We start from the raw sequence: 57,671 nt of genomic DNA, 5'->3' as shown, positions 1-57,671 counted from the left end.
AAAGGTAGGTACGGCTATCACCAACGTTGCCAACAATCGCTCGATCGCCGACAACTACTGCCATAGTCAGAGTTGTACCCATATCGTTTTTGCGGCGCACACTTTCTTCGTAAACCGCTTGATTGGCTTGAAACGCTGCTTGCTTGACCAATTCGGCAAGGTGCTTGCTCGAAACTGGCCCAGCATGTAACTGCGGATCGAGCAAGGTTGGCACGAGGGTTTGGGCGGTGGTGGTGATCGCCAAACCACTGGCGACCTCGCCGCCTTCGTGACCACCCATGCCGTCAGCTACCACATACAAGCCAACATTGACTGGCTTAGCATCCCAATTTAGACGCAAATCCCAAGTCAGCACGCTATCTTCGTTGTGATCACGAATCATGCCAACATCGGTAGCATAGCCAGTCCGTACTCGTAAACTGATCGGAGTAGCTTGTTCGGCCAGCAAGGTTTCGAGGGTTTGGGCCAAAATGCTAGCATCGGTGATGCGCTTGGCACGGAGATCGCTCAAAATTGTGGCAAAGGCACTATCGAGCGGCGAAGGATTATTCGAATCATCAAGGCGGCGAGTTTGGCGCTGAATTCCCGCCATTTTTTCTAGCACTAAACCTAAATGCTCGACATCATCGAGCTGATCTCCTTTGCCCAACGAACGGCGAATCGCCCCAGCATCGGCTAGTTTGATTTCGCGCTTATTGGTCAAAGCCAAATCAGCCAAGGTTAATTGGCCCAGCGCCAAGCCATTACGATGCAAATAAGCTAAGGCACGAGCTACCTGAATGCCAATATCGACAGCATCAGTTTGATCAACAAAGGTATTTGGTTCGCTCAGCAAGGTATCGAAACGCACCAAGCTCGTGCCATCAGGCAACACCGCAAACCGTGAATCTTCACCCACAAAGACCTCGCGCACAGTGGGCAAGGCAGCTCTGGCGGGGTCATCGGGTAAATCATCAAGCAAAGCTGCGCCAACTGGCTGCGCCGCCGGAGTTTCTTGTAACAGAGCAGTTTGTTCTTCGACCTGCGCCCCGCACTCTTCGCAAAATTGATCGCTCGCTTGTAAGGCGGCCCCGCAACGAGCACAATGATCCCATGGCTCTAACAGCGCTACTCGATAGACGCGCAAGGTTGGAGTATCGGTCAGCAAGGCGGTTACCCGATAAACATCCTTCAACACAGTGCCAATCGCAAAGGGTTCGTGTTCCTCAGGCTGGTTGGCCGGATTGAGAGGTTGGGTTCCACCAGTCATCGGTTGAGTCGGCTCAGACACAGGTCAACTCCTCTGAATAGGTCTAGAACAACAAAAAATTCCTTGTTCTTGGACGAATAACATGACTTGAATGTTTCTGATTATCGTTCTTCTGTCAATCTTCTGGTTGCATAGCGCAAAGTTTTGGTTTGTTCAGGGTTAATTTGGCCAGTTTCTTGCAACGTTTGGCTAACAGCAGCGGCTTGTTTGGCTAATTCATGCTCGCCCAAATCGACCAAGCGCGTGACTGCGGCCTGCAATTGGCGGGTTGCGCCTGCTTGATCGCCTTGGGCCGCTTGCTCAAGGGCTTTATTTTGCAAGCGCCATGCCGTCACCCGTTCTAAAATTGCTACAAGCTCTGGGTTAAGCGCTTGATCGGCATTAGGATGATATTCGATCACGACATCACGGTTGATTGGCTCCAAACTTTGGCCTTGGGGATCGTCGGCCTGCAACGAAAGTCGTAACAAACGATAAATATTTGGCACATGGTCGGGGATGCGTAGTTCAAGCAACCATGCTGCTTTGGCGCGTTGTTCGATTGAGCCTAAACTTAAACTGCCCGAACCCGCCTCAAATTCTGGGGTTGGCACTTCACCCAAGGCTGGTCGAATCCGCAAGATTCGTTTGATTTGTACATCGTGAGCAAGCCGCAAATCCAGCCGCGCCTTTTGAGCGATAATCGCATGAGCCTTGCCAAACTCTACATCAAGCAAGTTTGGTAAGTCGCTGGGATCGGTGATAAAGCTAGATTGACCACCACTCTGATCAGCAAAACTCATCAGCAATTGCTCTTGAAACTCAACCCCCAGTCCAATCGTCGAGACTGGAATTGAGCGAGCGGCCAGATGCCGAGCGTAGGCAAAGGCTTGTTGCTCATCTTCAACAAAGCCATCGGTTAACACGACGATCCGTTGCGAAAAACCAGTGCTAGGCATGCTATCCAGCAGATCGATCGTGCTGCGCAAGCCTGGAGCCAGCCGTGTGCTCCGACCAAGGTCGCCGCGTTCGAGAATCGCAACCGAGCCTTCCAAGCGCACCACATCAGTTGGCGATTTGGCTTTGAGCACCGCATGAGCTTTTTCAGCAAAGCCGATGATCGAAAGCTGATCATCGGCATTTAAGCGCTCAGCAGCGCCACGAACTGCCTGCCCCAGCCAACGACTTGGGCTTTGAGCGCGTCGCCGTACCTCATCCATCAAATCATCGCGAATTTTCCAGACTGGCACACCATCGAGCATGACCTCGTGGGCAGCACCACGGCGCATTAATTCGCGAAACAACGCCGCATCAGCGATTGGTACACGCATCGAAGGCGAACAATCAACCAACAACACACAATGAACAGGCGCACGCTGGTTAATTTTGCCTTGACCAACCACCTCGGCCAAAACATACAAAACTTGTTCGCCAGTGTTTGCGGGCACGCTGCTGCGTGAAAGGGTGAGCCTGAGATCTAAACTCGTCATAGGCTTACTCGATTTCTAAACATTGCCGAATCTTAGCAAAATGAGCTGGATCACCACTGGTGAGCCATTCGGTGCGACCTTGCGACGTTTGTGGGTTGAGCAAATCGGCTGCTGCTAGCAGGCGTTGGGTTTGGCGAGCTACCGCCGCACCAGTATCAAGCAAGGCAACGTTTGGCCCAGCAACATCGGCAATCAACGGGCGCAAAAATGGATAATGGGTGCAGCCCAGCACAATCGTATCAGCACCAGCCTTGATTAATGGTGCAACATAACGCGCGACGGCCTCGCGGGTTGTTTCACTTTGTAACTCGCCGGCTTCGATTAATTCGACCAAACCTGGGCAGGCTTGCGGCACAACTTGGACATCGCCTGCATAACGGGCAATCAGGCGCTGAAATCGTTCACCTGCGACGGTGGCTTGAGTTGCCATCACACCAACCACGCCAGTTTTGGTTTGGGCAATCGCGGGCTTGATGCCAGGCTCCATACCGACGAAACTGATCCTAAAGTGTTCGCGCAAATAATCAACGGCATGCAGCGTCGCAGTGTTGCAGGCCACCACAATCAATTTAACCCCGCGTTCGAGCAAAATATTGCTGACCCGCTCGGATAAGGCCACGATTTCTACGTGCGAACGCCCGCCATACGGGCAATTGCCAGTATCGGCGTAGTAAATAATATCTTCGTACGGCAAGAGTGTCCGCAGATCGCGCAAGGTCGATAAGCCACCAACCCCCGAATCGAACATGCCAATTGGCTGGTGTTTCATGCCTGAATCGCCTCGTTGCGAGATGCTTTGGCTGCTTCAACAAAGGCCTTAAAAATTGCCTGCCAGCGCAAATCCTCGCCGCGTACCAACTCTTCGGGGTGGCACTGCACGCCAACAACCCATGGACGTTGAGGATCTTCGACAGCTTCAATCAAGCCATCATCCGACCAACCAACTGCCTGCAGTTCAGTCCCCAGATCTTTGACCCCTTGATGATGCATCGTATTAACGGCAAAGGGAGTTGTGCCAAGGAGCTCAGCCAATTTGGAATCATTAGCGAGGCGCAATTCGTGGGCTGGCAAATCGCGTTGTTGGCGGGTAAACGATTCATCATGGTTGAGATTTGGCTGATACTGCGAGGGCAAATCTTGATAGAGCGTGCCGCCATAGGCCACATTCAACAGCTGAAAGCCACGGCAAATGGCAAAAACTGGCTTATGAAATTGCTTGGCCCAAGCCAAAAGCTGCATCTCAACCCGATCTTGTTCGCGGTTGACTGAACCAAGCGCTGGATGCGGCTCCTCGCTATAGTAGGCTGGGTCGAGATCAACGCCGCCAGCGAATAACAACCCATCGACAGCCTGAAATGCCGCTAACAGCGTGGCCTCGTGCTGCACCAAAGGAATCAAGAGCGGCACGCCACCTGCAACTTCAACTGCCCGAATATAGGTTTCGTTATTGCCATGAGCGAGGGGATAGGGATGTGGGCGGGCATAGGTTGCGCACGGTATCCCAATAATCGGCAAAGTTGATGGCATAGTACACTCCTTGGTTGTGTTGCTCTTGCCATTCTAGCACGACCGCAAAAAACCTGACGATTAAGGGACGCTGATAACCAGATTACGCCCAGAATTTTTGGCCCGATACAGCGCTTGGTCAGCTTGATCGTGCAACGTATGGGCATCCCAATTGTTGTTGAGGGTGGCAACGCCGATGCTGACCGTAATATGGCCTTGGCCAAAAAGATGTTCGGCAGTGCGAATTCGCAGCCGTTCGGCTAACAACACTGCACCTGCTTGGTCAGTTTTAGGCAAAATGATCGTAAATTCTTCGCCGCCGTTGCGCGAAACAATATCAACATCACGCACATTTTCGCAAATAAGCCGTGCAAAATCGCGCAGCAGCACATTGCCAACCAAGTGGCCATAGTTATCATTATATTGCTTGAAATAATCAATATCTAAAGCCAATAATGATAATGGATAGTTGTAGCGATAGGCCAATGCCACTTCACGATCAAGCATCGTCATAAAATGGCGTTGATTGAACAAGCCAGTTAAGCCATCGGTTATTGCTAATTGTTGAGTAATTGTATATAAATGGGCATTTTCAATTGCGATTGCTGCTTGAGTGGCAAAAATTTCTAATACCTGCACCGATTCAAACGATGGTTTCCGCCGATCACGTGGATCATCGACTGAGAGAATACTAATTAAATTATTATCAGAATCGTACAACGGTACAAACAATGCATCATCTTGATGCCATTCATATGGCCGACGTTCGCCTAAATCAGGCCGATAGGTATCGGTATTGCTGCCCCAAATGGCGGTATAACTGGTATGGCTATGCGGAATATAATACGAGCGGCTAATTCGAAATTCTTCGCGCATCACGCTACGATACCATTCAATTGGCACTAATTGATCGCGTAATTCAAACCAGCGCTCATCAGGCACGCCAACCACTGCACGGCGGCGCATAAAGGTCGGGCGTTCTTGATCAACTAAACTCAGTAAGGCAATATTAAAACCCAAACTTGCTTGAATCGCTCGAACAATTTCGGGTAGTAGATCATTTAAATTAAGGTTGGCGCTTAATGCTTGACTGATCCGAAGCACTTCATTAAGTTGTTGTGAACGTTGAGCCAACAATGCTTGTTGTTCAACTGCTTGCTGATGAATATGGGCATTATGAATTGAAAGCGCCGCATGATCAGCAATTTGGCTTACAAAGCGCGTCGTATCATCATTAAATGTACCAACTCGATCACTTTCGAGAATCATTACGCCTAGAACTTTGCCACTATGCACAATTGGCACCGTCATTTGGCTTAATGTGGTTGGCCGCGAATTAACATAGTAACTTGAATTACGAATATCAGCAGTCCAGTCAGGTTGGCCTGTACGAGCAACTAAGCCAGCAATCCCACGATCAATTGGCCAGCCCTCAAATTGGAAGCGCCGAACTTCAGATGGGTAGCCCTGAATTGCCCGGATATATAAGCGTTGCTGTTCGGTATCGAGCAAACACACCATCCCAGCATCAGCATGCATAATGGGCTGGATACGGTCAAGTAAGCGATTGAGAATCGTATCGACATCAAGGGTTTCATTTAAATCGCGGATGGTCGCTTCGAGGGTTTCAAGTTGGGCGACGCGGACTTGCAACTGTTGATCAACCGCTGCAAAGCGCTTGGCATGGGCAATCGCGACAGCAGCCTGATCGGCGATCATGGTCAAAATTTGTTCATCATGGGCAGAATAGGCCTCGGCTCGTTCGACCGATTGTACACTCATAACCCCGAGAACCTGCTCACCAAGCACAATTGGAACCCCTAAAAATGATTGGACAGGTTGCCCAACGATAATCGGTGCAACCGCAGGATCAAGGTTATGGGCGTTGATCCGCAGGGGGCGGCGATGCTGCAAAATCCATTCGGTTAAGCCATTGGCATAAGGGCGGGCCGGCCAAGAGACGCGCTGGCCATTTTCAACTGCCAAGGCAAACTCGATCAATTCTTGTTCAGGCGAGTATAACGCCAAGTAAAATTGGCGGGTATCCATTAATCGCGATGTTTGACTATAAATCTCCTCTAGCACCGTATCCAATTCCAAGGCCTGGTTAATCGCGTGGCGAATCTCGTGCAGCGCATGCAACTCGGTGATCATGCGCCGAATTCGCCAAGGATTGGCTTGAAAGTGAGTTCGTTGCCGCGAGGAGATCCGTAGCACGGATCGTCGCTTGGTCATGTCGCGTCCAGGTCGTTTTGTGCGATTAGTAAACACCGTTATGGCCTATTATAACAGGTTGATTTTCGGCTTGTCTATGCTATTCCAGCGGCGGTCGTTACCCTTCTCTTGGCTGTATTGTAGCCTACCACGCAAGCGAAGATTGTGCTTGGTTGGCCCAACACAACTTGCTAAAGCAGACTTCATGCCACTGGTTCGGGCCTGAAAATCGGCTTTAATTCCAGTTTTGGCATACATCATTGCAACTATTGTTTAATTGTTTTAATTACTATGGCCTATTGTACACTATGTCACGTAGTACATCCGCGTGCTTAAGACAGTACCAAAGTCATAACCCATCTGGGGAGCATGCCAGCTAGGCCAAGCCAGACTTGGAAGGTAATTAACCCATGGTATACTGCCGAGGTATGAGTATAGATGGTTCTACAACCGAAGATGACACAGAGCAAGCGGAATTACCTCTGATTGGCTAGACCAGTGAGCGGGAATTCCCGCTCGTTGTGTGTTTGCCACATGGAGGTGTCCGATGACCAAAATCCTCGATATTCGGCCAGCCTTAGACGACGTGCGGGCTGCGCTCGACGCTGGTTCAATTGACCAAGCAACCCTATTGGTGGCCAGCCTGCATCCGGCTGATGCTGCCGCCATCCTCGATGAACTCGAATCTGATGAATTGTATGAGGTGTTTGCTCGCCTCAACCTCGAACATGGCGCAGATGTTTTAATTGAGCTTGATACCGATTCGCAAGTGGAACTGGCCGAAACCCTCACCAGCGATCAACTCTCCGATTTGCTTGAGCAGATGGAGCCAGATGATGCAGCTGATGTGTTGGTTGAGCTTGAGCCAGCGCAAATTGCCGCCACCCTCGCCGCCATGGACCCCGAAGATTCCGACGATGTACGCCAATTGATGGAGCACGACGAGGAGAGCGCTGGCGGCTTGATGACCTCGCATGTCGTGACCCTACGCGATCGATTAAACGCCCAGCAAGCGATCGATTTATTGCGTGGTTTGCAGCCAGAAGACGAATCGGTCTACTATTTGTATGTGGTTGATGCCAATGATGGCTTAGTTGGTGTCGTCAGTTTACGCTCGTTGGTGATGGCTCCAGCCCAAACCTTGCTTAGCGAGATTATGGATCGCAATGTCATTACCGCCAGTGTTGAAACCGACCAAGAAGAATGTGCCCGTTTGTTGGCGCGTTACGACTTGTTGGCCTTGCCAGTGGTTGATGCGCAACGGCGGATTGTTGGGGCGGTCACTGCCGATGATATTATCGACGTAATCGAGGAAGAAGCCACCGAGGATATGTATCGCTTGGCCAACTTGCCACAAGATGAAGATGTTGAAGATTCATTATTTCGTTCATCGCGGCGGCGTTTGTTTTGGCTGTTTATCAATTTGCCCACCGCAATTTTGGCCGCTTGGGTGGTAAGCCAATTCGATGGCACGGTCGAAAAAGTAACCGCATTAGTGCCATTTATGCCAATTATTGCTGGCATGGGTGGCAACGCCGGAATTCAAACGTTGACCTTGATTGTGCGTTCGATCGCTTTGGGTGAGGTGGCAACTGGCCAAGGCTTCCGCGCATTAGGTCGCGAAGTCGGCATTGGCGCAATCAACGGAGTGGCATTTGGCAGTGCAATTGGTTTGTTGGGTTGGTTATGGCAAGGGAAGCCAATGTTAGGGGTAGTTGCAGGCTGTGCGATGTTGCTAAATTTGGTATCGGCGGCAATTGCTGGAACCGTCGTGCCATTGACCCTCAAGCTCTTTCGAGTTGACCCAGCTTTGGCTTCTGGCGTGATTGTGACTACCGTGACCGATGTAACTGGCTATAGCTGCCTGCTTGGTTTGGCCACAATCTTGATTCGCTATTTAATCTAGGAGGATGTATGTCTAACGATAACGACCCGCCAGACCAGTAGAACGGCACGAGTTGCAACGATCAATTGCCTCGTGCCGTTCGTGTTTTTAGCACCGAAATTATTGAGCTGGCACCAAAAATTGAGCTGAACACCACCCCTCGATCTGGGTCTCGACCTCGCGAACTTGATACCACAGGATTCCATTGATATCTTGCTCACTCAGTTTGGTTAACTGAGTTCCTTCGGGCATGGTTTTAACGATATTGCCACCTGGCTGATCACGCAGGAACAAGCCATCGCTGCCAGTGCCAGTTACCGCAAAAATTGGGCCTTCACTGGGAATTTGGGTATTATCGGTGGGAATCAAGCCCTCAGGAGTGGGTGATGGCCCAACGATAATTTCAGCAGTTGGTTGGTTGGGGAGATTCAATCCTGTATTATTGCCATTGGGATCATCAGTTTGACCAGGGCGATTCGAATACAAGATGAAAATGATCAGCACAATCACCACAACTGTGGCAATTACAACATAGCGATAGCCACCTTTACTGAGCCAAGAGGCAACCCCTTGGGTATTAAAGGTATCGATTGGGCTGGTGCGGCTGGTATTGACGCGGCGGCGATCCGAGCGCCAATCGTTGTTGACCATACCTTGCCACGACTGATCATCTTTGCGTAACTCGGCTTGGTCGATCCGACGGGTAGGGGCGGTTGGGCTGGTTTCGTCATCTGGACGGTCATAGGGACGAAAGCGGTTTTGGCTCATCGCCGTCATCCTTTCATCGCTGCAACTACTCTAGGTCGCGTTACTAGTCCGTATTATCAATGAATTTTGTGGTTTGGGCAAGAAGCGCATAGCAAAGGATGAAGGATAAAGTCAAAAATCAAAAGCCAGAAGGCAGAAACCCAAAAATTGAACCCCGCAGTGATTAGGTTATGTTCTATTGACTGAAGGCGATGGGATCTTTTGAACTCCCAAAAGATGTTCCGATAGCCCATAACCTTCAGCCTCTAACCTTATCTTCGTGCGCTTCGTGTCCTTCGTGGTTAAACTCCCTGATAGTTACCAAATCATTCGGCTAAGGCCAATTTGCCTGCTTGAATCAATCGTTTCAGGCCTTCAATATGTGGGTACATCACCGTATCTTCAGTTAGAAATGGTACAACTTGGCGAATTGCTTGATGGGCAGGTGCAGTGCCTTGACCAAGTTGCAAATGCTCGTGTTTGCGCCAACGTAAATCAATTGCTTGGGCGGCACACAAGGCTTCGCAAGCCAAAATGCCCACCACATTATCGAGCATCTCGGCTGCCTGACGGGCGGCGGTCGGCCCCAGACTGACATGATCTTCTTGGTTACCTGAAGTAGGAATCGTATCAGCAGCAGCGGGGTGTACAAGCACTTTATTTTCGCTCGCCAAGGCCACAGCAGTATATTGAATCAACATCATACCGGAGTGCAAACCACCTTGTTCGGTTAAAAATGGCGCTAATAAATTGCCATTCAAGCCTGCATCAACCAAGCGGGCGGTGCGGCGCTCGCTGATGTTGCCCAATTCGCTCAAGGCCACTTTTAGAAAATCCATTGCTAGCGCTAATGGTTCACCATGAAAGTTGCCACCCGAAATTGCCTCATATTCGCCATGGGGCTGCTCAGGATCAACTGGAACAATTAAGGGGTTATCGGTGGCGCTGTTGAGTTCAATCTCGGTGGCCCAACGCCCATAACAAGCGGCATCACGAATTGCCCCATGGACTTGCGGCACACAGCGCAACGAGTAGGCATCTTGGACTTTATGCGGCCCATAAATCGTCGGATCAGCGGCTTGGTTGGGGTAAACAAAGCTGCTGCCTTGCAACAGTTGACGAATGCTCCGCGCACTATCAAGCTGACGTGGATGCGGACGAATTGCATGCAACCGTTGATCGAAGGCTGCTGGCAAAGCCGCCAAAGCTTCCATCGACAAGGCGGCAATGGTTTCGGCACTACGACACAATTGTTCAGCATCATAGATTGCCAAGGCCGCTAAGCCACTCAACAGCGCCGTGCCATTGGTTAATGCCAAGCCCTCTTTAGCCTCTAAAACTAAAGGTTCTTGATTTAATCGAGCTAATACCTCGGCTCCGCTCAGGCGTTGACCATGAACTGGCGATTGACCTGGAGCAACCGCCTCACCCAAGCCAAGCAAAATTAAGCAGGCATGAGCCAAGGGAGCCAAATCGCCGCTGGCTCCAAGCGAGCCTTGGCAAGGAATAATTGGCAAAATATCGGCGTTGAGCAGATCAAGCAAAGCTTGGGCAACCAGCGGGCGAATCCCTGAAAAGCCTTTAGCCAAGGTATTGACCCGCACTATCAACATCGCACGTACTTGGTCGCGGCGCAACGGCGTGCCCGTGCCAGTGGAATGGCTCATAATAATATTGCGTTGCAACTCGCGCACATGGTCGCGATCGATTGTGCGATTTTGAAAATGACCAAAGCCGGTGGTAATCCCATAAACCACGCGACCCTCGGCCACAAACCGCTCGACGGCGGCGCGAGAATAGTGCATTCGTTCAATTGCTTCGGGTGCTAATTCGACCTTAATTGCCGGATTACGAGCGGCAGCCACCAAACTATCAACTGTTAACTGCTCGCCATTGAGCACTAAACATTCCACAATGCTACCTCGCTAGCTTAATTCGCTTTCGGCGCTAGTATACCAGCCGCCAGCAAATGTTGGGGCTTGCGATGGATTTAATCATGGTTGAGTTAGAACAATTGTAGCCCTTGCGCCACTCTCTCCTCTCGGGAGATTCTGAGCAGGCGCAGGTAATTTAGATTGCCAAAACCGTGTGGAAGTGAGCGCGATAGGGCGCGTAGCTAGCTAGCTCGCGCACATAATCGCAGATTTCGCTGCGCAAAATGGGGTCGTTGTAGGTTTGAACTAACAATTCCAACGCATTAACCACATACGAACGCGGTTGATAGTCGTAGTACGACGATTTGCCTTCTCCGGCGATGGAAAGAATGCCTGCCTCACTGAGTTCTTTGAGTGCTCGCTCAATACTCCATATATCGCGCCCTAGCTGGCGAGCGATGTGAGTAGCAGTGCCTTGATTAACTGTTCGTTGTGCAAATAGCATGACACAATGCAGTTTTTCGGGAGTATCGATCGCTTGTTCAAGCAACATATACACGCTTGAAGAGATCATGCTCGCCTCCTTGCAATCCTCTTTGACTGCGCGGAAAAGAGACCCCGCTATCATGGCGGTTTACAGGCTCCACGGCCTGTTGGTGTATCTTCCGTTCCTTCGCTTTCTGGGTCAATAGATCAGCCGACAGCGGACAGTGGTAGTGGTAGTTGGATGAGATTTTGAGGTAGAAAATTGCTGTTCTTATGTTATGTTTCCCCGATTATATCACAGTTTCCATGAATAGCTAGATTAATTTTGTCTAAAAAAGAGTGGATCTAGGTATATAGCTGAACGTAGTTTAACCGCTAAAAACCCCTTGCATATCGGGTATGCAACGGGTTTTTAGCATTAATTTGCTTAAAAAGCTTAAGCTGTGAGGGTTACCGTGCCAGGGCTATCGTTGGCATCTGAATCGTCGCTCTTGTCATCGACTGGGGGTTCAGCCGAAACTGCTGCGACCAAATCTTTCTTATCAAGATTGATTACGGTTACACCTTGAGTTGTGCGCCCATACTTGGAAATCTTGTCGGCACGAGTCCGCATCACGACACCATTGCGAGTAATTGTGGTCACAATGTCGCTATCAGTCAATACCAAGGCGGCGGCAATTTCATCGCCTGGCTTGAGCCGCATGGTAATCACGCCTTGGGTTGCCCGCCCCTTGACTGGATAGTCTTCGAGGTCGGTGCGCTTGCCCATGCCGTGCGAGGTAATCACCAAAAGTTGTGAATCTGGCCGCACCAAATCCATCCCGACCACTTGATCTTTGGCTGACATTTTGATGCCAATCACGCCGCTAGCTGGCCGACCCATCGGACGTACTTCGGCTTGACTGAAGCGGATAGTTTGACCATGTTGAGTGGTCATCAAAATATCTTCATCGCCATTGCTGGTTTTGACCCAGCGCAGTTCGTCGCCAGTATCAAGCCCGATCGCGATCAAGCCATTCGAGCGCACTGAGCTATATTCGCTCAACTTGGTACGCTTGATTCGACCTTTGACAGTGGTCATCACCAAATATTCGCCATCGTCGAAATCGGGCACGGCTATCAATGATGTCACCAATTCGCCTGGTTCGAGTGAGATCAAGTTGACCAACGGCAGGCCTTTGGCAGTACGGCTGGCATCGGGAACTTCGTGAACTTTGAGTTGATAGACTTTGCCACGGTTGGTAAAGAATAAAAGATCGTTCAGGGTGTTACACATCAAAAGGTGTGCCACCACATCATCTTCTTTGGTGGTCATGCCCTTAATGCCACGGCCACCGCGATTTTGCACACGATAGGTATCGCCAGGCAATTTCTTGATGTAGCCACGATCAGTCACGGTTACCAACACATTCATGTCGGGAATTAGATCTTCGGTGCTGATATCGCCAGTGGCATCGGCAATGATCCGTGAGCGCCGTACATCACCATATTTTTCTTTGAGTTCGGCCACATCGTCCTTGATAATTTTGAAAACCCGTTCGGGCTTAGACAAAATATCTTCAAGGTCGGCAATCGTCCCCAAGACTTCTTTATATTCATCCTCGATTTTTTTGCGTTCGAGGCCAGCCAAGCGCCGCAATTGCATTTCCAAGATCGCTTGCGATTGTAATTCGCTGAGCTTGAAGTTTTTCATCAAGTTGCTACGAGCAGTTTCAGCAGTGCGGCTAGCCCGAATCGTGGCAATCACCTCATCAAGCTGATCGAGGGCAATTTTCAAGCCTTCGAGAATATGCGCCCGTGCTTTGGCTTTGGCTAGATCATGCTCGGTACGCCGCCGAATTACAATTTGGCGATGCTCGATATATTCTTGCAAGGCTTTTTTGAGCGACAGCGTGCGCGGCTGCTTGCCATCTTCGACCAAGGCCAACATATTTGCGCCGAAGGTGGTTTGCATGCTGGTATATTTGAATAGATGATTCAGCACCTTCTTGGGCTGAGCATCTTGTTTCAAAATAATCACCATGCGAATCCCCGAGCGGTCGGATTCATCGCGCACATCGCGAATCCCTTCGATCCGTTTATCTTTGACTAACTCAGCAATCCGTTCGATCAAACGGGCTTTGTTAACTTGATAGGGCAATTCGGTCACGACGATATGGAACGCACCGCGAGCAGCTTCTTCGATATGGGCTTTGGCCCGAATCAAAATCCGGCCACGGCCACTCGAATAGGCGCTGATAATCCCTTCAGTGCCCAAAATCGAGCCGCCGGTTGGGAAGTCGGGGCCGGGGATGAACTTGATCAAATCTTCAACCGTCGCATCGGGATTGTCAACCAAGTAGCCGATGCCATCGCACAGCTCACCAAGGTTATGTGGTGGAATATTAGTAGCCATCCCAACCGCGATCCCGGCTGAACCATTGAGCAGCAAGTTGGGCAAGCGGGCTGGCAACACCAATGGCTCTTGATAGCCGCCATCGAAGTTGGGGCCGAAATTCACCGTATCGCGGTCGATATCGCGCAACAATTCCTCGGCAATTTCTTTGAGCCGCGCTTCAGTGTATCGGTAGGCCGCCGCTGCGTCGCCATCAACCGAGTTATGCACAACACAGCCGTTGGCAAGCATAAAGTTATGATATTCATTGACCGTAATATCATAAACATCTGCCGTCTCATCTAACCAGCGTAATCCAACCACCCGATGGTTATAGGTTGATGCAGTTTGCACCAATTGCTCAAACGAGCCAAAGGCTTGGATTGCTTTCGCGCTGCTAGGAATCGTTTCAGCCCGTTGCGCATCATACAGTGTTGCATTCAATCCCGCCTGCCCAAATTGAGCAAGCAATCGTGAAGCGTGTTGCACCATAGCTTGATTGGCGCTATTCCAGATATTTGTTGAGGATTCGGCGTTGCTAATTTGGGGCAAATTGAGATTTTCGAATGTACCAGTTTGGGGTTGCAAAACCAGTGACGGATTATGGCGATCAAAATAGCCAGCCATCAAGCTGTCGTCGATGGTTAAATGTTGAGCTTCTTTCCACGTTTGATCACGTAACATAAATTTGTGATCAGGAGTACAACGCACCACTGAGCCATCATCGAAAGTCAATTCAACCAACTGAGCTTGGCGGAGAGTAATCCGTGATGATCGGCCTTCACCAACAACAATCTTGCCTTGCTGATCAACTGAATATACATAGAAAATCTCGTCATATGGGAGTTGAGCGAGTTCTTCAAAGCTTTTTTCAGTGCCATCAAGCAGCTTGATTTTGGTATCGCCAGTGAAACAGCCAAAATTCCCTTGGCCATCGACGAGCGGATAGCGCATATTCCATGGTTGGGCGAGGCGCACGAGGGCATCGTAAACCGAAGCATCACCGTGAGGGTGATACTTCTTGAGCACTTCGCCGACCACCCCAGCGCATTTGGAATAGCGCACATTGTGCAATAGTCCTTCGCGGAACATTGCATATAAAATCCGCCGCTGCACCGGTTTGAGGCCATCGCGAGCATCAGGTAAGGCCCGCGATACAATCACACTCATTGCATAATCGAGATAGGCGGTACGCATCTCGTCAACAATCGCAACAGGCTTGACAATCCCTATTTCCATGAATTTTATCCCTTGCGTAAGCGCTAAATCCCTAAAGTTAAGCTTCCTCTATTATACCGCGAAATAGCCATAATGTCGAATATTTTTAGCACAAATATGCTGAATTTAAGCAAATTGATCAACAGTCGGCCTATCGTTGCTATACTACATGCAGCAAACTACAAATCTTTTAGGCCAAGAAATTGAGCGTTATGCTGCGATTGTTTTTATTGGAACAACACGATAGCGTTTTGCGGCGGGTTGAGCTGCAACACGTGCTTGAACAAGCCGACCAAATGCGCCAGGCATTGCGCTTACAAGGCTATACGGCGCTTGGCCCAGCCTTGCAAACCTGGGACTCCTATGCTCAGCGCGTGCTCTATCAGCCGATTGCTCATGTGTTTGATCCCAAGTTGGGGCCAGAATATCGGGTGCAGCAAATCGAAGCCCGTTTGGTGGCTGAAGTCAGTTTAGCAATTGATGACCAACAGCGCTACAACCTGGCAGGGATTTATGATCAACTGCAGGAGCAAGGGCTGGAGCCACTGGCTGCGCCGTTGATTCCAGTTTTGCCCTTGGTTGGAGTTGAGCCACGGGTGCAAGCCTACATTCCAGTTTTGCCGTTGGGAGCACGGGCGTTATGGCCTCGGCATAGTTGGTGGGTGCGCAAACTTGGCTGGCAGCGCCCAGTGCCGGAGCTTGGGCAACAGTTGACTTGGCGTGATCAATGGCAGCATACTTGGCCGCCATTTTTACGTTTACAACTGGCGGCGATGATCATTATTCTGTTGCTCAGCATGCCATGGGCGATGATTCAATGGTGGTTGGGAGCCGAGCCACAAATTCTGCTGCTCAAAAGCTTTGAGATCTTCACAGCCCTGCGCTGGTTTGGTATGATTGGCAGTATGCTATTGGGAGTGGTGATTTGGCGACAACGCCGCAGTGCAATTCAGGCATGGAACCGTTTTTGGGCAACGACCCCAACGCCACCCCTTTTGATCATTGAGCTAGAGTCGGAGAAACAGCGTGAGCAATGATTTTCCTATTGAACAGTTAATCGCCCAACAATTGCCCGAGGCGATGGCCTTGCAGTTGCATGTATTACCAGCCCACCAAGAATTAATTGCGCCATTGCCAACAGGCTATGTTGGACCAGTCATGGCGGCAGCTGAGCAATGGCTGAAAGTTCATGGCTATCGCACCCTAGGCCCATGGATGATTGCATGGGGGCCAACAGGTCAGCCGCAATTACGTCGCCCAGTTAGCGGAGCGTTGAAGGCAATCCGCGAAAAAGATTTCCAAACCGTTGAAGTGCCCGAACAATTACTACTGGCAGTGCCATTTGTGGGTTGGCCAGTGTTACCCCACAATTTTACCCAACCGGTTAATAATGTTGGGCTGAATATTATGGGGTCGCCGTTGTTGCTAGCCTTGACCGACTCACCGCCAACCATGGCTTGGGTTCCGGTTGTACCACGCGGCACGAATACGCTCTTTTCGATTGAGCGCAGCAAAATTGGCCTCTTGCCAGCCCCACCCAAGCCGGGCAAACAAATTTCGATGCTTGATGCCTGGTTTCGAGCTAGCTATACCCTTGGGCGTTTTGCTACAATTATGATGGGCGGGTTGGGCTTTATTCTCTCATTTATTGTGATTATGGCGGTTATCATTGGCGAACTACCGCTCGCTTCAATTCAAGGGCTTTCGTATGCTTTTGCCTTCGGATTAGGCTACATTTCGATCGTGTGGAGTCAATACTTTATCATCCCAGCATTAATTTTATTTGCAGGCATTGGGGCGTATAAAATGAATGCGATTGCCAATTGGAATCGCTTTTGGCAGCAACGCCCGGTTCCGCCCGAACTCTTGCTGGGCAGTCGTGGTGATGGCCAAGTTGGCACATGGTTGGGCTAAATTACCAGCCCCAATCGTCGTCACGGCGGCGCTTGCGGCGACGTTTGCGCCAAGGCATCAACAGCGATTTATGATATGGCTCGCGGCCTTCAATCAGCCAATCGGCAATTGAATGCACCGCCCCGCCTGTCACAAAACCAACCAAAGAATAGACGATTAGTTGGCGATCGCTATACCACAGCGCTTTGAGATCGGCAATAAAGGCGGCGCTGATGGTGGCAGTATCAACTGGCGTGAAGCTATTGATTAAGGTCATGCCCAAATAAAATGAGAGCCAGACCATCACCAAAAAATAACCAAGCCGAAATAATGGGCCAAACACGAGGCTATGCGAAATCCCAGCACGATGCGGCACAAGCTCACGATACGGCCACCAAATAAAGCGCAACGGCCCCCAACGGTTATAGGGTTCGGAAGCCAAATCCAAATCGGGCGAGAAGGCCATGCCCGAAACAATATGGCTTCCGGCCCAAACAAATGCGCCTAATAAATCGCTATTTGGTACAATCCGCCAAATAATCGGAATGCCAACAATGCCCGTAAAGACCGTCAACATATCATGAGTTTTACCATCAGGCATTGTTCAACGCTCCTACAACCTGCCAGCCGCTAGTTCAGATGTGCTATTATCTTTGATTGCTGATTGGAATGCAAGGGTTTAGGCTGGTTTTTTGGCTGGTGGTTTGTTGATGATCATGGTATCAACTGAATAAGGGCCACCGCCATTCAAACAAATGACAGTACAGACGGTTAGCAAAACCAGATCGTATTCCATGCCATTGGCATAATAAAAGAAACTGCCCCAATGGACTTTGATCGCGCCCAACATCACACAACCTAGCAAAAGCGCGGCCCAACGGCTATAAACCCCAGCGGTTAATGCCAAGCCGCCCAAAAATTCGACAGTCGCGACCAACCAAGCCAATACCGCCGGAATTGGTAGCTGATACTCATTGCCAAAGGTGGCAGCCACCCCGCCAATCATTGTAACTTTCGACCATCCATGGATCACGAAGACCATGCCGACAACGACTCGTAATAGCGTCCAGCCGATAGCACTCAGTTGTGCGCTTTTCATCGCGAACTCCTTGCGACAAATCGTAGTAAACGCCGCTATGATACACGCTAATAGGCTTTTTGTGTGCTACACTAGAGCCAGCGAGTTGAAAAATACCCCCAAAGAAGGCAGTTTGACAGGCCGTGTGTAATCAACTACAATGCGACAAAATGCTGACAGGAAACTCTCCACGCTAGGGCGTGCCAAGTTTCTGCCAGTTTTTTCTGTTGCGGTGAGGTGTATGATGTTTGAGAATCTATCCGACCGCTTAACCGATGTTTTCAACCGGTTGGGCAGCAAAGGCCGCCTAACCGAATCTGATGTTGATGCGGGCTTGCGCGAAGTGCGTTTGGCCTTGTTGGAAGCAGACGTTAACTTCAAAGTCGTCAAAGATTTTGTGGCGCGGGTGCGCGAACAAGCGATTGGCGAAGAAGTCACCAAGAGTTTGACTCCTGGTCAACAAGTGATCAAAATCGTCCACGACGAGCTGGTGCACTTGCTTGGTGATGCCAATGTGCCGATCAACGAATCGAAAAACCGCGAGCAACCGACGATTGTGATGTTGGTCGGGTTACAAGGTGCTGGTAAAACAACCATGGCTGCCAAGTTGGCGCTGTATATGCGCAAAAAAGGCAAAACGCCATTGTTGGTTGCCGCCGACATCTACCGACCTGCCGCGATCAAGCAGTTGGAAACGCTCGGCAAGCAATTGAATATTCCGGTTTATAGCGAAGGCACTGAGGTTGCACCGCCAGATATCGCTGAGCACGCCTTGCGGCAAGCGCGAATCAATGGCAACAACTTTGTGATCGTCGATACTGCCGGACGCTTGCAAATCGACGAACGCTTGATGACTGAATTACAACAAGTCGTCGAACGCATCGGCCCAACTGAAATTATGTTGGTCGTCGATGCCATGATCGGTCAAGAATCAGTCAAAGTGGCCGAAGCCTTCCATGCCAAAGTGCCATTGACTGGTTTGATTATGACCAAGATCGACGGCGATGCCCGTGGTGGGGCGGCGCTCTCGATGCGCGAAGTCACTGGTGTGCCAATTAAGTTCCTTGGGACGGGTGAAAAAACCGATGCCATCGAACCATTCCACCCCGATCGTCTAGCCCAACGGATTTTGGGCATGGGCGATGTGATGACCCTGATCGAGCGAGCCGAGCAAGTTTACGATAAAGATGAAGCCAAGAAAATGCAAAAGAAGATGCGCAAAGGCACCTTCGACTTTGAAGATTTCCTTGGCGCAATGAATTCCATGCGTAAACTTGGTCCAATCCAACAAATCTTGGGCATGATTCCTGGACTTGGCAAGCAAATGCGCCAAATGAAAGAGCTTGATGATGCCCTTGATGATCGCGAAATGAAACGGATCGAAGCAATTATTCAATCGATGACGATCAAAGAGCGCCGTAACCCCGACTTGCTCAAAGATCCTAGCCGCAAGCGCCGGATCTCATTGGGTAGCGGTACGCGCATCGAAGATGTTAACGCATTGGTTAAACAGTTCCGCGAAATGCAACGCATGATGAAACGCTTCAGCAAGGGCGGCCAAAACCCGCGCGACCTGATGCGCATGTTCAAATAAACCGAGGCTATAGGCTACAGTGCGTAGGTTATAGCACCTAATTAATTATTGCTTAGTGGATAGCCTATAGCATTAAGCCTATAGCCACTCGCCACTTTTGGAGGAAACACTCGAATGGTTCGTATTCGTCTGCGCCGGATGGGCATGAAACACAAGCCCGCTTATCGTGTTGTTATTGCAGATTCCCATGCCCCACGCGATGGCAAGTTTATCGAAACAATTGGCCACTACAATCCTCAAGCCCAACCAAAAGTTGTGTTCATCAAGGAAGATCGCGCTCGCTATTGGCTGAGCGTTGGTGCACAACCATCAGATACCGTAGTGCGCTTGTTGAAAAACTTGGGTGTGGTCGATGCTGAAGGCAAATTGATTGGCGAAGCTCCAGCCAAGATTGAAGCTCCAGTCAAGAAGGCCAAAAAAGCTGTTAGCAAAGCAGCAGTTGCGCCAGTAGCCGTAGTTGCGCCAGTCAAGGCCGAAGCCGAAGCTGGCGAATTTGCTGGTAGCGTGCGCCCATTGGCTGATGGCAGCGCCCCCGAAGGCTACGCCATCAAAGGCAACCAAAACTCAATGTTGTACCACGTTCCTGGTAGCCGCTACTACAATTCAACCGTGGCTGAATTGTGGTTCGACACCGTGGAAAGTGCCGAAGCCGCTGGCTTCCGCGCTCCTGGTCAAAAAAGCGCCGAGTAAGCTCGCGAATCGGGTGTGAGGCCACTTGCCTCGCACCCGCCTATTGCCCAAGGATGCAGCTATGGAAGATTTATTGAAATATATCGTCGAAGGCCTGATCGATACCGACGAGATTAAAATTAGCAAACGCACTGGTCACCACAGCATTACCCTCGATCTGCGCATTCCCCAAAGCGAAGCTGGGAAAGTCATCGGGCGCAATGGGCGTGTGGTCAAAGCCATTCGCGACGTATTGGGCATCGTTGGCGCTCGCCAAAACAAACGGGTCCACCTAGAGGTTAATTCGTGACAGCTCCAAATCCAGATGATTTCTTGTTAGTTGGCCGTATTTCAGCGGCGTTTGGCGTGCGCGGCGAGTTGAAGATTTCAATGATCTCATCGCACCCCGAACATATTCAAAAACTTAAACAATTGTTTGTAGGCGATCTCTCCAAGCCCTATACGATTGGCCGCCTGCACCAACACAAAGGCAGCCTCTATCTATTGCGGCTGAATGAAGTTGAAACCCGCGAGGCTGCCGAAGCCATGCAAGGCCTCGAAGTTTATATTCATCGTAGCGATGCCGCACCCTTGGCCAATGATGAATATTTCTTGCACGATTTGGTTGGTTTGCAAGTACAAACCGAGGCTGGCGAAGACATTGGGCGAGCAGTTGAAATTATTGAAACTGGCGCAAACGATGTGTTAGTGGTACGCAAATTAGGCCAAGCCGATATTTTGGTGCCGATGGTGCGCACGGTCGTTCGCTCAATTGATATTGCTGGCGGCACGATCACCGTAACCTCGCTGGCCGATATTGTGCCCGAGTAAACGCCTCACCTTTCCACCAACGTGAATTGACAGCGGCTCATTGCACTGCTACGATGAAGCCGCACCTTGCTTCTAGCCTCAGGTATCAGTCGGAGAATACAGCTATGCGGCGGATCATCTGGTTGACTCTGGTTCTTGGTTTATGTTTTTGGGCTTTTCGCACCTCCCAAGCAGTGACCCCTGCGCTCACCGATACCTATGGGTTTGCGTCGTTTTGGCAAACCAATGGCGGCGAGTTGATTTTTGGTCAACCAATTACCGATCCCTTAGAGCAAGATGCGCTGGTTGTGCAGTATTTTGAAAACGCTCGCTTCGAGTATGATCCGCAAACTGATAGTGTTGGCTTGGGCTTAGTTGGACGTGAACGTACCGAATGGCGCGATTTTGGCCCACAACCACGTTTAGCCGCTGCAAGCTTACGCCCCGAAGGCGCGAACTACGATCTAACTGGTAGTTTCCGCACATTTTGGGAAACCAACGGTGGGGTGGCAATTTTCGGCTTGCCAATTAGCCCAGCTCAATTTGAAGCGCGGCCAACTGGACGTTTCAAGGTTCAATATTTTGAACGCGCCTTGATGATTGAGCATCCCTTGTTGGCAGGCACGCCTGAGGAGATTGAGCTAGCGCCGCTGGGCCAAGAAGTTGCTGCCGCCCGTGGCTTAGTTGAAGGAATGAGCTACGAGCAGCCCTATTTATTTGAATTTGATCCCGTTGCGCCTGCTCCGGTGCAAACTGCTGCCCCGCAACCAGTTGCCGAGCCAACCCAAGTGCCGCCAACCGCCGCACCCGCCCAACCAACCAGCCAACCTGTGCCGACTGCCACGCCCAAGCCAGCCAATCCCAACGTTGGCAAACGCATCGAAGTTGATATTAGCAAGCAATGGCTGTATGCCTACGAAAATGGCACAGTCGTGTTTGATGCGCCTGTTGCAACTGGCAAAGACGGCTTTAATACCCCAACTGGTAGCTATGAAATTTATGCCAAAGTGCCCTTGCAAACCATGCGTGGCTCACTTGGTGGCGAAACTTGGGTCGTGCCAAATGTGCCTCATGCTATGTACTTCAATGGCAGCGTGGCGCTGCATGGAACCTACTGGCACAACTTATTTGGCAGTGGTACGCGGATTAGCCATGGCTGTGTCAACTTACCACTTGATGCTGCCGCATGGCTCTACAACTGGGCTAGTGTTGGCACGACCGTCCAAGTCTATTATTAAAATTTATGCTGGCGGGCGACCTGCTACACGTTGTTGAGGAGAATTATATGACCCAACACGTTGGAATTATTGACCTTGGCTCCAATACCGCCCGTATGATCGTGGTGCAATACCAGCCCTATCACTCCTTCAAACTAGTCGAAGAAGTTAAAGAAAATGTGCGTTTGGCGCATAATGTTGGCGCTGATAACCAGTTGCAAGCTGAGCCAGTTGCCATGGCAATTGAAACCCTGCGCATGTTTAGCAATTTTTGCCGTGCCTTAGGGGTCAACGAAGTTGTGGCGGTGGCAACCAGTGCTGTGCGCGATGCCGCCAATCAAGCTAGCTTTTTGGCCCAAGTTAAAGAAGAAACTGGCCTCGATTTACGCGTGCTCAGCGGCGATGAAGAAGCCTACTACAGCTACCTCGGGATGATTAATACGCTTGGAGTCAGCAACGGCTTTATGTTTGATATTGGCGGCGGCAGCGTCGAATTGGCCTTAGTCCGAGGCCGTGGCTTAGCGCATACCACATCATTGCCGCTTGGTACAGTCCGGCTCACCGAGCAAATTTTGCGCAGCGAAACCCCGACCAAAGCCGAACTCAAAGCTCTCGATCGTCACCTAGATGAAGCATTAGCCGAACTTGATTGGTTTCGACCGCAAGGTAGCAAATTGCCGTTAATTGGAGTTGGCGGCACGGTGCGCAACTTGGCCAAACTCGAACAGCGTGCTCAGCGCTATCCACTCGATATTGTCCATGGCTACACGATGTCGTTGCAACGAGTCGATGAATGGGCCACTCGCCTCAGCAAACTCAATCGCAACGAGCGTGAGCAACTCGATGGCCTCAACAATGATCGCGCTGACGTGATTACGGCTGGCGTATTGTTGATTCGAGCGTTGATGCAACGTTGTGGCGCTGATAGCTTGTGGATTTGCGGCCATGGTTTGCGTGATGGCATCTTCTACGAGCAATTTCTGCGTGGCTCGCAACCACCCTTGCTTGGTGATGTACGCCAGTTTTCAGTTGAAAATTTGGCGCGAATTTATGGCTACAATGTGGTGCATGTCGCCAAAGTGCGTGAATTAAGCCTAGCCTTGTTTGATCAACTCCAAAGTTTGCATGGCTATGGAGCGTGGGAACGGGAGTTGCTCGAAGCTGCGACGGTGGTGCATGATATTGGCGTGGCAGTCAATTTTTACGATCATCATAAACATGGCTTATATTTAATTCTCAACTCGATGCTAAATGGCTATACCCATCGTGAAATGGCCATGGTTGCTTTGCTCACTCGCCATCATCGCAAAGGCGGCGTGACCGATGCAGGCTTGGGTGGAGTTTTGGCTGAAGGCGATCTTGAGCGGGTGGGCAAATTGAGTGCGCTGCTGCGCATTGCCGAATATTTAGAACGCTCCAAGAGCCAAGTTGTGCAAAGTGTGCTCTGCAAAATTGAGAAAAATCAGGTGCGGGTGAAGGTGCAGGCGGTTGGCGACGCTTCGATTGAAATTTGGGATGCTAATCGCAAAACCAACCTATTTCGCAAAGTCTATGGCGTTGAAATGCTGATTGAATAGCCCTAGCAAGATTGAGGTTTTGCTAGGGCTATGCCTTAGAAAATAGCAGGAACAACTGCTAATTGATCGCCGAGTTGGGTTTGGGATTGTTGAATAACCCCAACTGGCAATTCGAGGGTGTAACGGGCCTTGGCCGCCCCAGCAAATGGCCGCCAGGGCTTGAAGTTCTCGCGCAGCCCCACCACCTGATGTTGACGATCAACAAAGATCACATCGATCGCAAAGCGCATAAAGAACATATGAATATTATTATTGGGATAGAGGATTAAGCCTGTATTGGCGGGCAAATGCTTACGCCCCATCAGGCCCATGCCACGGCTCAAAAAGCTATTAGCAAACTCAGCGTATTCAACCAAGTTGCTATTGCGAGTTAAATTGCGAATAGCGTGTTGCGACACTAGAGACCGCCACCAAGCAAGCGTGGCACGGCTGGCCCCAAGATAACCACGAACATCGAAGGGAAGATCAAGAACACCAACGGGAAAAGCATCTTGATTGGTGCTTTTTGGGCTTCTTCTTCAGCACGTTGGCGGCGGCGCAAACGCAATTGGTCGGATTGAATTTTGAGCATTTTACCCATGCTCACCCCAAGTTGGTCGGCTTGAATAACTGCCGAAACAAATGAGGTTAAGTCTTCAACCCCAGTTCGCACAGTCATGGCGCGAAAAGCCTCGTGGCGTTGAGTGCCTAAGCGAATATCGGAGAGTGCCCGTCGGAACTCACGGCACAACTCGTTATCCCACTTTTCAGCCACCCGTTGTAAGGCAGCATCGAAGCCCAAACCTGCGGTAACACTGATGGAGAGCAAATCGAGCGCATCTGGCAGGGCTTTAAGAATCACTTTTTGGCGCTTCTTAATTTGGCGACCAAGCCACATAGCTGGCAATAAGAAGCCTAAACCGCCGCCAATCCCCGACCATTGCAGCGTACTAGCGGTTTCAACCTTGGCCAACATACATACCAAGAAAATCACACCAAACAGTGCCAGCGCGATAAAAATCCGCATCCCAGTAAACATGGCTGGGGTTAAATTACCAGGATTACCAGCAAGCATTAAATTGGTGCGCAGTTTATCGTTACCTTTAGCCGATTGCCCAAGCTTCACAAACACATTGTTCAGAATTGGCGTGACAACCCGTTGCATAAACGGTAACTGCAACTCCAGATCCTCAAGATTCATGGAGCGTTCGGTGAATTGGGCCAACCGATTAGAGACGGTATCAGTTTGACGGCGCTGGTTGAGCACCATAAACCCAATCCCAAAAACAATAACCAGTACAACTAATCCTATCAGTAAGGGCATAGTAAGCTCCCTTTAGACTTCAATATTAACAATGCTCTTGATTGCGAAGAAGCCCGCAATCATCATCATTGCGCTACAGACTGGCATACAGCACCAATTCTCTGGGGGCAGCCCAAAGCTCATCAGTGGGGCCATATACTCAGGGTTGAGCAAAGTAATAATTATCGCAATTGCAATTGGCAGGAGCGTAACCACATAACCCGAATAGCGAGCTTGTGAGGTAAGCACCCGAATTTGACCTTTGATCCGTACCCGTTCCCGAATGGTGTGGGCAATCGTATCAAGAATCTCAGCCAAGTTGCCGCCAACTTCAGCCTGAATATTAATCGCCGAAACCATCAAATCAAGGTCATCGCTTGGTACTCGCCGCAACAGATTATTCATCCCATCTTCAAGCGAAAGCCCCAAACCAACCTCTTGAACCACGCGGCGAAACTCGACTGAAATCGGTGGTGGCGCTTCGCGTGATACCAAATCCATCGATTGTAATAAGCTATAACCAGAGCGTAGCGAGTTGGCCAACAAACCAACCGTATCGCCTAATTGGTTGTTGAATGCCTTCAAGCGTGAAGCTTGCTTAAAGCTCACAACTTTATCGGGAACGATAAAGCCGATAATTGCCCCAACCACCCCACAGGCCACAACTGCCAAGAAGTTGGCCCGGCCAAGGAACACCCCAAACAAGGCAAATAAAATAACCGAACCAAATTTCATCATAATAAATTCGGTTACGGTAAGTTTAAGGTCAGCTTGGGCGAGATCGCGGGCCAAATCTGAGCCTTTTTGGCCGCGGTTGACCATTGAATCAACCCGACTGGCCAAAGCGCTCATGCCACGTTCGTTACTTTCGGTTTGGTTGCGACTACGTTCGGCAAACGTAGCGAGGCGACCATCAACCGAATTGGACTTAGTTTCCCTCAATTTGCGAAAGATCACCGCTCCAGCGCCAAAGAGCGCTAAGGCAATGATTAAGGGAATTGTCCATGGTGGTAAATTTTCCATGGCACTAGTTCCTTTCTAGCGAGTAAAGCCGTTAGTAAAAGCGCTCTGAACTATTGCCAAAGACGTTCGGTGGCAGGTAAATATTCAAGGCTTCAAAACGATCAAGGAAGCGTGGTCGAACGCCAGTTGGGCGGAGTGACCCCACAATCTTACCACGTTCATCGAGGCCTGTTTGTTCAAAGACAAAAATATCCTGGAGTACCACAAGATCGCCTTCCATCCCAGTAACTTCTGAAATGGCCATAACCCGCCGTGAACCATCTTTGAGTCGCGCTTGTTGCACAATCAATTCGATGGCCGAGGCGACTTGTTCACGAATAGCCTTGAGCGGCAAATCCATCCCTGACATTAAACACATCGTTTCGATCCGCGCAATTGCGTCACGCGGTGTATTGGCGTGGAGTGTGGTCATCGAACCTTCGTGACCAGTATTCATTGCTTGCAACATAGCCAACGTTTCGCCACCACGACATTCGCCCACGATGATTCGCTCAGGCCGCATCCGCAGACAGTTGATAATCAAATCGTTGATTGAAATTTCGCCCTTGCCTTCGATATTGGCAGTCCGCGATTCGAGCGAAATCACGTGATCCTGCTGAAGTTGAAGTTCGGCAGCGTTTTCAACCGTAATCAAACGCTCATCTTCAGGAATAAACGATGAAAGCACGTTCAATAAGGTCGTTTTACCTGAACCAGTACCACCAGACACCACCACATTGATCCGGGCGCGAACACTTGCCGAAAGAAAATCCATCATTTCGCGGCTAATTGCGCCAAACCGAACAAGATCATCGGGGCCAAGTGGCTTTTTGGAGAATTTACGAATTGTGATGACTGGACCAATCAAGGAAATCGGTCGAATAACCGCATTAACCCGCGAGCCATCTTTGAGACGAGCATCGACCATGGGCGAGCTTTCATCGACCCGTCGGCCAAGTGGAGCCACAATCCGATACAACACCCGCATCGCGTGTTCATCGTCGATGAAGGTGGTGCCTGAAAGCGTCAGCTTGCCTCGTTGTTCGATATAGATCTTGTTTGGCCCATTGACCATGATTTCCGAAATGCTATCGTCTTTGAGGAGCGAATCAAGCGGCCCAAGCCCAACGATATCCGACATCAACGATTCGACCAATTGTTGGCGTTCGACCCGACTTAACACGATATTTTCGCTGTCGAGTACGGCGCTCAAGAGATCTTCGACGGTTTGGCGGATTTTGGTTTCATTGGTGCTATTGACATCGCGAACTTCTTCAGTCAAACGACGCTGAACACGATGTCGCACATCAAGTAGGCGATCTTGGGAAGAAACTGCAGCAGAGCGCGGAATAGCTCCATCAGGGCGTGTGGCAGCAGCACTTGGTTGTGCTGCTGCTGGTGATTCGGAAGCCGAGGATGGGGACGTATTTCCTGCAATACGCTTTAGGAGCGACATAAGCCACCCTCCATGCGTCTAACGTTTGGTCAATCGAGCGAAGAGACCCTTCGGTTCTTCTTTTTTGGGTTGCTGTGGGCGTGCGCCTTCGCGGCTAGTGCGGGTAGTTCCTGAAATCAGATAGGCCAAGTTGGCCACATCGATTGAGATTTGATGGCGAGGCTGATCGATAATCAAAGGTACGCCACGGTTAATCGCATTGACCATTTCAAATGGGGCATTGCCAATTTGCGCCGCAACCTTATGTTGAATATTGGCCTCGACTTGATCGACCCGAATGCCAAATTTAGCATCGGCTTTGTTCAAGACCAACACCAGTTTCTCATCGTTGTAGCCAAGCAACTCGGCCACTTCCAAAAACTGGCGAATATTCTTAATCGATGAGAGTTCCATCGTCATCAGCAAGACAATTCGATGGGCGGCATCAAGCACAGCCATGGTTTGATCTTGGAACGATGATTGGGTATCAACTACCACATAATCATACTCACGCCGCAGGGCCTCAAGCACTGTCCGCACATGATCAGCCGTAACCAGTTCACCCATTTGCGGGTTGGCTGGAGCCAGCAACACCTTGATTTGTGAGGCGTGGGTGGTCATCACATCATTCAATAATTCCTTATCAAGATCATCGATCCGCGAAGTGAGATCATTGATCGTTTTGGAGCTATTGATGTTGAACATCACCGCAATATCGCCAAACAATAAGCTAGCATCGACCAAACAAACTTTACGATTACCAGGCAATAATTTTAAGGCAACTGCTAAATTTGAGGCAATTGCACTCTTGCCAGTGCCACCCTTGGGGCTATACACAGCAATAATTTGGCCGGTTGATTGATCATGTTCTTCGACCTGTTGGGCCGCTACCACAAAGCGGCGTTGGGTTTGCTGCAAGCGATAGACTTCGCGGATGCTACTGGCGAGTTCATCGCCACCAACTGGTTTAGTGAGAAACTGACGAGCACCAGCCAACATTGCACGACGCAGGTAATCGGTTTCACCTTGGACGCTCATCATAATGACTTGCGTATTCGGCACCTGCGCCATGATCGCCTCAGTTGCTGCAATGCCATCCATATCGGGCATGTTAATGTCCATCAAGACAACATCGGGTTGAATTTGCTTGGCCTGCGTCACGGCCTCGCGCCCCGTTGCTGCTTTGCCGACAACTTGCATATCCTTCTCAAAAAACAAGAGTTTCTCGAGGTTATCACGAGTATCTGCAATATCGTCAACAATTAGTACGCGAATTTTATCGGACTCAGCCATGCAATTCTCCTTGGTTGTATTAAGGCGTTTGAGTTGGCACTGCTGTTGGCAATGGTTGTTGTTGTGGTGCGTTGGGTAATGGGAATGGAATTACAACCGCTGGTTGTTGTGGTGGCTGTGGTGGTGCAGGAGCATCCAACAGTTTCACAATCATGTTGGGTTGAGCATAGACTTGTGGTACACCATATAAGCGCATCAACAGATCCATGGTAACCCCAGTTGTTGCAATTTGATCATCTTGATCATCAGCACGCCGCACGACTATATTTAGTTTACTACCAGTTTTAGCTTTTGTATATTCCAAAAGCTCAGCTTGTTGGGCAGTTAAGGCAACCACAATTTGCCATTGTGAGCCTTCATTAAAGACAGGCTCTGGCGTAGGTTGAGCCACAACAGGCGAACCATCAACCACAACTTCGATTGTTGGTTGCGCAGCGGCTGGGGCACTCCCAATTTGTTGACCATCAGGCGAAACTAATGGCGGAGCCACAACTTTCAAAACCGGAACATTTTGGGCTAAGACATGGGTGCTGATATCTAAATATTTTTCATCAACTAGCGTCACCACACCATCACGATCAATCCCTGTAAAGCGCAAATATGGCTGTTCAAGGCTATAGCTGCCAAGAATATCAATGTTATTGCCTTCGGCGACAATCCCACCAATATCACTGACAAACATATTATAGGCTTTGAGCGATTCTTCACCTGAGACTGGAATTGGTAATTTTTCGGCAATCCCAGCGTTACGGAAGGTCGATTTTTTAATTCGCTCGCCACCACGAATATCGGTTGTGGTTACCTTCCCTTGAACCACGCTGTAAAATTCCGTATAGAGTACATCGTCGGGGGTAACATCGCTAGGGGGCACTTCGAGGGCATTGAAATATTGCTCAAGATCGCCGCCAGTAATCAATTTGTTGGCTTCGATGTCGGTCGCTGCTTCCAAAATTTGCACATTTGGAATCGGCATGGGGGTTGGCTCAAGTAATGAAGGGTCACCACCTGGTTGGTTTTTTTGCTGATTGGTTAGATACACATAACCGCCAGCAAGTGCTGCTATGAGAACAACGACGGCAATAATCATGCCCAGAGCTGAGTTTTGGCGCATAAAAATACGTCCTCCGAAACAATATTGGGAGCTCGTGAGGCAAGCGTGCCCCCGTTTTATGGTGAGGTTCGCGGCTATTATACACGATCGATCAACTGTCTATCACAGCTTTGCAAGCAGATCAAGCTTACTAATGATTAAAGAGTGGTTAAATAATCAACCAGCACCAACGATGCTGGCTGATTAAGCAGTATGTTATTTGGCAATCTCGCGTGAAATCACCAAGCGCTGAATTTCGCTCGTGCCTTCGTAAATTTCGGTAATCTTGGCATCACGGAAGTAGCGTTCAACCGGATATTCCTTGGAGTAGCCGTTTGAGCCGAAGATTTGCACGGCTTTGGTGGCTGTCCACATGGCAGTTTCCGAGGCATAGACTTTGGCCATCGCCGCCGCTGCAATATAATTCTCGCCCTGATCTTTGAGCCATGCCGCATGATAGGTCAACATACGGGCTGCTTTGATCCGCGTGGCCATATCAGCTAGGGTAAAGCCCACCGCTTGAAAATTGATAATCGATTGGCCAAATTGTTCGCGGACTTTGGCATAATCCAAGGCCGCTTCATAGGCGCCTTGGGCAATCCCCAAGGCCTGCGAGGCGATCCCAATCCGGCCACCATTCAAGATCGTCATGGCAATTTTGAAGCCTTCGCCAGGTTGGCCCAGCATGCGGCTTTTGTGCACTCGATAGCCATCATACGACATTTGAGCTGATTGAGCCGAACGAATGCCCAATTTATCTTCGACCTTGAGAATTGAAACGCCTGGCTCATGGGTATCAATTAAAAATGCGGTGATCCCTTTGACTCCTTTTTCTGGAGCAGTCATGGTCATCAACAAAATTGTGTCGGCTTTTGAGCCATTGGTAACCCAGTTTTTGGTGCCCGTAATGATGTAGTAATCGCCATCTTCAACCGCACGGGTTTTCTGAGCCGCCGCATCCGAGCCAGCCCCAGGCTCGGAAAGCGAGAAGGCTCCGAGTTTTTGGCCGCTGGCCAAGGGCGCAAGAATATCGCGTTTTTGTGCTTCAGTGCCAAATTTTTCAATCCCAGCACACACCAACGAATTATTGACCGAGGCAATCACCCCAACCGAGGCATCAACCCGCGAAAGCTCTTCGATCATAATCGCATATGAAACGTAATCGAGGCCTGCCCCGCCATAGGCTTCATCGATTGCGACACCCATAAAGCCCAATTGGCCCATCTTTTGCACAATGTCAGTCGGCCAAATTTTATGCTCATCACGCTCAGCAACTGTTGCCCGAATTTCACCTTCGGCAAATTCGCGAGCCGCTTTACGCATAAATTCCTGATCGTCCGAGAGCTTGAAATCCACGTTGATTCCTCCAAAATCTGTCGAATGCGCTTATAGTCTAATTATACGTGAGGATTGGCTGAGCGTTCGAGATCGACCCAGCGTACCAAACTGCGCAAGGGATCACGCCCATCGTGATGCCAAGCCGCTTGGGGAAACGCTTGTTGCCCCGCTTGGCAGATACGCAAAACGCCGATTGCCGCCAGCGCCTCAGCCAACTCATGACGCTGTGCAGCACTACATACCAGCGTAACACTTTGCAGATGTTGATGCAATGGTTTTAATCGTTGGGCCAGCTCAGCCAGATCGGCCACTGGCACAAGTTTGATTAAACGCCCAGCCACTGTGGGCAAAGCCTCACGTTGATCAACCACCACTAGCCATGGCTGATCAGGCTGGCTCAACAGTTGGATTGGCTGACCACTCAGGGCTTGCCATTCATAGTCATCAGCACTACGCCGCGTAGCAGCCAGAATTGAGCTACTTGCAGGATAACGCTGGCTCAAGTCGGCCAATGCTTGGTTCAGGGCTAGCCCAAATTGGCTTAATTGCTCAGCCGTTGGCGCTTCAACCACAATTGCTTGGGGCGAGACACAGCCTTGCTGCTCAAGCATCACGCCATCATACGCCAGTTTGCTGGCAATTTCAGCCAAATTAGGGGCAGCCAACATGGTTTGGCTAACATAGGCCAACGAATAGCGCGAGCCATAATCCAGCCAACGAATATGAGCAGGGCTACGTTGACGCACAGCCGCAATCGCTGCATCGCTGGCATTGGCAATAATCGCCTCGGTATTAGCCAAAATTGGGGCTTCGAGCGCCTGATCGCCGCCACTCCACCAGAGCACTGCAATGCTCTCTGCCAATGCAGGTAGTTGTTGAATTAAGCTAGTAGCAAAAGCCGCCGCCCACAATGGCTCGCCACGCGCTACTTTAACCAAGCTTGGCGACTTGACCAGCAAGCCATCGATTAAGCTTTGAATCGCAACCCCAGGCACATTACCAGCGCAAATATGCCAAGTCAGGCGCGGGCCAAATACACGACTCTCGCCAATCACCATTGGCCGCCAGCCATCAAGCAACAATGGGTCGCCAAATTGTTCATTCAAGCGTTGCCAAATTTGTGGAGCACGCCAATCGGCCAGCATGCGATCAAGCACTTCGTTCAGCATTGCCGGGCTATAGCCATTAATTTGGGGTAATTGATCGAGCAATTGCAAACGTGGCGGATAATCTGGCGCAAGCCATTGTTGCGCCGCCCGATCGATCGCTGCCACAATCGTGGCGATAGGGATTTGTTGCAAGTTGCTGGCGCTAGAATATAAATGCTCGACCAATTGCAGCATCTGACCGGGGCTTGGTTGAGGCACAGCGATACTTAACCCACCAAATTGCTGGCTAGTTTGGGGCCAAGCAAAATTTGGCGGCAAGCAGGCGCTCATTGGCTCAACGCAGCCATACAGGCCTCGCGAATCGCCCATGCTTTGGTCAGGCTTAGCCCTTGGCTGGTGGCCCATTTCAAGAGGAAATTACGATGAACAGTTCGTTTGAAATCGCCAATTTGTACAGGTGTAATCTGTTGCTCTTCAAAAAATTGCAAAATTGGCTCAGCCTTTGGCGAGCGCGTTACATCGATATTCCAACGGCCATAGCGTAAAAAACAATGGGCCTCGGGAATCGAGGGTAAATTATTTGAAGCAAGGGTTTCGCCTACACCTGGTGTATTCTTGCCATCCATCAGATAAATGCCAAAATATAAATTAATTGGTAAGGCTAATTCGCGGGCTAACTCGGCCAAGAAGGCATGTTTGGTGCTGCTGGTACCACGTTTTTCGCTCAAGACCAAGCGCCAATCGAGTGGGTTGGTATTGCGCCCAAAAGGCAGCGTCGCGATCCAGCGGGCCACTGCTTGATAATGTTCTAATCCTTGAGAGATCAGGCTCGCGCTTATTGGCAAATCGGCATCGAGTGGCACATCAGGCAAGCGTCCAACAATCATGACATCATCTCCATTGAATAGGTGGCGATAACCGGACTAGCTTCACGATCACAGAGTTGTTGTTGCCGAACCCGCCCCCAGCGGTAGTAGCCAAGCCCTTGCGGCGAATTGGATAAACGATGACAGGGAATAATTAATGCTAAAGGATTATGGCGCAAGGCTTGATTGATTGCATGAGCGGCTTGATACGGCGCTGACAACGTTTGGGCAAGCTGTTGATATGACCATTGCTGACCAAAGGGAATGAGGCTTATTTGTTGCCAAATTGCTTGCTGCTGAGCCGAGCCATGCCAGGCAATTGGTAACTCAAATTGTTGGCGTTGGCCCGAAAAATAGGCTTGATATTGGGCAAACGCTTGGTCGAGCAACGCATTTGAGCGATAGAGCAACAGCCGATCGGGGTAGGCTTCGGTTAATTCAGCCAATAACTCACTATCATCATCGGCAAAACTGGCCAACAACAACCCCTCGGACGTAGCCGCCAGCAGCAAACGCCCAAAGGGGCTGGTTTGAATACAATACTCTACGGGCATAATGCTATTTTCTAGTTAGCGGCAAATAGATGGGCTGAAGCTGATCAACCACCCGCAGGCTTACTTGAACGGTGCGTGAAGCAACACCATCGCCATTAACCGTAAACTGATAATTATAGGTTCCGGCACTTAGGCTACCAATTTGTGCCTTGATCGTCAAATTGGCTGTGTCAACCACGCTACCACTGCTGGGCGTAACCGTTAAACCTGCCGAAGCATTACTAATATTCCAAGTGAGCGCATTTTCGCTGCCGCCATTGCTCAAAGGAATATCAGCCCGTGCCTCACCGCCACCAACCTCGGCCAATAAACTCACCGAATTTTGCACATTCAAACTGACCGGAATTTTCTGCACAATAAAAATTGGATCGTTGGTTAGCACAATGCTAGCGGTTGTACCATTAATCGTTGGGGTAAACGATTGATTATTACGGGTGCGAAAAATCCACTGCTTACCAGCAGTTAGTGGAAACTGAATTGTGGTGTTAGCCCCAGGAGTCCAAAGGACATCAATTTCAGTGTTGCCACGGCTATAACGATAGGCATACACACCACCAGTATTATTGCTATTGGCAACATAATTGTGGGTATGCACTCCCGATCGAATGCCAAGCGGCGTGGCGTTTTCAAGTAAGCCCGCCATGGTTTGAAAAGCAGTATAGGCTGATTTGGTAGCATAGCTATTATTTGAGAGATTGCCGACCATTTCTGAGCCACTAAATGGGTGTGAACCATCGAAAGCATCTTCAAGTTGCAACCAATTAATGTGTTGCACGCCCAATTGTTGGGCAATCACAAAGCTGCGAATTAAGTAGCGGGCTTGATTTTCGGCGCTCACTACTGGGCAACTGGCCGAGCCAGGGCTGGTACACCAACCAATCTCGGTGATCCAAATTGGGGCGCTAGGGCGGCCAATATCGTTGGTGAGCCAATTACGGGTGTTGAGCAAACGCCCTTCGAGCGTGACGCTCGAAAATGTACCAATCGCATCGGGGGCAATCGTTGGCATATAGGGGTGAATCCCTAGTACATCGAAGCTGGTTTTGGCTGCGGGTATTTGGCGAAACACCCCATTTGTGCCATTGAGAAAATCGAAGCCATCGCTAAAGCCATCGAACACATACACCCCGCCAGCCACCACAATTGCCGTAGGATCAGCTTGTTTGATCGCGTTATAGGCGGCAACCAAGATTTCGCCATACCGACGGCGGCGCAAGGCTTCGTTATTGTTGATTGAACTCCAGGTGGCGACAAAATTTGGCTCGTTCCAAATTTGCCAAGCGGCAATCCGTGGCGAACCTGGCGCATCGCTGACTCCATCGCCATCGTAGCGCTCGACCATCCAAGCGGCAAATTCGGCATATTGGGCAGGATCGCTGGGTGGACACCAGTAGTTGTTATTGCCAGCACACGAGGATTCGCGTGCCCAAGCTGGGGTCGTCAGCAGCATGCCAATAATCCCAAGGTTGGCATCGGCGACGGTTTTGATGCGGCTATCGTAGGTGGTGCGAAACGTGCCATTGTTTGGCTCAATTTCGGCCCATGGCAACTCTTCAAGCGACCAATCGGCGTTGGCCGTGGCCATAGTTTGAGCTAGAAGTGCTACATTATCGCCAGTGGCAACGCGCTCGTTTTTAGTGAGGTAGCCATTGATACCCCAAGGCGTGATTGTGCTAGGCTGAACCGCTGGCACATCGGGAGCGGCAGGGGCAGGGCTAACAAGCCCGAAGAGCATCACCAACAATACACCAAATTTGCGCAAAATAACAACCTCATGAACAAAAAAAATCAACTGTGTACATTATACACAGTTGATCAATTTGGTGCCGAAGGTGGGAGTCGAACCCACATGAGGTTGCCCTCAATGGTTTTTGAGACCATCGCGTCTGCCATTCCGCCACTTCGGCTTATTGATGTTGTTAACTGGTCGGGGCGCCGCGATTCGAACGCGGGACCTCTTGAACCCCATTCAAGTGCGCTACCGGGCTGCGCCACGCCCCGTCAAGTTCATTGGCTCTCAGTCACGACAGCCGCATTAGATTACCACGAAAGCCCTGCCTTGTCAAATTTGGAGATGAGGGGTCAGGGGCTAGGAATTAGGGATCAGAGAGCGTAGTATTTCTGAAACGACAAAGAGCGTTTTGTAACCACAAAGGACACGAAGAGCACAAAGGGCACGAATGGGCATTGACTATAGGCTGAAAGATTGTATGAGATACCAATCATTGTTCCGATAACCAATAGCCCAAAGCCTGTAGCCATATGTTCTATGTTCTTTGCTCTATGTTCTACTTGCCCCATCCCCATGGTACAATAGCCATGTGCGTCAACCGTTGGCGCTTTTTTTGCCACTTAAACACCTAGTAGATGATATGTACGCGATTCTTACCAAACAATTTCGCTTCGAAGCAGCCCATCAACTCCCTAATCATCGCGGCAAATGTGCGCGGTTACATGGCCATTCCTATTTATTAGAGGTCAGCGTGCGTGGGCCGATTCAGCCTGCCCGTGGCCAAAGCGATGATGGCATGGTGATTGATTTAGAACAAATTAAGCAGTTGGTCAACGAAATTATTATTGCCCGCGTTGATCACTATAATCTTAACGATTTTTTGAGTGTGCCCAGCACCGCCGAAAATATCGCCCATTGGATGTGGGATCAGCTTGAACAGCAAGCGCCGGAATTTGCCGCCTTACTATGGCGCATTCGGCTGTGGGAAACCGCCAGTGGCTATGTTGAAATTAGCCGTGCCGAACGTGAGGACCAGCCATGAATGTGATGGAAGTTTATCGCTCGGTGCAAGGCGAAGGCACATTGATGGGCGTTCCAACCACATTCGTGCGCTTTTTTGCCTGCAATTTGCGCTGTAGCTGGTGTGATACCAAATATTCATGGAGCGTCAAAGAGGGCGGTAAATGGGAAGATTTGCCGATTGCGACCCTCGCGCAACGCATCGCCGACCAAGGCGCACGCCATGTCGTATTAACTGGCGGCGAGCCAATGTTGCAGCGCGAATTGCCAGCTTTGGCCCAAACTCTACGTGCAGCAGGCCATCATCTCACAGTTGAAACCAATAGCACCCTCTTTCGCCCAGAACTGGTTGAATTGATCAACCTCTGGAGCTTATCGCCAAAATTGGCTGGAGCCAACACGGGCATGTTGCGGCTCGAACCATTGCGCCAATTTATGCAATTGCCCGCCAGCCAACAACAATGGAAATTTGTGATCACTGGCGAAAGCGATTTAGCCCAATTGCACCAATTTGTCAGCGAACATCAGGATTTTGCCGAGGCCCAATTGCCAATTATTTGGCAGCCAGAAGGTCGCTGGGCTGAGCGCGATTATGCTCATGCCCTCGAATGGCTGGCCGAACGAGCTCAATTGCCTGAATGGCGACCGTTCAATGTGCGCGTGCTACCCCAAATGCATGTGCTGATTTGGGGCCAAAAACGGCTTGTCTAATGCTTCCAAGGGAGTTTTTGTGGCACTACAATTACTAAGTCTACCAACAGTTTCATTGCGAAGCTGGATTTTGGTAGGCTTATTTAGTTTGGGCCTGATTGGCTTATTGGGCTTAACCTTGGCAGGCATTCGACGTTGGAGCAAACCACGTCAAGCGACTGATGATCATTTGAGCACGATTGGCCGCAACGCCAGTATTCCCTTTGCTTTGCAAATGGCCAGTCGCATGCTCGATTTGGTCTTTGCGATGATTCTCTATCGCTTTTTGGCGGTCGAAACTGTCGGAGCCTACGATTTTGCGGCAGTGATTGTGGTTAATTATTTTGGCACAATTGCCGATTGGGGCTTAACTGTTCTGGCAACGCACGAAATTGTACGCCAGCCCAGCCAAGCACCCCAAACATTTCGCACAACGCTCTGGCTACGTCTGCGCTTTGCAATTTTAGCTTTGCCAATTGCCATCATATTCGTGTTGATTTACAACGGCTTAGCGCAAGCTGAAATTACGGCGGTTGGTCTGACCAGCCAACAAATTACTGTAATTGCGATTTTGATGCTGACTTTGTTTCCAGCGGCACTTTCGGCTAGCGTCACCGCTTGGTTGCAAGGCCACGAGCGCTTGGTCGCGGCTGCGGTCGTCAATCTTTTGACCAATATTGGTAGCGCGGCGTTTCGCTTAACCGCCTTGATTTTGGGCTTTGGCATTATTGGGATTGCCAGTGGGGCATTGGCAGGAGCGTTGCTCAGTGCACTCTTATTTTGGCTGGCGATGCGCCGTTTCTTCCCCGAAGTGGCGTGGTTTGGCCCAACTTTACCCGCCAAACCCTTGCTCAAAGAGGGCTACCCGCTGTTGCTCAATAGTTTGTTGATGACGATCTTTTTTCGTTTTGATACGATTTTGTTGAGCGCCTTCCATGGTTTTGTGGTTTCGGCAACCTATGGTGTAGCCTATAAACTGATTAATTTGACCCAAATTGTGCCGCCAATTGTGGTTAATGCGATTTTCCCAACGCTAATTCGCCGTTCAGGCGATGATCGAGCCGGAATGAGTCGGGCCTATGCTGGCACATTGCGGATGTTGCTGAATTTGGCCTTTGGCATCGCCGTTGTGGCTACAATTCTCGCAGTGCCACTCACCACATGGCTGGCCGATCGGCCCGAATATTTGCCGGGCAGCGTCTATGCTTTGATGATTACGATTTGGTATTTGCCCGGTAGCTATCTGAATGGGCTGACTCAATATGTGATTATTGCGCTAGGCAAGAAGCAGGCAATTACCAAGGCTTTTGGTTTAACTGCAATGGTCAATTTAGGCTTGAATATTTGGTTAATTCCGCGTTATAGCTATTTTGCTGCCGCCTCGATCACAATTCTTTCTGAGCTTGTGTTGTTCTTGCCGCTGTGGTTGGTGCTGCGACGCGAACAGATTAATATCAACTTGGCCAGCCTATTTTGGCGACCTGCGCTGGCAGCGTTGCTGGCTGGCGGCAGCGGCTGGTTGTTGCTCGGCATCAATGTGTATTTGGCGGGAGTTGTGACCGGATTAATCTATAGCGCTGGATTATGGTTCAGCGGCAGCATCGGTCAAACTGAACGCGAATTGGCGATGCGGATGCTCAAAAAGTTGCGACCTCAAACTTCAAACTGATTCAAGCGGCGCTAGCACCCGATCGCCATGGCTATTTGGCTGCGAAATTAGCAAAAATTGTAATTCCGCTGGGCCTTGATTGCTCAATTGATGGGCTGCCCCAACCGGAATCGCCAATGAATCGCCTGCTCGAAGCTGGTGGATTGTGCCATCAACTTCAAGCGTCGCAACCCCTTGCAACACGTAAAACACTTGGTCGGCATATTCGTGGTAATGGCGCACTTCGGCCTTGCCGACTGGCACACGCTCTTGAATAAGGGTAAATGCTGCCGATTTATGTAAAAACCAGCCGTCGCAACCATCGCCCCAAACATAATGTTCAGCATTTTTGAGATTAATGATCATCAGCAACCCCCTAGAGTGGCAATATTCGCTTGCGCAGGGCCCGCCGTCGATCAATATTCCAGGCCATGCCCAAACCAACCACGACAATCAACACGATACCCACGATTTTTAGCCGCAGATTGAGCGATTCGAGCAACTGAGCGGCTTGGCTGCGCCCATTGCTATCGCCAAGCTGGCTAAATAAATTAGCGGCTTGCTCAATATTGTTGCGTGCAGCAACCACGCGAATTCCATTCAAATCGCGGCGGGCAGTTTCGAGCAATTGTTGGGCTTTGAGGCCTTGGTCGGCGCGTTGCAGATAATCATTCAGCAATTTTTGGCGATCAATTCGCGCCAAATCAGCAAATAACGGCAAGGCTTGTTCGATTGCGGTTTTGGCTTCAGCGTAACGGCCTGACAATAGCGCCACGCGGGCAGCAGCAGCAGCATCTTCAGCTCGCACACCTTTGCGAGCTTGTTCGCGTAAAGCGGCAATCGCTGGATCATCCTTGATCGTCAGGGCGGTTTCGGCGGCAGTCAAGGCCTCGCTATAACGACCAGCAGTAAGGGCGGTTTCGATGCTCGCTTGATCGAAGGCGACACTCGGCGCTTGCTTCCAACCACCATCGATCCATGTTGGCAGTTGAGCCAGCCATTCGCTTTCAAGGCTTTCGGCGCTAAGACTATACGCCTGACTGAGGGCAGAACGATAGCCGCTAGCTGTACGTAGCGCCTCTAAAAAAGCCAAAAACCGAGCCATGCCATAGCGTTGAATTAAGAACGAGACCATCGACCAGCTTTGGGGATAGCCCAGCGCTGGATTATCGTAGACCGCGCCAGTGCTATCCAAGGCTCGCCATGTTGCTAATTGTTTATTTTCTAGAGCTTGTTTGAGCAAGGCAATTTTGTAGCCACTTTGGCTGGTTGGCACTTCAACATATTGGGCAATGCCTTCCTGCCACATCGTGCTTAATCGGCCATCGGAAAGCTCAGCAGCGATAATATGCATTAATTCATGGCGCACATTATTGCGTAATTCTTCATCGCTCATGCCAACGGTTTGCTGCACAGCAATGCTAATTTCGCGCCGCCCAGTGTGGGCATGAGCCACGATGCCTTCGAGCCAACGGGCCGCAGGATTCACCTGTTGATACAGTTCTTTAGTGGGGTAGATGCGCAGCGTCAAGGGTGGGGCAGGTCGATAACCAACCACCGCCGTAACTTCCTCGTAGATCGCGTCGCTATAGCCAGCATAGCGCTCGGCTTCGGCTTCGCTGCCTTGGGGATACAAAATAGAAATATAGGTGGTTTTGCGTTCAAGCCATTGAGGGAGATCAGTTTGAGCAGCCACAGGATGCGGCCAGAGTAACAGAATGATCAGCAAACATAACAATTGGCGCATCGGTAGATCCCTTTCCTATGCGCCAATTGTACCATGGCTACCACGCGCCACTCGAATCGCCGCTGCCTGAGCGTGACGAATTATTGCTTGAACCCAGCGAATCTAAATCTATAAAATCGGGATCAATTGGGTTCCAATCCACATTCGGTAAATGGACTGGTGGATCTTGATAGGTATTGTAGCGCCAACGTGGTTTTTTACGTGGAATTGTGGGGTCATGCGCTCGTCGCGGCTGTAAACGAGCTTGTAGTGATCGCGGACGGAAAAAGATAATCCAAATTGCATAACTTGACAACAAAACCCCAGGCACGGTCACTATTGCCAAGAGCAAGTTAAGTGACGTAAAGGGCAAAAGTAGTTGCATACAGATCAAGGTTAATGAACTAAACCAAACGATCACTGTTGGCTTATGTGGAGCAAGTTTTTGCAAAATCATGTTAAATCCTCTCACCAAGAACCACTCGAATCACCACTATTACTATCAGAAGAACTGCTAGAATCGCTCGACCATGAGCCGCCCGAATCGCCACTTGAGGACGAATCATAGGTTGATTGTGAATAATCGTAGCTCGCCGACCACGCCGAATCATTCCTCGAACTTGAATAGGATGGATTTGGTAATTGAGTGTACGTGTTATTGCTCGAGTTTTGTAATGGATATGGTTGGATTTGGCTTGAATCAGCTTTTTTGCGTTTGTTGCGTTGCGCTTTAGCCCGACGTTTGGCTTTATTGCTTTTGGGATTGGGCGACGAATAGTGATAATGCTGGCGAGTTTGGCGTTGCTTGATTGTGGATGACTGGATCGATTTGCGGCGACGCAGCCAGAGAATAATGATCACACTAAGTGCGACTACCAAACCAAAACTGATTATCGCCACAAAACCATTCATCGAGTATTACCACGAGCCGCTGGAATCGCCGCTAAAACTATCTGAGCTGGACGAACTACTGGAATCGCTCGACCATGAGCCGCCCGAATCGCCGCTTGACCATGAACTACCTGAATCGTTGTTCGACCATGAACCACTATCGAAACTGGATGAACTGTCGTTTGACCAGCTCGAATCGTTGTTCGAATCCCATGATTGGGATACATGGATACCAGTTGCAATGCCGATGCCGGTTGTGAGATCATCGGAATGATTGTGGTTATGTTGATGAAAGGCTGGGTTGTGCTGATTGTAATGGCGACGATGTTGTCCGTTTGAGCGACACTGCGACTTGCCCCTATTGATGATAGTGGATACAACCATAACAATGGCAAACATCACAAAGCCAAAGAAAATTATCAACTCCATTGAATTTCTCTCCTTGCTTGTCAATTGCTAATCGCTGGAATCGCCACCGCTATCCGAGGAACCGCCGGAATCGCCCCACGAACCGCTGGAATCGCCGCTATTGCTATCGGAACTCCAATGCGAATCGTTGCTAGCACTATAACCATCGCTCGCCCCCCAGTAAACACCAGAGCTATGCGAATGAGAGCGAGGGCCAGATTGTTTTTTCAATACCAAGAAAATGAGCAATCCAACTAAAGCAATAATCGGAATACAACAGCAAATTCCACTAATATCAAATGAAAAGCGCATACCTACTCCTCTCGCTCATAATTACAATGCCAATTTAGTAATTTCTAATCGTCATCATAATCATCATCGTAATCGTCGTCGTGACCATGGCGATGACCATAGTAGTGTTTTTTCTTATGCTTTGGGCGATAGTGATTGTAATCGTGGGATTGATAATATTGGTTACGTGACGGGTAGTGATGCTTCGAGCCTTTGAAACGATAGGCAAATTGGTTGTATAGCCCTTTGAAATTGCGCGTGTGTAAGGCCTTCTTGGCAACAAATGCCACAATTACCAAGCCTATGATAAGCACAACGGCACAAAGTACCAACCCAAGTAGCAGAACTTTGATCATGATGACACTCCTTTGTTGTCATGGCTCTCGCGCTTCTGTACGCGAGTTTAGCGTAAACGTTGCATAGAATACAAGAATACGCTCCGTTCCCTCACCCCCTAGCCCCCTCTCCCGCCCGCGAGGCGAGGGGGAATCCCCCTCCTCTATCATTAAGCTTGGAAATCCCGCGGCGGGCGAGGGCTAGGGGTGAGGGAAATCTGCTAATTACATCCGCTCGGGGGCGGCGATTGAGAGGAGACCTAAGCCGTTGCGCAAGGCTTGCGCGGTAGCAGCAACCAATTGACCCCGTGCAGCTCGCAGGGCTAAAGTTTCAGCTTTCAAAACCGAGCAGCTATCGTAGAATATGGCAAAGGCTTTGGCCGTCGCATACAGCCAATCGGATACCACGAACGGAGCATAGCGTTCAGCAGCATCAACAATTACCTGCGGTAAGCGTGCTAGCTCTTTCAACAACGCTTGCTCAGCCGGATGGGTCAACACCCGCCCATCGTAATTTTGGGGAATTCGCCCGAAATCGCGCAAAATTGAGCAGCAACGGGCATGCATATATTGCAAATAGGTTGAACTATTGCCATCGAATGCCAACATGCGCTCCCAATCAACCACAACATCGTGGGCTGGATCGTGCTGTAAATTGTGGTAAATGACTGCGCCAACCCCAACTTGCTCAGCGATTTCATTGATTTCTGTGCTCGAAAAGGGAATTTTCGCTTCAAGCGCTTTTTGTTTGATCACGGCTTTGGCACGGGTGCAGGCTTCATCCAACAATGGCTCCAGATAAATCATGGTACTAAAGCGTGCGCCACTGGGCGAGCGCCGTTCTGGGCCTAAAATCATGCCACAGGCAACATGCGCCAGATCAGCTTTGGTGTAGCCAAGAGTTTTGCTGATGGTAAAGGCTTGGCGAAAATGCAATTCTTGCGCTTGCTTAACCACATAGATAATTTTAGTGGGTTGGTATAGCTCCTCGCGATATTTAATTGCGGCAATATCACGCGTAATATACAAACTGCTGCCATCCGAGCGATTAAGCAACAAGGTTGGTAAGGCTTTGCCCTGTTCATCGAGCAAATCTTTAACTACCGCCACATGACCATCGAGTTGGGCAATCTGATAATGCAAAGCCTCTTTGATCACCACTTGGGCTTCGCGGGCATAGAAACTTTCACAATGTTGCACATCGAACGCCACGCCCAAACGCCGATAATTGGCTTGGTTGGCAGTTAAACTCAACTCAACAAGCTGTTGTAAAAGCTTGATCGCTTGCGGCTCACCCTTGGTCAATTTGCTAGCCCAAGCTTGAGCTAAATCGTGCACTTGATCATCAGCATGATATTGTTGGGTTTGTTGCTCCAACGAAGCCAGCATGCTTTCGCCATTGCCATTACGATGTTGAAAGTGCTGCATCGCTGCCAACGAAATGCCCAATTGAGGATCGTAATCGCCCCAATGATTCATACGAACTACTTGGTAGCCCAAGGCGCGGTAGATATTGACAATCGCTTGACCAATCATGGTTGAGCGAATGTGATCGACACGCATGCGTTTGGCAATGTTGGGCGACGAATAATCGACCACGACCGCTTGGTTTTGGCCTCGGTTGCTACGGCCATACTCGGCTTTACGTTGGCTAATATCGTGCAACACCGATTGGGCGAAGGTAACCGGATTGAGCGAAAAGTTGACATACGCGCCCAAGGCCGAGGCGTTTAAAACCAGGCTCTCAGGGGTAAATTTAAGCACATTTGCTAGAGTCTGAGCAAATTGGGCCGGATTAATTCCGCGCAGTTTAGCCGCGCGAAAACATGGCAAGGCTAGATCGGCCTGCACGCCGCTGGCTTTGGGGGCAACTAAATCGATCAAGTCGGCAGGTATTAACGTGGTGTCAAGCAATGCATCACGAATGGCTTGCTCAAAACGAGCAAAAGTGTCCATTTCAGGCTCCAAATCAGTCTAGCAAATTTAGGTCGTATCGACTCTATATCCTAACATAATGTTGGCAATTCGTAAGTCCTAAATTGGTCGGGCAAAAGACGGATTTTATTGTAAGGATGAAGGATGAATTATGAGGGATGAAGTGAACATCAAGTATAAAACCTCTTTATAACCCAGAGATGCAAAGAATAGGGCTATTGGCATTAGGCTATCGGAGATCAGTTAGAAATGCCAACAATTGTTCCGATAGCCCATAGCCTTCAGCCAAAAGTCTGGGTTTTATGCTCGTACTCGCTGTTCAACACTCGATTCGCGCACAATTAGCTCGCCTTGCAAAATAATTTTGCGGGTTGGCCGTTGTGGGTCAGCCACCCGTTGCAAAACTAATTCAGTCGCTGAGCGGCCAATTTCATCGGTTGGTTGAGCTAAAACGGTGATCGCTGGCTGCACTAAACTGGCCCAAGCAGTGTCATCGAAGCCGACCAAGCCAATTTGCTCAGGCATTTGCAAGCGGCGTTCGCGAATAGCTTGAAGTGCGCCCGCAGTCAGTAAGCTATTGCTGGTAAAAATGGCCTCTGGTGGTTGCGACAAACGCAAGAGATCCAAGGTTGTGCTATGACCAGCCTCAGTACGTGGTCGTACAAAGCGCAAATATTCGGGCTGCATGCTGATGCCTGCATCGCGCAAAGCATCTTCAAAACCGCGCTGGCGTTCGCGCCCAGTCGTGCTGGCCTCGCCAAAAATCGCCCCAATCCGACGATAACCTTGGTTGATTAGATGTTTGGCCAACATATAGCCAGCGCCTACATTATCCAACAGCACGGCATCAACATCGCCACTGCGCAACGAACGGTCGATTAATACCGTTGGAAAGCTCAAGTTCAATTCATGAAAACGATTGAGGGTATGGAGCGTAGGCGAGAAAATCACGCCTGCCACTTGCTCATCGCCCATCAGTTGCAAATACAACAACTCTTTTTCGGGATTTTCATCGGTGTTGCAGAGCAGCACATTGTAGCCATGAGCATAGGCCGTATCTTCGACGGCGCGACTAACGGCGGTAAAAAAGGGATTACGAATATCCGAAACGATCAGGCCCAACGTATTGGATTGCTGCGAACGCAAATTGCGGGCAATCAAATTGGGTCGATATTCCAACTGAGCCACCGCCGCTAACACCCGTTCGCGCACTTCTTGCCGCACATGAGGATGGTTGGCTAAAACCCGCGAAACTGTCGCCGTCGAAACATTGGCTGCTTTGGCAACATCTTTGATGCTAGACATAGCGAGACTCCCCTTGGCAGTAGTCGATTGCAGTGCTGAAAACGATTGCGGCATTATAGCAGATGATTGGTTAATTTCTCGAAATATATTGTAATCGATTTCACAATAGAATACTCGTAGCCAAGCCAAATAGCTACTTGATAGACCTATTCTACTGAAAAATGATGTAAAATCAAGCCCTCTTGTGAAAAGTATTGACAAATTGTTTGTAATCGATTACAGTAATTTTAGCAAACAAATTCAAAGCTCTCCCCGCAACCCTACCTGAGCCACTACTCACAACGGGTAGCCATCAGCGACAAAGGAGTCCGACGTGATCGAGCTACAGCAGCGTCATATCCAACTCAAGAGTCAGCCCGCCAACAAGCAAGCGGCAATTCAACAGGCAGGCCAACTACTGGTTGCCAACGGGCAGATCGAGCCTGGCTATATTCAAAGTATGCTCCAACGTGAAGCCCTTTCGAATACCTACCTCGGCAATGGCATCGCAATTCCTCATGGTTTGCCCGAAGCCCGCGATCTAATTCGCCAAACCGGAATTGTGGTGTTGCAAGTGCCCAACGGGGTGCAGTGGAACCTAGGCGAAACTGTGCATTTAATCGTTGGCATCGCCGCTCGCTCCGATGAGCATATTGCAATTTTGCGCCAACTCACCCGCGTGCTTGGCGATAAAACCTTGGTTGATCAACTCACCCATACCACAAATCCTGATGATCTGATTCGTGCATTAACCGGCGCTGAAACGGCTTCCGCAGCCCCGGCGGCTCCGGTGATCAGTGTGGCGGTTGCTAGCGACCAGCCCTTTTTCGAAACCAAAGTCTTGAATCCAACTGGCTTTCATGCTCGCCCTGCCACAACCTTTGTTGATTGCGCTAAGCGTTTTCAATCGGAAGTGCGCATGCGCTATGGCTCGCGTGAGGCCAATGGCAAAAGCTTAATCTCAATTTTGCAGCTCGGCATTCCCCATGGCGCAACAATTCAGGTCACGGCTCAAGGTGCTGATGCCGCTGCCGCGCTGCGTGGTTTGCAACAGGCATTGGCTCAAGGCTTAGCTGATGAAACAGCGGAAACGCTTCCAACACGCGCTGCGGTCGATGTGCGCTGGATACCCAAGGCGGTTGAGCAGACGATCAATGGGATTAGCGCCGCACCTGGCTTAGCGATTGGCTTGCTACGCCGTTATAGCCATAGCAAGTTGGTAATCGAAGATCGGCCAAGTGATCCGATGATTGAAGTCAATCGCTTTGAACTAGCCTTGGCCGCCGCGCAAGCAGAACTATCAACGCTCTACGATGAAGTACAAGCGCGAATTGGTTCAGGCAAGGCGGCGATTTTCCGGGTGCATAGCGAAATGTTAAGCGATACCAGCCTTGTGCAACAAACCGTCGGCCTCTTATTTGAAAAACATAGCGCCGAGTGGGCTTGGCATCAGGTGATCAGCGGACGCGTGGCCCAAATCGAAAAGCTTGACGATCAAGTGCTAGCTGGCCGCGCAGTTGATTTGAGTGATGTTGGTCAGCGGGTGTTGCGCCAGTTGATTGGCGGCGATCATCAACGGCCTTTGAATGCGGCCACGCCCGTGATTATTTTGGCCGACGATTTGACTCCCTCCGATACTGCTGCCTTTGATCCCGACACCATTTTGGGCTTTGGTACGGTGCGCGGTGGCCCAACTTCGCACACCGCAATTTTGGCCCGTTCGCTGGGAATTCCAGCAATCGTTGGATCTGGCGAAGGCTTGTTGGCTCTGCCCGAAGATGCAATTGCAATTCTCGATGGCTACAATGGCAAATTATATGTCAACCCAAGCAGTGCCGATATTGAAGCCGCCACCAACTTGCAAGCCGAATTGGCCGAGCAACACGAGCGTGCTCAAGCCACCCGTTTCGAACCAGCCCAAACCAGCGATGGCCATCGGATCGAAATTGCCGCCAACATCAATCGCGTTGCCGATGCGAGCGTTGCCGCCGCTGCGGGAGCCGAAGGCGTGGGCTTGATGCGCACCGAATTTCTGTTCCTTGAGCGCGATAGTGCTCCCAGCGAGGAAGAACAATTCGAGGCCTATCGCGATATGGTGCAAGCAATGACGGGCCATTCGGTGATTATTCGCACGCTGGATATTGGCGGCGACAAAGTTGTACCCTATCTCGATTTGCCCAAAGAAGATAATTCGTTCTTGGGTATTCGCGGGATTCGGCTCTGCCTTGCTCGGCCTGAATTATTTATCCCACAGCTCCGCGCCATTTATCGTGCCGCTGCTTTTGGGCCGCTCAAAATTATGTTCCCGATGATTGCCACCTTGGAAGATTGGTACGCCGCGCGAGATTTGGCAGAGCAAGTTCGCCGCGAACTCGATGCACCCCAAGTGCCACTCGGCATCATGGTCGAAGTGCCATCGGCGGCAGTGCTAGCCGAACAATTCGCCCAAGAGGTCGATTTCTTCTCGATTGGCACCAACGATTTGACCCAATACACCCTGGCAATGGATCGTTTACATCCACAATTAGCCAGCCAAGCTGATGGCCTGCATCCAGCGGTGTTGCGCATGATCGACCTGACCGCCCGTGCTGCCAACGCCCACAACAAATGGGTTGGCGTATGTGGTGGAATTGCCGCCGATGCTCGTGGTTCCTTGATTTTGGTGGGCTTGGGCGTGCATGAACTCAGCGTCAGTGTGCCAGCCATCGCCGAACTCAAAGCCGCCATTCGTCAACATAGCTTGGCCGATTTACAAGCACTAGCGCAACGTGCCTTGGCATGTCGCAGTGCTGCCGAGGTACATCAATTATGAGTATCGTTACACTAACCCTCAATCCTGCCATCGACCAAACGATTTTCATCAATAATTTTCAGCTTGAAACCGTCAATCGGGCCTATGATCTCAAGAGCCATGCTGGTGGCAAAGGCGTGAACGTCGCCTCGCTGCTGGCCGCCAACGGCCATAAGGTGGTGGCAACTGGCTTTTTGGGCGATCAAAACACCGAATTGTTCGATAAATTGTTTGCTGAAAAACAGATCGATGATCAATTTATTCGGATTCCAGGCCAGCCACGGGTTGGGATCAAAATTAGCGATCAACAAACCCAGCGCACCACTGAAATTAATTTGCCTGGTTTGACTCCAACCAACGAGCAATTGGATGCGATTCGCGCCACGATCAAACGCTTGGCTGCTGACGATAATCAATGGTTTATTTTGGCGGGCAACGTGCCGCCAGGTATTCCCAGCACAATTTATGGTCAACTGATCGAAATTATTCGGGCAGCAGGCAAGCAAGTTGTGTTAGATACCAGCGGCGAGGCCTTGCGCTACGGACTGGCTGCCGCCCCAACCATTGCCAAGCCCAACCTTGCTGAACTTGAGCAATTTGTGGGCTACCCGCTGACCAGCGAACAAGCCGCAGCCAAAGCAGGCCGCGAACTGCTCAGCCATGGCATCAAATTGGTGGTGATTTCGATGGGTGAACATGGGGCACTCTTTTTGGATAATGCCCAAAGTTTGGTGGCGATTCCGCCAAGTGTAGCGGTACAAAGCACTGTCGGCGCAGGCGATGCCATGGTTTCGGGCTTGGTTGCCGCCCAAACCCAAGGGCTTGATCTCGTCGCGAGTGCCCGTTTGGCAACGGCCTTTGCTGCCGCCAAAATCACTCAGCTTGGCAGTAATCTCCCTGCTGCCGAAATTGTCGAGCACATTCGCGCCGATGTGGTGATTCGCCCATGCAATGCGCAACTTGATGTGTTGCAACGCGGCGCAAATCAACTCAAGGGCGTTCCACTTTAACAAGGGGTCAGGGGCTAGGGAGCAGGGGTCAGACGTTGAAACCGCGAAGAACACGAAGGACGCGAAGAGAGTTTTGACGCAGAGGTGCAGAGGGTAAGGCTATTGGCTATTTATAATGGTTCATTGGGTTGGCAACCAGTGCTCGTTCCCTCGCCCCCTCTCCCGCCCGCGAGGCGAGGGGGAACCGATCCAACCATGCGCCCCTCTCCTGCCGCAGTGGGAGAGGGGTCGGGGGTGAGGGAATGCTGGACTGATTGTTAAGGCTATTGGCTAGCGGAATATACGAGGGTTTGGCAATAGGTACTTGGCATTGAAGGGGATACTCATCCCTAGCCACTGAAACCCGAACCCTCGTTACAAGGAGCATCCTATGGCACGCATCGTTGCGATCACCTCATGTCCAACTGGTATTGCCCATACATTTATGGCCGCTGAAGGCGTTCAACGTGGCGCAGAAGCCCTTGGTCATCAGGTTAAAGTTGAAACCCAAGGCTCGGTTGGAGCGCAAAATGTGCTGACTGAAACCGATATTCGTGAAGCCGATTTGGTGATTATCGCCGCCGATACCAAAGTTGATCTCGGACGCTTTGTTGGTAAACGGGTTTATGAAACCTCGACCAAAGCAGCAATTACCGATGGTCAGGGCATGGTCAAAACCGCCTTTGATCAAGCCAAAACGTATAGCGCTAGCGGCTCAGTCAACCTTGCTGATACCGTCGATGATCTCAAGGCTCAGCGCTCAGCCAGCCGTTCCGGCCCCTACAAACACCTGATGACTGGGGTTTCGTATATGTTGCCGTTTGTGGTTGCAGGCGGCTTGCTGATTGCCTTGGCCTTTGCAATTGGTGGAATCGAAGTTGTTGAAGATCAATATAAAGATACGTTAGGTGGGGCATTGGTTCAAATTGGGGCTAAATCGGGCTTTGCGCTGATGGTGCCAATTTTGGCGGGCTTTATTGCTTTCTCAATCGCTGATCGGCCAGGTTTAGTGCCTGGGATGATTGGCGGGATGTTGGCCAGCAGCAATGGATCAGGCTTCCTGGGTGGCATCATCGCTGGTTTTATTGCGGGCTACGCCACCGATTGGCTGAACACCAATATTCGTTTGCCAAAAACCTTGGCTGGCCTCAAACCTGTATTAATTTTGCCCTTACTAAGTGCCACTATCGTTGGCTTGCTGATGATTTATGTGATTGGCAAACCAGTGAGTGCCATCAACACCAGCCTGAATGAGTGGCTGACTGGGTTGCAAGGCACAAACGCGATTTTGCTGGGCTTGTTGCTTGGAGCAATGATGGCCTTTGATATGGGTGGGCCTGTCAATAAAGCTGCTTATACCTTTGCAGTTGGCTTGTTGGCTAGTAACGTCTATGCGCCGATGGCGGCTGTGATGGCGGCTGGCATGACTCCACCGCTTGGTTTGGCCTTGGCCTCGCTGCTGTTCAAAAATCGCTTTACCGCCGAAGAACAAGAAGCGGGCAAAGCAGCGGCAGTGCTCGGGATTTCGTTTATCACCGAAGGCGCAATTCCCTTTGCAGCCCGTGATCCCTTCCGCGTGATTCCAGCGATTATGCTTGGCTCAGCCGTTACGGGAGCACTCTCGATGAGCTTTGGTGCAACCCTGCAAGTGCCACACGGCGGCGTGTTCGTGTTGCCAATTCCCAATGCAGTTGGTAGTTTGGGCTTGTATATTGTGGCAATTTTAGTGGGCACGGTCGTGACTGCTGCCGCCTTGTATGCGCTCAAACGCCCGTTAGTGCAAACCCCCGTTACCAGCAGCGAAACCAGTGCTAGCACAACTTCAGCGGTCAGCGCACGCTAAATATTAATGACAATCAGCGCCACGAAGCCTAAATTCAGTGGCGCTAATCTATTTTATAAACTTTCCTTTACGATGGTATAGCGTGTTAGCATTCCTTCAAGGGAACAGGTTGCATTAGGATAATCCGTAGTTAAAAAGCAAACCACACAGCAACCTTCCGCATGTTTGGGCGTACCACCACAAGATTTCTCATCGCTTGAAGGAAGGGCTTATGAACCAGAAATCTAGTGCCAATCTCACCCCTTTCGTTGGATGTATATTCATCGTCATTGGATGTATGTTGGGCTATCATGCGCTTTTGCCCGATGGGGTACGGTCGGATCTGGTTGGCAGTTTCGGGTCTGTCATTTTTGGTGTATGGATAGTGCTTCGCAAAAAAATGAATCCTGTTCGTTCTTGGTTTCTTCTAAGTACTTCGGCACTCTGTTCAGTCTTTCATCTTATGGGCTTACTAAGTAAATAATCATAATGTTATGTATTTAGCCAACAAACACTACTCAACGTCTTTTGAGAATCTTTCTTTCGCCACGTTTGAAATCAAACGTATCGATTGGATGCAATGGCTGTGCTCGGCGGGCAGTACTATCTGACCAAAATTGCTCACCACAGTTGGCACACCTATATAACTCAATTCGATCAGCCAAAATACCTGAATCATCAAAAGTATGCCCAGTATTGTAGATCATCAATTCAGCACATGCTGGGCAACGCTGGGTCATTGAGCTAATAGGGCGTGGAGTATGCCAATCGTTGGTTGCCATAACCACATCATAAGTACCTTTAATCCGATGACCATCGACAGCTGGCGGCACAATCGTAGGAGTTAGTGGGGTCAATAATCCAATACAGCGCCAATCTTCAAGCGCATAGGCGAAATGCAGCGCCGTCCAAGTTGCCTGCCAGCCAGCTGATAATTGGGCCGTCGGATCAGCCCCCAATCCCAGCAATCGTTCGACTAAGCCTGCTTGGCGGGCTAAAACTGCATAGTGCAACACACTATAGCCATAGTTGGTCGTTGCTTGAATGATTGCACCAAAGCCTATCAAATGCACAATTATGGCAGTATTAGCAAGCTCAGCCGCCCAATGCAACGCAGTTCGTCCAAATTGATCAGCCCGATTTGGGTTGGCCCCTGCACTCAGCAAACTATCAAGCACGTTGAGCGAATTTGTTGCTGCTGTTGCGATTAACGCTTGATCTAAAGTTTCTCGCGACCAAGGCCCGAAATTTTTCAACGCGGCTAAGGCCTCAGCAAACTGGCGCTGTTCAATCAAACCAATTAAATTTGGGCGTTTTGGCTGCTTTTTCATAAGCTTAATTTTAGCCTGATTAGCTTGATTAAGCTAGATCGAATACGTAGCCCCTACTTAATACTAATCTAAGTAGGGGCTATTGACATTTAATTAAGCTTGTTATGGAACGATGCTGCAGGCAACCCCATTCAAACTAAAACTGGTTGGAATGGTATTTGTGCCACTATAGCTGGCTTGGAAGCCGAATGAGGCTGAGCCTTGCGCCGCAATAAGGTTGTTCCAGCCAGCGTTACGGGCTACAACCGCGTTGCCAGTTTGGGTTAGGCTAGTGTTCCAAGCATTGCTAATTTGCTGATTGCCCGCAAAACTCCAATTGAGCGCCCAGCCATTGATCGGCGTGTTGCTTGCATTGGTCACCGTCACATTGGCCACAAAGCCATTGCCCCATTGGCTGTTGATAGCATAGTTGACACGGCAACCACCACCAGTTGGAGTTGGACTTGGGCTAGGGGTTGGAGTTGGCGTATTGGTAGGAATAGTATCAACAATCGTGACGCTGACTGGATTTTGGGCAAACGCCGAACCCCAAGCCCAACCACCACCAGCACTTGGCACTTCGCCGGTTGCACTAGCACTCAATTGAACTGTGCCAAGTGCGGTTGCTTTAAAGGTGATATTTTTGCATTGAGTTGGGTGTTGGTTATATTTACAAGGCATACTCAACGGTGGATCAAGTTGCACCAAGCCAGCTGGGCTGCTGGTTACGGTGGTATATTGCAAGCCAATATTCACGTATTGAATCGTCAAGGTAAAGACTTGCCCAAGCGTCACTTGGCTGGGCGCACTCAAAATCAACTTTGGTTGCGGAGCTGTTTGGGTGGGCGTTGGGCTGCTAGTCGGCGTGTTGGTTGGAACCGCCGTCGGTTGCGTTGTTGGGGTGCGCGTAGCAGTTGGGGCACTCGTTGGGGTTGGAGTGCCGCCCCGACCTTGCAATAAACGATTGTAAATGGCGGTATAGGCTGGCTTGGGATTGTATTGTTCATCGTAGATCAAGGCCGCCCCATAGCCTGGGAAGGTATTCGGAACCCACGAATATTTATCGGTAAAGCCCCAAAATTGGAAGGCTTGGCAGGCTGGTTGGCGTAAACAACGATCAAGCACATTTTGATAGACCGTCGCTTGTTGGGCCAAACTTGCACTTGTGGCGGGCAATTGCAAACGCACATCGGCTTCGGTTACATAAATTTTCAAGCCCAAATCAGCAAAGCGCTGCATATTTTGAGCAAAACTGTTGTAATTGATGCCAGAACCGAGCAAGTGCATTTGAAAGCCAATCCCATCTATCGGCACACCCCGCGCCAAAAAGTCAGTGACCATGGCATAGACTGCATTCGATTTGGCGTTAATTTCTTCGATGTTGTAATCATTGTAAATCAGCACTGCATCTGAATCGGCTTGGCGGGCACGTCTGAAGCCCAATTCAACATAATTTTGGCCAATAATGTTATACCAGAACGAGCGCCGATAAATGCCGCTATCATCAAACACTTCGTTGGCCACATCCCAAATTGCAATATCGTTTTTGTAGCGACCAACCACCGTATCAATATGATCATACAAAATGCTGGTTAGCTCACTGGCTGTCCAATTTTGGTTGGCTACCCAGTTTGGGTTTTGCTGATGCCAGAGCAAGGTATGGCCGTGGATTTGCTGGCCATAGCTTTTGGCAATTTGAATATGCCGATCAACTGGCGCAAAATTGTAGGTTGTACGTTGAGGGTGCACGGCATCCCATTTTAATTGGTTGCCTGGAGTATAAATATTAAACTGACCGCCCAAAATTGCTTCATATTGAGCGCGATCGCTGAAGTTCCAAAAATCGCTATCAGCAGCGCTGCCAATTAAAAACGTGCCAGCAGCTGCCCGTAATGTTTGGGGGCTGGTTTGACCACTGCTTGACTGCCACCAACTGAATTGTCCCGCAATTAATCCTAGCATCACTACTATCCACCAGTAACGTCGTCGGCTGTTCATCGATCCTCCTTGATCACAGGTGCGATGCGGCAGGCTGGTGCGATGATGGCGAGGACGTTTGAGCAGCATCACGGTTAATTTTTATCTTGAGACCGCTCCCAAAGTAAAGATATATTAAGAAACAATGATTTGTCAAGAGGATCTTTAGAAAAACTTAAGGATTATCGGTTAATAGCAGCGGTTTAAAACCGAGGGCATCGCAGGCAGTTAATTGATAGAAAACTGTTTCGACCTGGCCAGTTGTGGCATTGGCCCATTGTTCAGCTTGGTGGAGGTGGCCATAAACACAGGTATGAGCATGAGCGGCGGCGATGCGTTTGGCAAATTCGGTTGGCTGGCCATCGCGGAAGGGCGGGAAATGTAATAACACATAGATCGGGCGAACCTCCTCAGCCAGCACCTGTGCTCCGGCCAAGGCTCGTTCTAAACGCCCAAGTTCGCGCTCATAAATCCGCTGATCGGTGGTTTTATCAAAATCACGGTCGCCAGGCACAGCCCAACCACGCGTACCACAAACGACAATCTGATCGACAACTACTGCATCGCAATCGACAATCTGCAACGAGGGCGGCAAGATGGCGCGAACCTTATTTTTGCTGCTCCACCAATAATCGTGGTTACCCTTGCACAGCACCTTTTTGCCGGGTAGTGCCTCGATCCAAGCGAGATCGGCGCGAACATCATTCAGATGCATGGCCCACGAAATATCGCCAGCGATCAACACCAAATCATCGGCGGCAACGGATTCGTGCCAAGCCTTGGCGATGGTTGCAGCATGATTACGCCAATGAGCACCAAAGACATCCATTGGTTTATCCTGCCCGCCAGCAAGGTGCAAGTCGGCAATAGCCCAGATTCGCATAATATATCAGCCCTAGCAGATTGTCCTAAGCTGCTATTGTAGCATAGCTCGCTTGATCGAAGCTTGGCAGGCTAGTGAGTCAGCCCTAACAGACTTGGCTTTACACCATAGATAATCGCATCGTACCAAGGATATAAATTGTAGCCATACAAGAGCAACGTTAGCATAACCACAACATAATCAGTATATTTTATGGTATTTAATCGCTGTTCGATAAATACCATCATAATTATCACTAGAAAGGGCAGAATGAAATAGCTATAACGTACCTGTACACCAAAAAATATATCGACTGCAATAAATAATAAAAAGGTTAATCCACTCGCGCTAAGAAGTAGTTTTTTTGATTGCTCCAACTTAAGAAATGGCAATAAGCCTAAAATTGCCATAAAAATAATCCCAATTGGTGCAAAGCTAGCTGATAATCCGTTGATCACCGCTGGCAGATATTGAGTAAACGTAACTACCCGTTGTTGATTTGCACCTGTTGTCATAAAAAGATCAATATAAATTGCCAATAATCCAATCAGGCTAATTCCGAGTAAGCTCAAAAACCAAGCTCGATAATATTCACGTTGAGCAGAATCAAGCCAAAATCCCAATAAACAATAGCTAGTAATCCAAATTCCTGCTAAAAGAGCAACCCCATTATGCATCCATATTGCCACACTGAGCACGCTAATGCTCAATAATGTTGGACGCAGAGTCGATTGAAAACTAAAACTGGCCAAAAATAAAAGCATTAGCCATTGCCCAACAATTTGAGGCGCAAAGCCCCACCATAAAATTGTCATTTGAAGCGGCATTGCCGAGATTAAGATCATGGCGGCAAGTGCGAAAATTGGCCGAACCTTCCAGCGCAATAACGTAACTGCCAAAAGAATCCCACTGCTTGCATGCAAAAATGTGTACAATCCTTCGATAATTAATCCATTATTATTAAAAAACGATTTTAGTGGCAGTGTTAATAGATAAAATGTGGTTGGAGTAATGGTTTCGCGGCCCTGAAATTCATACAATTTATCTAATAATAATGCTGAACCTTGAGCTACTTGATCCAAACGATCAGCATGAATGATCCGATCATGCGAGCCAAAACTTGGAAATAGTATACTAATTAATGGAATAAAAAAGCCAATAACACTAAAAATAATCAAATACCGATATTGATATGGCGTTAGCAAGGGCCTAATCTGATTTTGAATCAATGAGCGGGACCAAGCTATTAACAGCATTGCAGCAATAGTTACAACCAACAAACGCAATTGCCAAGCCCAAGCCACCAAAACAAATTTACCAGTAATTGTGAGCAGAACCAAAATTGTAATACAGCTTATACCAATAATTGTCTGCCAATCGGCAACCAACAACCATAATAACCCAACGATGCTACCAACAATTGCCAGTTGTACAATTAATAATTGCCAATGAACTATGGTCCAAACATTGCTTGGGGTCTGAATCTGCACATGATCAAGGCGCACACCCAAAAATCGTGGGTCGGGCAAAACTTGTTGGGTAGGCACGTCGAACCGCACTTGCCAATCGCGCTGGCGGGTTGGTGGAATCAACAGATGATATTGGCGAGCAGTTTGGACTAGTGGCAAAGCAACGCTGGCCGTATTCGTTGAAACCTGCATGGTTGCGGTAACTGGCAAACTGCTTGGTACACCGCCAACTTGCAAGCTAAGCAAGCGCGAGCTAGCCGAATCGAAGCCCTGAACCCGAACCCAAGCCTCGGACTGTGTCCAACGATAGGTTTCGCCCAGCGCATTCTGCTCTTGTTCAAAGCCGCCAGCAACGCTATTTTGGTCACCCCAATTACCAACATCAATTTGTTGAACCTGCCCAAAGAGCCGCAAACTGATTGAATTGCCAATCAAGAGCAGCAAACTTAGCCCAACCAACCCCATACCAACCAACGCCAGGCGTTTGAACCACATAATCCAACCTCAACCACCAAACTACAAGCAACTAGGTTGATTGTACCGTATGATCCAGATTGCTTGATTGCTTAATGTTCTGCTAGAAATTGGTTAGTACTATGTTAGAATTCACCCTTGCAAAATTGATTAAAGCATGTAAAATGGCCGTGATGAGTAATTTGGAT

General features: G+C 49.8%; 50 protein-coding genes, 2 tRNA genes and 1 pseudogene (1 of these 53 only partly in view). 16 read left to right on the top strand and 37 right to left on the bottom strand.

Features of this window, described 5'->3' with window-relative positions; translation table 11 throughout:
- From ABEB26_RS17195 to ABEB26_RS17175, 5 genes are all read right to left on the bottom strand, one after another.
- Window positions 1–1,270, bottom strand: partial view of a protein phosphatase 2C domain-containing protein gene (locus tag ABEB26_RS17195; protein WP_345723268.1) — the 5' portion only. The gene continues 377 nt to the left of window position 1, outside the view; 1,270 of the gene's 1,647 nt are visible here — the first part of the coding sequence; it begins with the start codon at window positions 1,268–1,270; its stop codon lies off the left edge, out of view.
- An 80-nt stretch (window positions 1,271–1,350) separates the two neighbouring features.
- Window positions 1,351–2,718: a VWA domain-containing protein gene (locus ABEB26_RS17190; protein ID WP_345723267.1), complete on the bottom strand. Its 1,368-nt coding sequence runs from the start codon at window positions 2,716–2,718 to the stop codon at window positions 1,351–1,353.
- A gap of 4 nt (window positions 2,719–2,722) precedes the next feature.
- Window positions 2,723–3,487: a glutamate racemase gene (gene murI / locus ABEB26_RS17185; RefSeq protein WP_345723266.1), complete on the bottom strand. Its 765-nt coding sequence runs from the start codon at window positions 3,485–3,487 to the stop codon at window positions 2,723–2,725.
- Window positions 3,484–4,245 carry a gamma-glutamyl-gamma-aminobutyrate hydrolase family protein gene (locus ABEB26_RS17180; RefSeq protein WP_345723265.1) on the bottom strand — a complete coding sequence of 254 codons (762 nt, stop codon included), beginning with the start codon at window positions 4,243–4,245 and terminating at the stop codon, window positions 3,484–3,486. The genes murI and ABEB26_RS17180 overlap by 4 nt, the downstream gene beginning before the upstream one ends.
- A 60-nt stretch (window positions 4,246–4,305) precedes the next feature.
- Window positions 4,306–6,459 carry a diguanylate cyclase gene (locus tag ABEB26_RS17175; protein ID WP_345723264.1) on the bottom strand — a complete coding sequence of 718 codons (2,154 nt, stop codon included), beginning with the start codon at window positions 6,457–6,459 and terminating at the stop codon, window positions 4,306–4,308.
- A 526-nt stretch (window positions 6,460–6,985) separates the two neighbouring features.
- Between ABEB26_RS17175 and mgtE the strand changes: the two genes are divergently transcribed.
- Window positions 6,986–8,344, top strand: a complete 1,359-nt coding sequence (gene mgtE, locus ABEB26_RS17170; RefSeq protein WP_012191741.1) for a magnesium transporter — start codon at window positions 6,986–6,988, stop codon at window positions 8,342–8,344.
- Window positions 8,345–8,443: 99 nt separating this feature from the next.
- On the opposite strand, the gene ABEB26_RS17165 is transcribed toward mgtE, so the two are convergent.
- From ABEB26_RS17165 to gyrA, 4 genes are all read right to left on the bottom strand, one after another.
- Window positions 8,444–9,091, bottom strand: coding sequence for an SH3 domain-containing protein (locus tag ABEB26_RS17165; RefSeq protein ID WP_345723263.1), 648 nt, complete (start codon window positions 9,089–9,091; stop codon window positions 8,444–8,446).
- 305 nt (window positions 9,092–9,396) lie between these two features.
- The gene (gene hutH, locus ABEB26_RS17160) at window positions 9,397–10,983 is read right to left on the bottom strand and encodes a histidine ammonia-lyase (RefSeq protein WP_345723262.1); all 1,587 of its coding nucleotides are present in this window, start codon (window positions 10,981–10,983) and stop codon (window positions 9,397–9,399) included.
- A 157-nt stretch (window positions 10,984–11,140) separates the two neighbouring features.
- Window positions 11,141–11,518 (bottom strand): hypothetical protein, encoded by a 378-nt coding sequence (locus ABEB26_RS17155; protein WP_345723261.1) that lies wholly within the window; start codon window positions 11,516–11,518, stop codon window positions 11,141–11,143.
- 348 nt (window positions 11,519–11,866) lie between these two features.
- Window positions 11,867–15,043, bottom strand: coding sequence for a DNA gyrase subunit A (gene gyrA, locus ABEB26_RS17150; protein ID WP_345723260.1), 3,177 nt, complete (start codon window positions 15,041–15,043; stop codon window positions 11,867–11,869).
- 191 nt (window positions 15,044–15,234) lie between these two features.
- Here gyrA and ABEB26_RS17145 point away from each other — a divergent pair, with 191 nt between their 5' ends.
- Complete coding sequence (locus ABEB26_RS17145) at window positions 15,235–16,059, top strand: hypothetical protein (RefSeq protein WP_345723259.1); 825 nt, start codon at window positions 15,235–15,237, stop codon at window positions 16,057–16,059.
- Window positions 16,049–16,936: a hypothetical protein gene (locus ABEB26_RS17140; RefSeq protein ID WP_345723258.1), complete on the top strand. Its 888-nt coding sequence runs from the start codon at window positions 16,049–16,051 to the stop codon at window positions 16,934–16,936. Before ABEB26_RS17145 ends, ABEB26_RS17140 begins: the two co-directional genes overlap by 11 nt.
- A gap of 1 nt (window position 16,937) precedes the next feature.
- Here the strand turns inward: ABEB26_RS17140 and ABEB26_RS17135 are convergent, their stop codons facing one another.
- Both ABEB26_RS17135 and ABEB26_RS17130 read right to left on the bottom strand, forming a co-directional pair.
- Window positions 16,938–17,516, bottom strand: a complete 579-nt coding sequence (locus ABEB26_RS17135) for a metal-binding protein (RefSeq protein ID WP_345723257.1) — start codon at window positions 17,514–17,516, stop codon at window positions 16,938–16,940.
- Window positions 17,517–17,594: 78 nt separating this feature from the next.
- Window positions 17,595–18,014, bottom strand: coding sequence for a DoxX family protein (locus ABEB26_RS17130; protein WP_345723256.1), 420 nt, complete (start codon window positions 18,012–18,014; stop codon window positions 17,595–17,597).
- Between the two features lie 223 nt (window positions 18,015–18,237).
- On the opposite strand from ABEB26_RS17130, the gene ffh reads away from it, so the two are divergent.
- The 7 genes and pseudogenes from ffh (at window position 18,238) to ABEB26_RS17100 (ending at window position 23,860) form a co-directional block, all read left to right on the top strand.
- Window positions 18,238–19,587, top strand: a complete 1,350-nt coding sequence (gene ffh / locus ABEB26_RS17125; protein ID WP_345723315.1) for a signal recognition particle protein — start codon at window positions 18,238–18,240, stop codon at window positions 19,585–19,587.
- A gap of 114 nt (window positions 19,588–19,701) precedes the next feature.
- Window positions 19,702–19,968, top strand: a pseudogene (rpsP, locus tag ABEB26_RS17120) (30S ribosomal protein S16); the annotation flags it as partial.
- Between the two features lie 123 nt (window positions 19,969–20,091).
- Window positions 20,092–20,277, top strand: a complete 186-nt coding sequence (locus ABEB26_RS26970) for a sunset domain-containing protein (protein WP_456237438.1) — start codon at window positions 20,092–20,094, stop codon at window positions 20,275–20,277.
- 61 nt (window positions 20,278–20,338) lie between these two features.
- Window positions 20,339–20,566, top strand: a complete 228-nt coding sequence (locus ABEB26_RS17115) for a KH domain-containing protein (RefSeq protein WP_041304926.1) — start codon at window positions 20,339–20,341, stop codon at window positions 20,564–20,566.
- Window positions 20,563–21,087, top strand: coding sequence for a ribosome maturation factor RimM (gene rimM, locus ABEB26_RS17110; RefSeq protein ID WP_345723255.1), 525 nt, complete (start codon window positions 20,563–20,565; stop codon window positions 21,085–21,087). The genes ABEB26_RS17115 and rimM overlap by 4 nt, the downstream gene beginning before the upstream one ends.
- Window positions 21,088–21,191: 104 nt before the next feature.
- Window positions 21,192–22,304, top strand: a complete 1,113-nt coding sequence (locus ABEB26_RS17105) for a L,D-transpeptidase family protein (RefSeq protein ID WP_345723254.1) — start codon at window positions 21,192–21,194, stop codon at window positions 22,302–22,304.
- 47 nt (window positions 22,305–22,351) lie between these two features.
- Window positions 22,352–23,860 carry a Ppx/GppA phosphatase family protein gene (locus ABEB26_RS17100; protein WP_345723253.1) on the top strand — a complete coding sequence of 503 codons (1,509 nt, stop codon included), beginning with the start codon at window positions 22,352–22,354 and terminating at the stop codon, window positions 23,858–23,860.
- A gap of 35 nt (window positions 23,861–23,895) precedes the next feature.
- Here the strand turns inward: ABEB26_RS17100 and ABEB26_RS17095 are convergent, their stop codons facing one another.
- From ABEB26_RS17095 to ABEB26_RS17035, 13 genes are all read right to left on the bottom strand, one after another.
- On the bottom strand, window positions 23,896–24,258 hold the full coding sequence (locus ABEB26_RS17095; RefSeq protein ID WP_345723252.1) for a DUF192 domain-containing protein: 363 nt from the start codon (window positions 24,256–24,258) through the stop codon (window positions 23,896–23,898).
- The gene (locus ABEB26_RS17090; protein ID WP_345723251.1) at window positions 24,258–25,163 is read right to left on the bottom strand and encodes a type II secretion system F family protein; all 906 of its coding nucleotides are present in this window, start codon (window positions 25,161–25,163) and stop codon (window positions 24,258–24,260) included. The genes ABEB26_RS17095 and ABEB26_RS17090 overlap by 1 nt, the downstream gene beginning before the upstream one ends.
- A 12-nt stretch (window positions 25,164–25,175) precedes the next feature.
- Window positions 25,176–26,165: a type II secretion system F family protein gene (locus ABEB26_RS17085; protein WP_345723250.1), complete on the bottom strand. Its 990-nt coding sequence runs from the start codon at window positions 26,163–26,165 to the stop codon at window positions 25,176–25,178.
- Window positions 26,166–26,196: 31 nt separating this feature from the next.
- A complete protein-coding gene (locus ABEB26_RS17080) occupies window positions 26,197–27,600 on the bottom strand; it encodes a TadA family conjugal transfer-associated ATPase (RefSeq protein ID WP_345723249.1) in 1,404 nt (467 codons plus the stop codon).
- A gap of 18 nt (window positions 27,601–27,618) precedes the next feature.
- Window positions 27,619–28,872 (bottom strand): CpaE/TadZ family protein, encoded by a 1,254-nt coding sequence (locus ABEB26_RS17075; RefSeq protein WP_345723248.1) that lies wholly within the window; start codon window positions 28,870–28,872, stop codon window positions 27,619–27,621.
- Between the two features lie 19 nt (window positions 28,873–28,891).
- Window positions 28,892–29,983, bottom strand: a complete 1,092-nt coding sequence (locus ABEB26_RS17070) for a CpaB family protein (protein ID WP_345723247.1) — start codon at window positions 29,981–29,983, stop codon at window positions 28,892–28,894.
- A 195-nt stretch (window positions 29,984–30,178) separates the two neighbouring features.
- On the bottom strand, window positions 30,179–31,318 hold the full coding sequence (locus ABEB26_RS17065; protein WP_345723246.1) for an acyl-CoA dehydrogenase family protein: 1,140 nt from the start codon (window positions 31,316–31,318) through the stop codon (window positions 30,179–30,181).
- 41 nt (window positions 31,319–31,359) lie between these two features.
- A complete protein-coding gene (locus tag ABEB26_RS17060; protein ID WP_345723245.1) occupies window positions 31,360–32,778 on the bottom strand; it encodes an acyl-CoA reductase in 1,419 nt (472 codons plus the stop codon).
- A complete protein-coding gene (locus ABEB26_RS17055; RefSeq protein ID WP_345723244.1) occupies window positions 32,736–33,296 on the bottom strand; it encodes a hypothetical protein in 561 nt (186 codons plus the stop codon). The genes ABEB26_RS17060 and ABEB26_RS17055 overlap by 43 nt, the downstream gene beginning before the upstream one ends.
- On the bottom strand, window positions 33,293–33,829 hold the full coding sequence (locus ABEB26_RS17050; RefSeq protein WP_345723243.1) for a methylated-DNA--[protein]-cysteine S-methyltransferase: 537 nt from the start codon (window positions 33,827–33,829) through the stop codon (window positions 33,293–33,295). Before ABEB26_RS17050 ends, ABEB26_RS17055 begins: the two co-directional genes overlap by 4 nt.
- Before the next feature lie 4 nt (window positions 33,830–33,833).
- On the bottom strand, window positions 33,834–35,591 hold the full coding sequence (locus ABEB26_RS17045; RefSeq protein WP_345723242.1) for a hypothetical protein: 1,758 nt from the start codon (window positions 35,589–35,591) through the stop codon (window positions 33,834–33,836).
- 59 nt (window positions 35,592–35,650) lie between these two features.
- Window positions 35,651–35,736, bottom strand: a tRNA-Leu gene (locus ABEB26_RS17040).
- 17 nt (window positions 35,737–35,753) lie between these two features.
- Window positions 35,754–35,830: transfer RNA gene (locus ABEB26_RS17035), tRNA-Pro, on the bottom strand.
- A gap of 371 nt (window positions 35,831–36,201) precedes the next feature.
- Here ABEB26_RS17035 and queD point away from each other — a divergent pair.
- Genes queD through ABEB26_RS17020 form a run of 3 tightly spaced genes read left to right on the top strand, consistent with a single transcriptional unit; the run spans window position 36,202 to window position 38,940 of the window.
- Entirely contained in the window at window positions 36,202–36,603 is a 402-nt protein-coding gene (gene queD, locus ABEB26_RS17030; RefSeq protein ID WP_345723241.1) for a 6-carboxytetrahydropterin synthase QueD, read from the top strand.
- Entirely contained in the window at window positions 36,600–37,292 is a 693-nt protein-coding gene (locus tag ABEB26_RS17025) for a 7-carboxy-7-deazaguanine synthase QueE (RefSeq protein ID WP_345723240.1), read from the top strand. The genes queD and ABEB26_RS17025 overlap by 4 nt, the downstream gene beginning before the upstream one ends.
- 19 nt (window positions 37,293–37,311) lie before the next feature.
- Entirely contained in the window at window positions 37,312–38,940 is a 1,629-nt protein-coding gene (locus ABEB26_RS17020) for a flippase (protein ID WP_345723239.1), read from the top strand.
- Here ABEB26_RS17020 and ABEB26_RS17015 read toward each other — a convergent pair.
- The 9 genes from ABEB26_RS17015 to ABEB26_RS16975 form a co-directional block, all read right to left on the bottom strand.
- Window positions 38,932–39,285: a cupin domain-containing protein gene (locus tag ABEB26_RS17015; RefSeq protein WP_486348315.1), complete on the bottom strand. Its 354-nt coding sequence runs from the start codon at window positions 39,283–39,285 to the stop codon at window positions 38,932–38,934. The two genes, ABEB26_RS17020 and ABEB26_RS17015, sit on opposite strands and share 9 nt — an antisense overlap.
- A gap of 10 nt (window positions 39,286–39,295) precedes the next feature.
- Window positions 39,296–40,666, bottom strand: a complete 1,371-nt coding sequence (locus tag ABEB26_RS17010; RefSeq protein ID WP_345723238.1) for a peptidase MA family metallohydrolase — start codon at window positions 40,664–40,666, stop codon at window positions 39,296–39,298.
- A 37-nt stretch (window positions 40,667–40,703) separates the two neighbouring features.
- Window positions 40,704–41,102 (bottom strand): hypothetical protein, encoded by a 399-nt coding sequence (locus tag ABEB26_RS17005; protein WP_345723237.1) that lies wholly within the window; start codon window positions 41,100–41,102, stop codon window positions 40,704–40,706.
- An 11-nt stretch (window positions 41,103–41,113) separates the two neighbouring features.
- A complete protein-coding gene (locus ABEB26_RS17000) occupies window positions 41,114–41,557 on the bottom strand; it encodes a hypothetical protein (protein WP_345723236.1) in 444 nt (147 codons plus the stop codon).
- Window positions 41,554–41,802, bottom strand: a complete 249-nt coding sequence (locus ABEB26_RS16995) for a hypothetical protein (protein WP_345723235.1) — start codon at window positions 41,800–41,802, stop codon at window positions 41,554–41,556. The genes ABEB26_RS17000 and ABEB26_RS16995 overlap by 4 nt, the downstream gene beginning before the upstream one ends.
- 190 nt (window positions 41,803–41,992) lie before the next feature.
- The gene (locus tag ABEB26_RS16990) at window positions 41,993–42,256 is read right to left on the bottom strand and encodes a hypothetical protein (RefSeq protein WP_345723234.1); all 264 of its coding nucleotides are present in this window, start codon (window positions 42,254–42,256) and stop codon (window positions 41,993–41,995) included.
- A 44-nt stretch (window positions 42,257–42,300) separates the two neighbouring features.
- The gene (locus ABEB26_RS16985; RefSeq protein ID WP_345723233.1) at window positions 42,301–42,591 is read right to left on the bottom strand and encodes a hypothetical protein; all 291 of its coding nucleotides are present in this window, start codon (window positions 42,589–42,591) and stop codon (window positions 42,301–42,303) included.
- Window positions 42,592–42,795: 204 nt separating this feature from the next.
- Complete coding sequence (gene argS / locus ABEB26_RS16980; protein WP_345723232.1) at window positions 42,796–44,526, bottom strand: arginine--tRNA ligase; 1,731 nt, start codon at window positions 44,524–44,526, stop codon at window positions 42,796–42,798.
- 279 nt (window positions 44,527–44,805) lie between these two features.
- Window positions 44,806–45,810 carry a LacI family DNA-binding transcriptional regulator gene (locus ABEB26_RS16975; RefSeq protein ID WP_345723231.1) on the bottom strand — a complete coding sequence of 335 codons (1,005 nt, stop codon included), beginning with the start codon at window positions 45,808–45,810 and terminating at the stop codon, window positions 44,806–44,808.
- Window positions 45,811–46,123: 313 nt separating this feature from the next.
- On the opposite strand from ABEB26_RS16975, the gene ptsP reads away from it, so the two are divergent.
- From ptsP to ABEB26_RS16960, 3 genes are all read left to right on the top strand, one after another.
- A complete protein-coding gene (gene ptsP / locus ABEB26_RS16970; RefSeq protein WP_345723230.1) occupies window positions 46,124–48,601 on the top strand; it encodes a phosphoenolpyruvate--protein phosphotransferase in 2,478 nt (825 codons plus the stop codon).
- A complete protein-coding gene (pfkB, locus tag ABEB26_RS16965) occupies window positions 48,598–49,590 on the top strand; it encodes a 1-phosphofructokinase (protein ID WP_345723229.1) in 993 nt (330 codons plus the stop codon). The genes ptsP and pfkB overlap by 4 nt, the downstream gene beginning before the upstream one ends.
- Before the next feature lie 370 nt (window positions 49,591–49,960).
- A complete protein-coding gene (locus tag ABEB26_RS16960) occupies window positions 49,961–51,412 on the top strand; it encodes a PTS fructose transporter subunit IIC (RefSeq protein ID WP_345723228.1) in 1,452 nt (483 codons plus the stop codon).
- Window positions 51,413–51,909: 497 nt separating this feature from the next.
- Here ABEB26_RS16960 and ABEB26_RS16955 read toward each other — a convergent pair whose 3' ends face one another.
- The 4 genes from ABEB26_RS16955 to ABEB26_RS16940 form a co-directional block, all read right to left on the bottom strand.
- Entirely contained in the window at window positions 51,910–52,722 is an 813-nt protein-coding gene (locus tag ABEB26_RS16955; protein ID WP_345723227.1) for an ankyrin repeat domain-containing protein, read from the bottom strand.
- Window positions 52,723–52,824: 102 nt separating this feature from the next.
- Entirely contained in the window at window positions 52,825–54,699 is a 1,875-nt protein-coding gene (locus tag ABEB26_RS16950; protein ID WP_345723226.1) for an endo-1,4-beta-xylanase, read from the bottom strand.
- 154 nt (window positions 54,700–54,853) lie between these two features.
- Window positions 54,854–55,561 (bottom strand): metallophosphoesterase, encoded by a 708-nt coding sequence (locus tag ABEB26_RS16945; RefSeq protein ID WP_345723225.1) that lies wholly within the window; start codon window positions 55,559–55,561, stop codon window positions 54,854–54,856.
- Window positions 55,562–55,632: 71 nt separating this feature from the next.
- Window positions 55,633–57,504 carry a hypothetical protein gene (locus tag ABEB26_RS16940; protein ID WP_345723224.1) on the bottom strand — a complete coding sequence of 624 codons (1,872 nt, stop codon included), beginning with the start codon at window positions 57,502–57,504 and terminating at the stop codon, window positions 55,633–55,635.
- Window positions 57,505–57,671: the final 167 nt, after the last annotated feature.

Origin of the sequence: Herpetosiphon gulosus (assembly GCF_039545135.1) — a bacterium.
Lineage (GTDB): Bacteria > Chloroflexota > Chloroflexia > Chloroflexales > Herpetosiphonaceae > Herpetosiphon > Herpetosiphon gulosus.
This window is presented reverse-complemented; position numbering and strand designations above follow the sequence as displayed.

What these genes read in the sequence shown, in the direction of transcription:
- argS (WP_345723232.1), bottom strand. Translation starts at nt 44,526, where the DNA reads ATGGACACTTTTGCTCGTTTTGAGCAAGCCATTCGTGATGCATTGCTT.
- queD (WP_345723241.1), top strand. Translation starts at nt 36,202, where the DNA reads ATGTACGCGATTCTTACCAAACAATTTCGCTTCGAAGCAGCCCATCAA.
- ABEB26_RS17165 (WP_345723263.1), bottom strand. Translation starts at nt 9,091, where the DNA reads ATGAGCCAAAACCGCTTTCGTCCCTATGACCGTCCAGATGACGAAACC.
- ABEB26_RS17050 (WP_345723243.1), bottom strand. Translation starts at nt 33,829, where the DNA reads ATGCCCGTAGAGTATTGTATTCAAACCAGCCCCTTTGGGCGTTTGCTG.
- ABEB26_RS17145 (WP_345723259.1), top strand. Translation starts at nt 15,235, where the DNA reads ATGCTGCGATTGTTTTTATTGGAACAACACGATAGCGTTTTGCGGCGG.
- ABEB26_RS16995 (WP_345723235.1), bottom strand. Translation starts at nt 41,802, where the DNA reads ATGATCTCACAACCGGCATCGGCATTGCAACTGGTATCCATGTATCCC.
- gyrA (WP_345723260.1), bottom strand. Translation starts at nt 15,043, where the DNA reads ATGGAAATAGGGATTGTCAAGCCTGTTGCGATTGTTGACGAGATGCGT.
- ABEB26_RS17015 (WP_486348315.1), bottom strand. Translation starts at nt 39,285, where the DNA reads ATGATCATTAATCTCAAAAATGCTGAACATTATGTTTGGGGCGATGGT.
- ABEB26_RS17135 (WP_345723257.1), bottom strand. Translation starts at nt 17,516, where the DNA reads ATGCCTGATGGTAAAACTCATGATATGTTGACGGTCTTTACGGGCATT.
- ABEB26_RS17115 (WP_041304926.1), top strand. Translation starts at nt 20,339, where the DNA reads ATGGAAGATTTATTGAAATATATCGTCGAAGGCCTGATCGATACCGAC.
- ABEB26_RS16950 (WP_345723226.1), bottom strand. Translation starts at nt 54,699, where the DNA reads ATGAACAGCCGACGACGTTACTGGTGGATAGTAGTGATGCTAGGATTA.
- ABEB26_RS17090 (WP_345723251.1), bottom strand. Translation starts at nt 25,163, where the DNA reads ATGCCCTTACTGATAGGATTAGTTGTACTGGTTATTGTTTTTGGGATT.
- ABEB26_RS17025 (WP_345723240.1), top strand. Translation starts at nt 36,600, where the DNA reads ATGAATGTGATGGAAGTTTATCGCTCGGTGCAAGGCGAAGGCACATTG.
- ABEB26_RS17005 (WP_345723237.1), bottom strand. Translation starts at nt 41,102, where the DNA reads ATGATTTTGCAAAAACTTGCTCCACATAAGCCAACAGTGATCGTTTGG.
- ABEB26_RS17155 (WP_345723261.1), bottom strand. Translation starts at nt 11,518, where the DNA reads ATGATCTCTTCAAGCGTGTATATGTTGCTTGAACAAGCGATCGATACT.
- ABEB26_RS16975 (WP_345723231.1), bottom strand. Translation starts at nt 45,810, where the DNA reads ATGTCTAGCATCAAAGATGTTGCCAAAGCAGCCAATGTTTCGACGGCG.
- ABEB26_RS17080 (WP_345723249.1), bottom strand. Translation starts at nt 27,600, where the DNA reads ATGTCGCTCCTAAAGCGTATTGCAGGAAATACGTCCCCATCCTCGGCT.
- ABEB26_RS17070 (WP_345723247.1), bottom strand. Translation starts at nt 29,983, where the DNA reads ATGCGCCAAAACTCAGCTCTGGGCATGATTATTGCCGTCGTTGTTCTC.
- ABEB26_RS16990 (WP_345723234.1), bottom strand. Translation starts at nt 42,256, where the DNA reads ATGCGCTTTTCATTTGATATTAGTGGAATTTGCTGTTGTATTCCGATT.
- ABEB26_RS16940 (WP_345723224.1), bottom strand. Translation starts at nt 57,504, where the DNA reads ATGTGGTTCAAACGCCTGGCGTTGGTTGGTATGGGGTTGGTTGGGCTA.
- murI (WP_345723266.1), bottom strand. Translation starts at nt 3,487, where the DNA reads ATGAAACACCAGCCAATTGGCATGTTCGATTCGGGGGTTGGTGGCTTA.
- mgtE (WP_012191741.1), top strand. Translation starts at nt 6,986, where the DNA reads ATGACCAAAATCCTCGATATTCGGCCAGCCTTAGACGACGTGCGGGCT.
- ABEB26_RS17010 (WP_345723238.1), bottom strand. Translation starts at nt 40,666, where the DNA reads ATGCGCCAATTGTTATGTTTGCTGATCATTCTGTTACTCTGGCCGCAT.
- ABEB26_RS16985 (WP_345723233.1), bottom strand. Translation starts at nt 42,591, where the DNA reads ATGATCAAAGTTCTGCTACTTGGGTTGGTACTTTGTGCCGTTGTGCTT.
- ffh (WP_345723315.1), top strand. Translation starts at nt 18,238, where the DNA reads ATGTTTGAGAATCTATCCGACCGCTTAACCGATGTTTTCAACCGGTTG.
- ABEB26_RS17190 (WP_345723267.1), bottom strand. Translation starts at nt 2,718, where the DNA reads ATGACGAGTTTAGATCTCAGGCTCACCCTTTCACGCAGCAGCGTGCCC.
- ABEB26_RS17055 (WP_345723244.1), bottom strand. Translation starts at nt 33,296, where the DNA reads ATGATTGTTGGACGCTTGCCTGATGTGCCACTCGATGCCGATTTGCCA.
- ABEB26_RS17000 (WP_345723236.1), bottom strand. Translation starts at nt 41,557, where the DNA reads ATGAATGGTTTTGTGGCGATAATCAGTTTTGGTTTGGTAGTCGCACTT.
- ABEB26_RS16960 (WP_345723228.1), top strand. Translation starts at nt 49,961, where the DNA reads ATGGCACGCATCGTTGCGATCACCTCATGTCCAACTGGTATTGCCCAT.
- pfkB (WP_345723229.1), top strand. Translation starts at nt 48,598, where the DNA reads ATGAGTATCGTTACACTAACCCTCAATCCTGCCATCGACCAAACGATT.
- ABEB26_RS16945 (WP_345723225.1), bottom strand. Translation starts at nt 55,561, where the DNA reads ATGCGAATCTGGGCTATTGCCGACTTGCACCTTGCTGGCGGGCAGGAT.
- ABEB26_RS17130 (WP_345723256.1), bottom strand. Translation starts at nt 18,014, where the DNA reads ATGAAAAGCGCACAACTGAGTGCTATCGGCTGGACGCTATTACGAGTC.
- ABEB26_RS17085 (WP_345723250.1), bottom strand. Translation starts at nt 26,165, where the DNA reads ATGGAAAATTTACCACCATGGACAATTCCCTTAATCATTGCCTTAGCG.
- ABEB26_RS16955 (WP_345723227.1), bottom strand. Translation starts at nt 52,722, where the DNA reads ATGAAAAAGCAGCCAAAACGCCCAAATTTAATTGGTTTGATTGAACAG.
- ABEB26_RS17060 (WP_345723245.1), bottom strand. Translation starts at nt 32,778, where the DNA reads ATGGGCGATTCGCGAGGCCTGTATGGCTGCGTTGAGCCAATGAGCGCC.
- ABEB26_RS17180 (WP_345723265.1), bottom strand. Translation starts at nt 4,245, where the DNA reads ATGCCATCAACTTTGCCGATTATTGGGATACCGTGCGCAACCTATGCC.
- ABEB26_RS17105 (WP_345723254.1), top strand. Translation starts at nt 21,192, where the DNA reads ATGCGGCGGATCATCTGGTTGACTCTGGTTCTTGGTTTATGTTTTTGG.
- ABEB26_RS17175 (WP_345723264.1), bottom strand. Translation starts at nt 6,459, where the DNA reads ATGACCAAGCGACGATCCGTGCTACGGATCTCCTCGCGGCAACGAACT.
- ABEB26_RS17075 (WP_345723248.1), bottom strand. Translation starts at nt 28,872, where the DNA reads ATGGCTGAGTCCGATAAAATTCGCGTACTAATTGTTGACGATATTGCA.
- ABEB26_RS17100 (WP_345723253.1), top strand. Translation starts at nt 22,352, where the DNA reads ATGACCCAACACGTTGGAATTATTGACCTTGGCTCCAATACCGCCCGT.